Here is a 57671-nt window from a genome sequence, read left to right as displayed (position 1 = left end):
CCCACCCCCTTTTCTGCATGGTTGACGGCCCAGGAGCGGACCGAGAGAAATCCAGCGACGGCGAAGACGCCGATCCAGCTCAGCAGCACGAGAAGCCCGAGCATCGGCCCCAGGTCCCCGGCAAGCGGAGCGTCCTGGAGCAGCAGTTGAGCGCCCGCCTGGTCGGGCAGGAACCTGGCGGCCGAGGTGAGCTCGAGCAGGTACGGCGAGATGGCGAGCGTGAGCGCCAGCATGGCGGTGAGCCCGACGATGCCGCTGCGGAACGCCGACGAGATCAGGAACGAGAGCAGGCTGATGAGCGACCAGTAGACGATGTACCCCGCGAGCAGGCGGAGGTCTCCACCGGGAAGGCTCGTCAGGCTGCCGACCGCGCGGCAGTCGAGGACAGCGCAGCGGGCGGCATAGCTTCCCAGGACGGCGGGAAGGGCGACCGCGACGCCGAACGCGAGCGCGGAGAGGGCCTTCGCGAGGAAGAAGCTGCGCCGGTCTGGGACGGCGAGCAGCGAGGAGGCGACGACACCGTTGTCGCGCTCCTGCGCGAAGACACTCGCCCCCAGGAAGACCGCCCCGATCTGTCCGTAGTGCAGCACCATGAGGAACGCCGACTGAGGTTCGAGTCCGCCAGCAGCGGTGACATCCCCCGAGAGCATCGCCTGGTGCGTGAGCGCGGTGACGCCGTAGGCGGCACCGATCACGACCGCGACGGTTGCGAGACTCGCGATCCGCGATGAACGCAGTGAGGTGAACTTGATTGCTTCCGCGCGGAGCGCGTGGAGGAACGTGGTCATGGCCTGCCGCCCTCGGTCGAGTGGACGCTCCTGATCGGGTGCCGTGCTGTCCGGTCCATGTGGCTAGCGTGGCACTCGGGTGGTCAGCGGACCATCATTCGAAAGTTCGAGCCCTGGACACCAGCCTGATCCCACAGGACAATGCGTGTTTTGCCCCAAATATGTCGCGACGAGCACCCCCATTCCGGGCCCAAAGAACAACGCTGCCTGCGTTCCCAACCGCGGCGATCTCTCGCGGGGTTGGGAACGCAGGCAGCGCTTGTGTGGGTGACGCGGGGCGTCTAGCTCTCTACGATGTCGATCTCGTGCAGCTCGGAGGCGCCGATCGCGTCGCGCAGGTGCGCGAGCAGCTCGTCGCTGGCCGGCTCGTCGATCGTCAGCACGGAGAGGGCCTGGCCGCCCTCTTCGTCGCGGGCGATCTGCATGCCTGCGATGTTGACGCCTGCCTCGCCGAGCGCGGCACCGTAGACGGCGACGACGCCGGGGCGGTCGCTGTAGACCATGACGAGGTGGTGCGCGGCGAGGGGCACCTCGATGCTGTAGCCGTTGATGCCGACGAGCTTCTCGATCTGCTTCGGGCCCGTGAGGGTTCCGGAGACGGAGACCGTCTTGCCGTCGCTGAGCGTCGCACGCAGCGTGAGCACGTTGCGGTACTCGTCGCTGTCCTCGTCGACGTTCATGCGCACGTCGAGGCCGCGCTCCTCCGCCAGGAGCGGCGCGTTCACGTAGGAGACCTGCTCGGTGACGATGTTCGTGAAGAACCCCTTGAGCGCGGCGAGGCGCAGCGCCTTCACCTCGTAGCGGGCGAGCTCGCCGTGCACCTCGATGTCGAGGGCGACGGGAGAGGCCCCGATGAGGCCCTGGAGGAACTGACCGAGCTTCTCCATGAGCGGGATGCCGGGGCGCACGTACTCGTCGATGATGCCGCCAGCGACGTTGACCGCGTCCGGCACGAGCTCACCGGCGAGGGCGAGGCGCACGGAGCGCGCGACGGAGACGCCGGCCTTCTCCTGGGCTTCATCGGTGGATGCGCCGAGGTGCGGTGTGAGCTGCAGGTTCGGCTGGTCGAGGAGGTCGCGGTTCGATGGCGGCTCGGTGACGAACACGTCGAGCGCTGCCCCCGCGATCGTGCCGGACTCGAGGGCGTCGCGGAGCGCGTTCTCGTCGATGATGCCGCCGCGCGAGCAGTTGACGATGCGCAGTTCGGGCTTGGCGAGCGCGAACTGGGCCTCGCCGATGAGACCGGTGGTCTCGGGCGTGCGCGGGATGTGGATGGTGATGAAGTCGGACTGCGCCATGAGCTCTTCGAGGGTGAGGAGCTGCACGCCCAGCTGCGAGGCGCGGGCGGGCGTCACGTAGGGGTCGTAGGCGACGAGGTTGACGCCGAAGCCCTTGAGGCGGTCGACGACGAGCGTGCCGATGCGGCCGAGGCCCACGATGCCGATGGTCTTCTCGAACAGCTCGACGCCCGTGTACTTCGAGCGCTTCCAGTCCCCTGCCTTCATCGACGCGTTGGCGTTCGGGATGTGGCGGGCGAGCGAGATGATGTGGCCGACCGCGAGCTCGGCTGCCGAGGTGATGTTCGAGGTGGGCGCGTTGACGACCATGACGCCGGCCTTCGTGGCGGCGGGCGTGTCGACGTTGTCGAGGCCGACGCCGGCGCGGGCGATGATCTTCAGGTTCGGGGCCGCGGCGATCGCCTCGGCGTCGACCTGGGTCGCGCTGCGCACGAGGATCGCGTTGGCCTCGGCGAGTGCTTCGAGGAGCGCGGGACGATCGGTGCCGTCGACCTGGCGGACTTCGAAGTCGGGACCGAGCGCATCCACGGTTGCGGGGGAAAGCTGCTCGGCAAGCAGAACGACGGGCTTTGACACGTGAAGAATCCTCCAGTGGAGACAGGGAGTCTGCGGGCGCAGGCCGAAGCGATCCTATCGCGAGGCGCGCTTTCGCCTCACGTCGCCGTAACACTGAGCGATCGCTGACGAGGAAGGGCCGGCCGCGAGCGGATGCTCGGGCCGGCCCAACGCAGTTCAGGACTGCAGACGGGAGTGACGCCTAGCGCGCGACCTGTCCGTCGACGTAGTCGCTGTCGGTCTGCTTCCAGGCGAAGAGCTTGCGCAGCTCCTGGCCGGTCTTCTCGATGGGGTGCGACTCGCCCTTCTTGCGGAACTCGGCGAATTCGACGCCGCCGTTGTCCTGGTCGTCGATGAAGCGCTTCGCGAACGCGCCAGACTGGATGTCGGCGAGCACGGCCTGCATGTTGGCCTTGACGCTCGGGTCGATGACGCGGGGGCCGGACACGTAGTCGCCGAACTCGGCCGTGTCGGAGACCGACCAGCGCTGCTTGGCGATGCCGCCCTCCCAGATGAGGTCGACGATGAGCTTGAGCTCGTGGAGCACCTCGAAGTAGGCGATCTCGGGCTGGTAGCCAGCCTCGGTGAGCGTCTCGAAGCCGTACTGGATGAGCTGCGACGTGCCACCGCAGAGCACAGCCTGCTCGCCGAAGAGGTCGGTCTCGGTCTCTTCCGTGAAGGTCGTCTTGATGACGCCGGCACGCGTTCCACCGATGGCGGCCGCGTACGAGAGGGCGGTTGCCCATGCGGTGCCGGATGCGTCGTTCTCGACGGCGATGATGTCCGGGATGCCGCGGCCTGCGACGAACTCGCGGCGCACCGTGTGGCCGGGGGCCTTCGGGGCGACGAGGATGACGTCGACGCCCTCGGGAGCGTCGATGTAGCCGAAGCGGATGTTGAAGCCGTGCGCGAAGGCGAGGGTCTTGCCTGCGGTGAGCTTGTCCTTGACGCTGTCCGTGTAGATCGAGCGCTGGTGCTGGTCCGGCGCGAGGATCATGATGACGTCGGCCCACTCGGCCGCGTCGGCGACGTTCAGGACCTCGAAGCCGTCTTCCTGTGCCTTGGGGGCGGACTTCGAGCCGTCCTTGAGGCCGATCTTGACCTCGACACCGGAGTCGCGGAGGTTCTGCGCGTGGGCGTGGCCCTGCGATCCGTAGCCGACGACGGCTACCTTCTTGCCCTGGATGATGCTCAGGTCGGCGTCGGTGTCGTAGAGGATTTCAGCCACGTGTGTGCTCCTTGGTTGTTGGCGTTTGGCGTGTGAGTTCTTCAGTGCCGGTCGGCACAGGGCAGGTGAGCGCTGGCCGGTGGCTCAGCGCGAGACCCGCTCGGTCATCGACTTCGATCCGCGGCCGACGGCGACGAGGCCGGACTGGACGATCTCGCGGATCCCGTACGGCTCGAGGACGCGCAGGAAGGCCTGCACCTTCCCGGTGTCGCCCGTGGTCTCGATGACCAGCGCGTCCGTTGCCACGTCGACGACGCGGGCCCGGAAGAGGTTGACGGCTTCGATGACCTGCGAGCGGGTCGCGGAGTCGACCTTGACCTTGACGAGCAGGTGCTCGCGCTGGACGGACGCGTCGTATTCGAGCTCGACGATCTTGATGACGTTGATGAGCTTGTTGAGCTGCTTCGTCACCTGCTCGAGCGGGAATTCCTCGACATCGACGACGACCGTGATGCGGGAGAGCCCGTCGACCTCGCTCGCGCCGACGGCGAGCGATTCGATGTTGAAGCCTCGGCGGGCGAACAGCCCGGCGACGCGTGTCAGCAGGCCTGGCTTGTCCTCCACGAGGAGGGAAAGGACGTGCTTCGACATGGTCTACTCCCCCTCGAAGGTCGGGCTGTGTTCTTTGGCGTACTGGACGAAGCTGTTCGAGACGCCCTGCGGCACCATCGGCCACACCATGGCGTCTGCGCTCACGACGAAGTCGATGACGACGCTGCGGTCGTTGGTCTCGAGCGCGAGCTTGATGGCGGCGTCGATCTCTTCCTCCTTCGTGACGCGGATGCCGAGCGCCCCGTAGGCGTCGGCGAGCTTCACGAAGTCCGGGATGCGGACCGTCTCGTGCCCCGTGTTCAGGTCGGTGTTCGAGTGGCGGCCGTCGTAGAAGAGGGTCTGCCACTGCCGCACCATGCCGAGCGACGAGTTGTTGATGATGGCGACCTTGATGGGGATGTCGTTGATGGCGCAGGTCGCGAGTTCCTGGTTCGTCATCTGGAAGCATCCGTCGCCGTCGATGGCCCACACCGTGCGGTGCGGCTCGGCGACCTTGGCGCCCATGGCCGCCGGGATGGCGTACCCCATGGTGCCGGCGCCGCCGGAGTTGAGCCACGCGTTGGGGCGCTCGTACTTGACGAACTGCGCTGCCCACATCTGGTGCTGTCCGACGCCTGCCGCGTAGATCGCTTCCGGCCCCGTGAGCTCGCTGATGCGCTGGATGATGCGCTGCGGCGAGAGGAGTCCGTCGCTCGGGTCGGTGTACCCGAGCGGGAACTCGGCCTTGAGGCCGTCGAGGTAGGTCCACCACTCGTCGAGGCGTTCCGTGTCGGCGGGCGCGTGGTCGGTGACGGCGGCGAGGAGGTCGATGGCGACCTCGCGGGCGTCGCCGACGATCGGCACGTCGGCGGTGCGGATCTTCGAGATCTCGGCGGGGTCGATGTCGACGTGGATGACCTTCGCGTTCGGTGCGAAGAGCGCCGCCTTGCCGGTCACGCGGTCGTCGAAGCGGGCGCCGATGGTGATGAGCAGGTCCGCTTCCTGCAGCGAGAGCACAGCGGGCACGGTGCCGTGCATGCCCGGCATGCCGAGCATCTGCGGGTGCGAGTCGGGGAACGCGCCGCGGGCCATGAGGGTCGTGACGGCTGGCGCCCCGGTCTTCTCGACGAGTCGCTGCACCTCCGCGGAAGCACCCGAACGGACGATGCCGCCACCCAGGTAGAAGACGGGCTTCTTGGCCTGCGCGATGAGCTGCGCTGCGGCGAGGATCTGCTTGCCGTGCGCCTTGAGCACCGGACGGTAGCCGGGCAGGTCGAGCTTCACGGGCCAGACGTACGGCGCCTTCTTCTGCTGCGCGTCCTTCGTGATGTCGACGAGCACGGGTCCCGGACGACCGGTCGAGGCGATGTGGTAGGCGGAGGCGATGGCAGCGGGGATCTCCTCTGGCGTGCGAACCAGGATGCTGTGCTTCGTCACCGGCATGGTGATGCCGATGATGTCGGCCTCCTGGAAGGCGTCCGTGCCCATGAGGTGCGAGAACACCTGGCCGGTGATGGCCAGCAGCGGCACCGAGTCCATGTAGGCGTCGGCGATCGCGGTCACGAGGTTCGTCGCGCCGGGCCCGCTCGTCGCGATGCACACGCCGGTCTTGCCGCTCGCCGAGGCGTATCCCTCGGCCGCGTGGCCGGCACCCTGTTCGTGGCGAACAAGGATGTGGCGGAGCTTCGTGCTGTCGAGCAGCGGGTCGTATACCTCGATGATGGCACCACCCGGCAGCCCGAAGACGTCCGTGACCCCGAGGTTCTCGAGGGTGCGGACGACAGCCTGGGCTCCGGTCAGCATCTCGGGCTCGTGCCCAGCGGAGGGTGATGACGCCGCGGCGATGCGGGCGGCAGTTTCCTGCGTCATGAGATCCGTTCTTCTTCGTGCTCGATGGCTCGAGCGCAGTCGATGAGGCGCAGCCCTGGATCAGAGTAGAGACTCTGGATCAGAGTCGAGACTCTGAGGGCTAGCCCGTGGTCGCGCCCTCGGACGCGCTGCGGACGAGCTTCGAGTATTTCGCAAGCACGCCGCGCGTGAACTTCGGAGGGAGCGGTTCCCAGCCTTCTCGGCGGGAGGCGAGCTCGGCTTCGTCGACGAGTAGGTCGATCGAGCGAGCCGCGATGTCGACCCGAATCAGATCTCCACTGCGGACGAAAGCGATGGGACCTTGGTCGACCGCTTCCGGTGCAATGTGGCCGATGCACAGGCCGGTTGTGCCGCCTGAGAATCGTCCGTCCGTCAAGAGTAGTACATCCTTGCCGAGACCCGCGCCCTTGATGGCCGCCGTGATGGCGAGCATCTCGCGCATGCCTGGTCCGCCCTTCGGACCTTCGTAGCGGATGACGATGACATCGCCCGCTTCGATCTCCCCGTTCGTGAGGGCATCCATCGCGCCGCGCTCGCGCTCGAACACGCGGGCCGGCCCCTCGAAGACGTCGGCGTCGAAGCCGGCCGTCTTCACGACGGCACCCTCGGGTGCCAGCGAGCCGTGCAGCACCGTGATGCCGCCCGTCGCGTGGATGGGGTTGTCGATCGTGTGCACGACGTCGCCGTCGACCGGGTCCGGGTTGAGGTCACGGAGGTTCTCGGCGAGCGTCTTGCCCGTGACGGTGAGCGCGTCGCCGTGCATGAGGCCCTCGTCGAGGAGCGCCTTCATGACGACTGGGATGCCACCGTGACGGTCGACGTCGTTCATGACGTACTTGCCGAACGGCTTCATGTCGGCGATGTGCGGAACCTTGTCGCCGATGCGGTTGAAGTCGTGCAGGGTGACGTCGACCTGGGCCTCGCGAGCGATCGCGAGGAGGTGGAGCACGACGTTGGTCGAGCCGCCCAGCGCCATCGCGAGCGCGATGGCGTTCTCGAACGCTTCCTTCGTGAGGATGTCGCCAGTCGTGATGCCCTGGCGCAGCAGGTTGACGACGGCCTCGCCCGAGCGGTGCGCGAACGCGTCGCGGCGCCGGTCGGCGGACGCCGGAGCGGCCGATCCCGGCAGGCTGAGGCCGAGCGCCTCGGCGACGGACGCCATCGTGTTCGCCGTGTACATGCCGCCGCAGGCTCCCTCACCCGGGGCGAACGCGCACTCGATGCGCTTCAGGTCGGCCTCGGACATCTTGCCGGCCTTGCACGCGCCGACTGCCTCGAAGGAGTCGATGATCGTGATGTCCTTCTCGGTGCCGTCCGAGAGCTTGACCCAGCCGGGCGCGATGGATCCGGCGTACAGGAAGACGCTCGAGAGGTTCAGACGGGCGGACGCCATGAGCATGCCGGGGATGGACTTGTCGCATCCCGCGAGCAGCACGGTGCCGTCGAGGCGCTCCGCCATGACCACCGTCTCGACCGAGTCGGCGATGACCTCACGCGAGACGAGGGAGAAGTGCATGCCCTCGTGGCCCATGGAGATGCCGTCCGAGACGGAGACGGTGCCGAACTGCAGCGGGTAGCCGCCGCCCGAGTGGACGCCTTCTTTGGCGCCCTGGGCAAGGCGGTCGAGGGAGAGGTTGCACGGCGTGATCTCGTTCCACGAGGACGCGATGCCGATCTGCGGCTTGTCCCAGTCTTCGTCGCCCATGCCGACCGCGCGGAGCATGCCCCGCGAGGTGGTGGCTTCGATGCCGTCGGTGACGACCCGACTGCGTGGCTTGATGTCGACTTCTGGCTCAGGCATGCCCGCCATTCTACGCCGCGGAGAAGGTCGGCCCGCGCCGCCGGGAGCGCCTACTTCTCGCCGTGCCCGAGACCCTCGTGCTCGGGTGCCGGCTCCTTCTCCGGTTCCCCGGTCCGCACGGCCTGCGCGCGCGTCAGCTCGTCGTCGGTTCGGCGCTGGGCGCTCTCGACCGCCGCGGCGAGCTCGTCGACGTGCAGCGACACGTTGTCGAACTGCCGGCTGCGGTATCCGGCTCGGGCGAGCATCGTCGCGCCGGCCGGGGTCGTGAGCATCTGGAAGAACATGATCGGGATGAGGAACAGGATCGTGGGCAGGTGCGTCTGCTGCACGGCGAGGCCGATGAGCAGGAACATGAGGCCCGCGATCTGCGGCTTCGTCTGCGCGTGCATCCGCATGAGCACGTCGGAGAAGCGCATGAGGCCCACCCCGGCGGCGAGGGACAGGATGGCTCCCAGCCCGAGGCAGACGAGGGAGACGACGTCGAGCGCATCCACCGGGGCGTTCTCCACGAGCAGCCCACCGGAGGCGAGCAGAGCGTCAGAAGCGCTCATTGGCGTTCGCCTCCTGTCGGGTGACGTGCCTGGCGACGGCGACCGAGGCGATGAACGCGGTCATGGCGAGGGCAAGCACGAGCGGGATCGTGTCGGTGTGTCCGCGGATGATCATGTCGGCGACGAGCACGCAGATGAGGATCGTGAGGAGCGCGTCGGAGGCGACCATGCGGTCGACGATGGACGGACCGCGGATGATGCGGATCACCGCGAGGAGCGCCGCGACGGCGAACATCGCTCCGAACATCCAGACGAGGACGTCGATGACCATCACTTGCCTCCCTCCTTCGCTGCTGATGCGCCGGCGGATGAGCCCTTGACGACGACGGGCGTGTCGTGCGCGAACTGCTTGTCGCGGATCGCCTCGTGCTTCTTCTGCGCAGGCGACTGGCCGATGGGCTCGAGCCCACGACGCACGCGGTCGCGGTTGACCCGCCAGAGGTCGTCGCGGGTCCCGAGCGCGAGCGCGAGCCCCTCCTCCACCTCGAGCGCGAGCGCCTTGACCGATTCGACGGACTCGTCGGTCGAGGCGTCAAGCACGTGCAGGTAGAGCACGGAGTGCATCCGGTCGACTTCGACGACCATCGAGCCGGGGATGAGCATGTTGACCTCGGCCGTCAGCGTGAGGATGAAGTCGCTGCGCGTGCGCAGCTGCACCGAGACGACGGAGCCGAGCGGCGGCTTCGCTGGCCGGAACGCCAGCCACGCGACGATGAACGACGCGCTGACCAGCCGGTACATGAACTTCGCGAAGAAGACGAGCGTCCACCACAGGTTGATGCGGCCGGAGAGGTCGACGGCCGGCAGGTAGAAGACCTCGACGATGATGACCGAGAAGATGATCCCGGTGACGACGCTGATGACGTCGACGTGGCCCCACAGCACCAGCCAGAACGCGACGAGCGCGAGCAGCAGCGGCAACTGGACGAGGATGGCATGGCGCCTGGGCTTGCGGGCGCTGCCGTCTTTCACCTTCATGGCTTGAGCACCTCCCCGTTGGAGACCGAGCTGATGTACTCAGCCGGGAACAGATCGAACGCGGCCGTCTCGGACCACTCGTAGATGGGGCCGGCGAAGATCGTGATGGCGACGCTCACGGCGACCATGGTGGTCGTCGCGATCGTCATGAGCCGCGACGACGACTTCGTCTCGGTGACGACGGCCGACTCCGGGGTGTCGGAGATGCGCTCCGTCATCGGCGAGGAGAAGTCGACGACCTGCTCCTGCGTGCGCCAGAAGCCCAGGTTCCAGACGCGGATCAGCGCGTACAGGGTGAGGAGGCTCGTGACGGCTCCGGCGCCGATGAGCACGTAGCTGAGCACGCTGCCCTGTGCCGCGCCCGCCGTGAAGAGGCCGAGCTTCCCGATGAACCCCGAGAACGGCGGGATGCCGCCGAGGTTGAGCATGGGGATGAAGAACAGCACGGCCACGAACGGCGCCCGCTTGAGCATCCCGCCCAGGTGGGTCAGCGACGAGGAGCCCGCGATGCGCTCGATGAGCCCCGTCACGAGGAACAGCGCGGTCTGCACGATGATGTGATGGACGATGTAGAACACCGTCGCGGCGTAGCCGAGCTCGGTGCCGAGGGCGACGCCGAAGATCATGTAGCCGATGTGGCTCACGAGCGTGAACGACAGCATTCGTCGGATGCCGGCCTGGGCCACCGCGCCGAGGATGCCGACGATCATCGTGAGCAGGGCGATCACCATCAGCAGCACGGAGATGTCGTTGTCCCAGAAGAGCAGCGTCTCCGTCCGCAGGATCGCGTACACGCCGACCTTCGTCAGCAGGCCCGCGAAGACAGCCGTGACCGGCGCTGGCGCTGACGGGTACGAGTCCGGCAGCCAGAACGACAGGGGGAACAGAGCCGCCTTGATGGCGAAGGCGATGAGGAGCGGCATGTGCAGCATGAGCTGCACGTCCTGCGGGAGCTCGGACATGCGAACCGCGATCTCCGCGAAGTTCACCGTGCCGACCGCACCGTAGATGAGGGCGATGGAGCCCAGGAAGATGAACGACGAGACCAGGCTCACGACGATGTAGGTGACGCCGGCCTTGATGCGCTCCGTCGTTCCGCCGAGCGTGATGAGCACGAAGCTCGACACGAGCAGGATCTCGAAGCCCACGTACATGTTGAAGAGGTCGCCAGCGATGAAGGCGTTGTAGACGCCCGCGGAGAGCACGAGGTAGGTCGGGTAGAAGATCGAGACCGGCGTCTCGTCGTCGCCGTCCGCCGCGCCCTGGCCGATCGAGAAGGCCATGACCGCGAGCAGCACGATGCTCGTGACGACGACGAGCATCGCCGACAGCTGGTCGACGACGAGCGAGATGCCGAACGGCGCGAGCCATCCGCCGCCCTGGACGACCAGCGCCTCGCCAGATGTGGTGACCGCGACGAGCAATCCGATGCTGACGCCGAGCGCGAGCACGAGCGTCGCCTGGGCGATGAAGATCTGGAGGCGCGCCGCGCGGGCGGCGGTCAGCGCCAGGGCCGCGCCGATGAGCGGCACGAGCACGATGAGGGGAACGAGCCAGGTCATGAGCGCTCCCCCTCTCCTGCGGTGTCGTCGTGCGGTTCGGTGTGGTCATCGGAACCCGAGTCGAGGCCGACCTCGCGAGCTCCGGCAGGCTGCGAGCCCTGCTCGGCGTCCGCATCCTGCTCACCCGCCCGGAACTCCTCGAGCTCCTCGTGCCGGTTGCTCGGCTCTGTGGCCTTCACGGATACGTCGGCGAAGCTGTCCTTGCCCGACCCTGGTTTCGGCCCATCGCCCATGTTGATGCGGGCAGTCGAGACCGCCGCTTCCGCGTACTCGCCGAACTCCGTGTCCCCGGACTCGTCCTCGTCGAACTCCTCGTCGTCCTGCGAGAGGTCCGCGGTGCGCATCGCGATGTCCTCTTCGTCGTCGCTCACCGTGTCCGCCTGCGCGAGTCTCCACGAGCGGTAGATGAGGGCGAGCATGAACGCGGTCACGCCGAAGGTGATGACGATGGCGGTGAGGATGAACGCCTGCGGGATCGGGTCGGAGTAGTCCTCCGGCGCGATGTCGGCGTCGTAGATCGGGGCGAGCCCGAAACTGCCCGACATGAAGAAGATGAGGATGTTCGTGGCGTTGCCGACGAGCAGGATCCCGAGGAGCATCCGCGTCAGGCTGCGCTCGAGGAGCAGGTACACGCCGCATGCGTACAGCACGGCCATGCCGACGAGCAGCACGAGGGACAGGGTCATGAGCGGGTCACCTCCTCGGATCCGACGGGTTCGATGTCGCTCTGATCTGCCTCGACCTCTTCGTTGACACGGGCAAGCGCCCCGGTGTTGTAGCCCGTCTCACCGGGCTCGCCTCCCTCGCCCTGCAGACCGTCGTGCTCAGCGGCCGAGTCCGAGTCGGGAGACGCATCCTGTTCGATCTGCAGGTCGATCTCCGAACCGAGCGAGCGCAGGATGTCGATGACCAGCGCGATGACGATGAGGTAGACGCCGATGTCGAACACGGTGGAGGTGACGAAGACGAACTGTCCCACCCCCGGGATGTCCTGATCGATCCAGGATGAGGTGAACGGCGCCTGGCCGAAGAAGATCGGCACGAGAGCCGTGAGCGTCGCGAGCAGGAAGCCGATGCCGAGGAGACGGCCCGCATCCACCTTGACGGCCTCGTCGAGCTCGGCCCGGCCACCCGCGAGATAGCGCGCAGCCAGGGCGAGGCTCGCGACCGCACCGCCGGCGAAGCCGCCGCCCGGGGTGTTGTGGCCGGTGAAGAGCAGGAAGAGCGAGGCGATGAGCAGCGCGTGGAACACGAGCCGCACGACCACCTCGAGGATGATCGAGCGGTTGCTCGGGGCGAGCGACTTGCCGGCGATGAGCCAGACCTTGCGGCGCTCCCCCTGCAGCTTGTCGGCCCGGCCGAGCTTCTGCCCGGCCGCGCTCACGGCGGCGAGGTCGATGGGTTCGGTGACGGGGCGTGATGCGCGGCGGAACCGCGGCCCGCGCGCCGCGTCGACCCGCGAGCGACCCCGGTTGTTGAGGTAGACGAGGCTCGCAACACCCGTAGCGGCCGCGATGAGCACGGAGAGCTCACCCATGGTGTCCCATCCGCGGATGTCGACGAGCGTGACGTTGACGATGTTGGAGCCGTGGCCGCCCTTGTAGGCGAACTCCGGGAAGAACACGGAGTCTGGGATCGCCTGGCGGGAGGCGAGGGAGATCCACGCGACGACGGCGAGGACGAGTCCGACGGATCCGCCGATGAGCCACCTCAGCCACGACGGCGGGTTCTTGAGCGCCTTGCCGTGGCGGGCAGGGAGCCTGCGCAGCACGAGCACGAAGACGACGAGCGTGATCGTCTCGATGAGGGCCTGCGTGATCGCCAGGTCCGGTGCGCCCGAGAGCGCGAAGAGCCCGGCCATCCCGTAGCCCGTGACGCCCACGAGGATGACGCCCTGGAACCGCTTCTCCGAGGTGGTCACGAAGAACGCCGCGAGGATCATGATCAGGATGATCGCGATCTCCTGCCAGCGGATCTCGGTCTCGAAGGCCGGGACGGGCGTGTCCATGGTGACGAGCGTGAACACGGACGCCACGACGAACATGATGAAGATCGATGCGAGGTAGAAGGGAAGCGAGCCGCGCTGGGTCGTCGCCGTCGTGCGCGCCGCGATGACATCCACGACGCGCATCGTGGTCCAGTAGCCGCGAGACGACTCGATGAGCGGAGGCACCTTCGCCTGCGCGCGGGCCACCCCGGCCCGCCAGACGAAGAGCAGGCCACCGACGATGAACGTGCCGATCGTGATGAAGAGCGCCGGCTCGAACCCGTGCCAGAGCGCCAGGTGGTACGGCTTGACGCCGGGCAGCTCCGGCAGCGTGTCCGCGTACATCGCGAGCACCGGGTCGACGAGACCGGACGCGAAGCCCAAGCCGAGCGAGGCGGCGACGAGGATGAGCGGGGAGAACATGAAGTCGAGGTGCTCGGGCACGTAGCGCACCCGCTCGACGTCCGGCTTCGACGCGAAGGCCCCATAGAGGAACCGGGCCGAGTAGGCGACCGTGAACACGGTGCCGATGATGACGCCGATGAGCGCGATCCACCCCCACACGCTCCCGGCCTCGCCCGCCTCGAGGAGCGCCGTGAGGATCGCCTCCTTGGCGACGAACGTGAACATCGGGGGCACGCCGGCCATGGCCGCGATCGCCAGCGCCGTCATCCAGAACAGGACGGGCGCCGCCTTCGCGAGCCCCGACAGCTTGCGGATGTCGCGGGTACCCGTGCGGTGGTCGATCATGCCGACGATGAGGAAGAGCGCGGCCTTGAAGCAGGCGTGCGCGATGACCATGGCCAGGCCCGCGAGCGCCGCGTCCCGTGTGCCGAAGGCGACGACGATGGTCATGAAGCCGAGCTGGCTGACGGTGCCGTAGGCGAGGATCAGCTTCAGGTCGTGCTGGCGCAGCGAGCGCCACCCGCCGATGAGCATCGTCGCGATGCCGATCGTGACGAGCACCTCCCGCCACCCGGGCATCTCGGCGAAGCCGGGCGCGAGGCGGGCGATGAGGTAGATGCCGGCCTTCACCATGGCCGCGGCGTGCAGGTACGCGCTCACCGGTGTGGGAGCGGCCATCGCCGCAGGCAGCCAGAAGTGGAACGGGGCGAGCGCCGACTTCGTGACGGCGCCCGAGAGCACGAGCATCACGGCCGTGATCGTGAAGCCGTCGAACTCGGGCGGGTTGGCGATGATCTCGGAGAGCAGCGTCGTGCCGGTCGAGGCGTGCAGCATGACGAGGCCGACGAGCATGGCCAGGCCGCCGAGCGTCGTGACGAGCAGCGCCTGCATGGCGGCACCGCGGCTCGCGCGCTTCGACGAGTAGTGGCCGATGAGGAGGAACGAGAGCACGCTCGTCGCCTCCCAGAAGATGAAGAGGAGGTAGATGTCGTCGGCGAGGACGAGGCCGAACATGACGCCCGCGAACGCCAGCAGCACCGCGGCGAAGCGCCCGAGGTCGGGCTCGTCTGGCTTGAAGTAGCGGCCGCAGTAGATGAGCACGAGCGCGCCGATGCCGGTGACGATGAGCGTCATGATCCACGCCAGCACGTCCATGCGCATGGCGACGGCGACGTCGATCTGCGGGATCCAGGGGACGCTCTCGACGAGCACCTCACCGCTCAGGATGCGCGGACCGAGCAGCGCAGTCCAGACGAAGGCGGCGGCGGGGATGGCGGCGGCGGCGAGGAACGTCACGTTCCGTAGCCACCTGTGGAGCACTGGGATGAGGATGCTCGCGCCGAGGAAGATAGCCAGGAACGCGATCATTCGGCCTCCTGGAGCTCATGCAGCGGTGTGGACGAATTGATTTTACCTGGCAGTTGTCTGCGTGTGTGCCGAATGCCTCGCTCGATAGCGTGAGTGCATGCATGATTCTCCGCCTGGACCCCGGCCGACGGCGACGGGAGCGCGTGCGCTGGCGCCCGATGCCGCGCGTGGTTTCGCTCTGCTGTTCATCGCGATCGCGAACCTCACCGTGTATCTGTACGGCAGGGACCAGGGCATCCTGTTCCGTCCGGTGGATGCCGGACTCGGCGACCGGGTCGCGGATGTCCTCGGCGCGCTGTTCATCGACAACCGGAGTTTCCCGCTGTTCTCGTTGCTGTTCGCCTACGGCTTACACCAGCTCGTGACGCGTGAGGAGGCGCTCGGCACGGCGTGGCCCGTCGTCAGGCGGCTGCTCGTGCGGCGCAACGCGTGGCTCTTCGTCTTCGGGGCACTGCACGGACTGCTCCTCTTCATGGGCGACATCATGCACACGTACGCGCTCGCCGGGTTCGTGCTCATCTTGCTGATGAGGGCGCCGAACTGGGTGCTCTGGCTGGTCTTCGGCATCACGGCCCCGCTCGCCGTGGCCTTCGGCAGCGGTGACGGCGCGGCGGCGTCCGGGCTCGCCGCGGTGGGCGGCGCGGCCGATCCGATGATGCCCTCCGCCGTGAGCGCGACGCTCCTCGACGCTCAGCTCGCGCGAGCCGGCGAGTTCCTTCCGCTCCTCGCATTCGCGCCGTTCACCGTCCTCGGCGTGCTCCCGCCCATGATGCTGGGCCTGCTCATGGCCCGGAGCCAGCTGCTCGAGCGCCCGTGGCAGCACGCTCGCGCGGTCCGCAGCATCGCGATCGGTGGCGTCTCGGCCGCCATCCTCGGGGGCCTCCCCTTCGCCTTCGGCCTGGCGCTCGGGTTCGAGCCGGGCCCCGTCTGGTTCCTCGCAGGCTCACTGCATGCGGCCATCGGCATCCTGGCCGGTGCCGGCTACGCCGCGCTCTTCGCACTCATCGTCGCGGGCACGCAGCGCTCCGGCTCCCGCCCCGGCCCGGTGATCGGGGCGCTCACCGCCCTCGGACGTCGCTCCATGTCCGGCTACCTCGCACAGTCGGTCATCTTCCTCGCGATCATGCCGGCCTGGTCGATGGGGCTCGGCGCCACCGTGGGCACCGGCGGTGCGCTCCTCATCGGCACCGGCACCTGGCTCGCAACGCTCCTTGGCGCCGTCCTCCTCGAGCGGATGGGCAAGCCGGGGCCCGCGGAATGGGCGATCCGGAGGCTCAGCTACGGGCAGCCACCCGTCAGAGCGGTCGTACGATAAGCCGCATGCAGACCACGAGGCTCTACCGCGACGGACACCGGGTCGGCGGCGAGCACTCGCTCACGAATCTCGCCGAGCACCGCGCATCCGGGGACTGCACGGTCTGGGTCGACCTCACGCTCGACGAAGAAGGCGCCCTGGACGAGTTGGCCTCGCTCCTCGACCTGCACCAGCTCGCCGTCGAAGATGCGAGGTCCCACCTCGAGCGGCCTCGTCTCGCGCGTTTCGACTCCCACCTGCTGCTCACGCTGTCGAGCTCCGACTGCGACGAGCAGGGAGACGTCACGATCTCCCGACTGACGGCGTTCATCCTGCCGGGCATCCTCATCACCGTGCACGAAGCCGGCTTCCCCATCGAATCCGTCGCGAAGCGCCTCGACGAGAACGAGGAGCTCTCCGCGTACCGGGTCCCCTGGCTCGTCTGGGCGCTCCTCGACGTCATCGTCGACAGCCACACCGACTCCGTCGAACGGCTCGACGAGGTCATCGAGGCCCTCAGCGACGGGCTCTTCAGCGAGCGGCCCGACACGAGCGAGGTGCAGCGACGCGCGTTCACGCTGCGGCGGAGCGTCTCGAAGCTCCGCCACGCGACGCTCCCCCTGAAAGAGGTGATCACGCTCCTCATCCACCAGGGAGAGGAGAAGGTGGCGCCAGAGCTGCACCCGTACTTCGCCGACGTCGGCGACCATGCGGCGCTCGCCGCCGACTGGTCCGAGACGCTCGCGGATCACATCTCGACGGCCATCGAGACGAGCATCGCCCTGCAGGGCAACAGGATGAACGAGATCATGAAGAAGGTCACGGGCTGGGCTGCGATCATCGCCGTGCCGACCGCCATCACCGGCTTCTTCGGCATGAACGTCGACTTCCCCGGCCACAACGAGGTCGAGGGCCTCATCGCCTCGGTGTCCCTCGTCATCGGCTCGTCGGTCGTGCTCTACATCGTCTTCAAGAGACGCGACTGGCTGTAACCGCACCGGCTGCGCACTCCCCGCCACACCTCCCCCGCCTGGCTCCTCCCCCGCCCTGGCGGAAACCGCCAAGAGACCTGTGGGGTGTGCATCCGGTTCTCTCGAAGCGGATGCACACCCCACAGGTCTGCCGGTAGGCAGCGGCGCAGCGGCGCAGGTTACGCGGTGACGCGCTCCTCGTCGATGACCTGCTGGCTCTTCGCGTCACGGGAGTGATCCGTGGAGCCGTGCACGTCCTCGTTCATGGTCGCCTCATCGAACGGGGCGCCCCCGCTGAGCACGAGGTCGACGCGCTGCTTGTCGATCTCCTTCGTCCACGTGCCCACGAGCACCGTCGCGACGGCGTTGCCCGTGAAGTTCGTGAGCGCGCGAGCCTCGGACATGAAGCGGTCGATGCCGACGATCACGCCGACGCCGTCGACCAGGTCGGGGCGGTGGGCTTGCAGGCCTCCAGCGAGCGTCGCGAGGCCGGCGCCGGTGACACCGGCGGCGCCCTTCGAGGCGATCATCATGAAGATCAGCAGCGACACCTGCTCGCCGATCGACAGGGGCGTGCCCATCGCGCTGGCGATGAAGAGCGACGCCATCGTCAGGTAGATGGCGGTGCCGTCGAGGTTGAACGAGTACCCGGTCGGGATGGTGATGCCGGCGACCGACTTCGAGACGCCCACGTGCTCCATCTTCGCGATGAGGCGGGGCAGCGCGACCTCGCTCGACGAGGTCGAGACGATGAGCAGGTACTCGCGGCCGAGGAACTTCATGAGCTTGAAGATGTTCACGCGGGCGACGAGCCACAGCAGCGTGCCCAGCACCACGACGATGAAGAGCGCGCACGTGATGTAGAAGGCGATCATGAGGGTGCCGAGCGCGATGACCGCGTCGATGCCCGTCGCTCCGACGACCGCGGCGATGGCGCCGAACGCGCCGACCGGGGCGACCCACATGATCATGCCGAGCACGCGGAAGACGAGCGCCTGGATCTGCGCGATCGCGTCGATGATGGGCGCCGCCTTCGTGCCCATCTTCTGCAGGCCGAAGCCGAGCAGCAGGGCCACGAAGAGCACCTGCAGGATGCTGCCGTCGGTGAGCGACGAGAACAGCGACGTCGGGATGATGCCGAGCAGGAAGTCGGCCGTGCCCTCGCTCTTCGACGCATCGGCCTCGTAGGAGGCGCTCGCGATGTTGAGCCCCTCGCCCGGGTGGATGAAGTTGCCGACGACCATGCCGATGGCGAGGGCGAAGGTCGACATCGTGATGAAGTAGAGGAGCGCGAGCCCGCCGACCTTGCCGACCGTTGCCGCCTTCGCGATGGAGCCGACGCCGAGCACGATCGTGCAGAAGATGATCGGGGCGATCATCATCTTGATGAGCGCCACGAACGCCTCGCCGACGGGCTTGAGGGCCTTCCCGAACTCCGGGAGGACCAGGCCGACGGTGATGCCCGCGAGCACCGCGATGATGACGGCGATGTAGAGCCAGTGAGTCTTGTCGATCCCGCGCTTGCGCGGAGCCTTGGTGTCCTGAGATGTGAGCGCCATTGCCTTCTTCTCTCCGTTGAGATCCGACGCGAGCTGCGTCGGGAGCGATGGATCGAGCATCCGCGCACCGGCAGAACTGCCGCGACTTGCGTTCATACTGTTCTCACCGCGCCCGCAGCGGCGAGATCCGACGCGGCACGCTCATCGACGACGAGGAGGAACCGTGCGATTCGCAAGCTGGAGCGTTGCGACGCGCCTCTTCGTGCTGCAGTTCGTCGCGATCCTCGCGCTCACCGGGCTCGGCGTCGTCATCGTGTGGGCGGATGCGCGGCGCGAGGCAGAGGACGACGCGGCGCTGCGCAGCCTGGCGGTCGCCGAGACCATCGCCCACGACCCGTTCGTCGTCGAGCAGCTGGAGACCGCCGACCCGAGCAGCACGCTGCAGCCGTACGCGATCGTCATCTCCGACTCCACGGATGTCGACTTCATCACGATCATGGACACCGACCGCGTGCGCATCACGCACCGCAACCCCGAGGAGATCGGGCGCCTGTTCCAGGGCAACATCGACACGGCGCTCGGCGGCTCGACCTTCACGGAGACCTACACGGGCACGCTCGGCCCGTCTGTCCGGGCCGTCGCCCCGATCTGGGACGACGGCGAGGTGGTCGCCCTCGTGTCGGCCGGTGTGACCGTGTCGAACGCGCACGTCGCGACGGGGTCGCGCATCGCCCTGATCCTCTGGTCCGCCCTCGGCGCGCTCCTCATCGGCGGCGCCGGAGCCTGGGCGCTCAGCCGCTACCTTCGGCGGGTGACCGACAACCGTGGCCCCGAGGACCTCGCCCGCATGTTCGCCTACTACGAGGGTGTGCTCCGATCGATCGACGAGGGGCTCGTGCTCATCGACCCGAAGGGCAGGATCGTGCTCGCCAACGTGGTCGCCAGCGAGTACCTCGGCCTGCCGCCGTTCGACCCGCGGGCCGCCCCTGTTCCGGTCAAGGACCTGGCCGCTCCTGAGATCCTGCGAGAGGTCATGCTCCGCAGCGATGCGGTCGTCGACGAGATCGTCGTCACCGAACGGCATGTGCTCGTCGTGAACAGCGAAGCCGTCGTGACGCGCGGGCCCGGTCAGGATGCACCGCGCTCGGCCGGCACGGTCGTCACGCTGCGCGATCACTCCCGCATCGAGGAGCTCAGCGGCGAGCTCGAGACCTCGCAGACGCTCGCGGCGGCGCTCCGCTCGCAGGCGCACGAGTTCGCGAACCGGCTGCACACCATCATCGCGCTCATCGAGCTCGGCCGCCCCGAGGAGGCGATGCGGCTCGCGAGCTCGACGCTCGACGTCAGCCAGGAGCTCGCCGACCGGCTCGTGCGAGCCATCGAGGACCCCGTGCTGGTCGCGCTGCTCCTCGGCAAGTCGGCGCAGGCAGACGAGATGGATGTGCGCTTCGAGCTGCACCTGCCCGAGCGGGTTCCCGCGAGCGCCACTGCTCGCGACCTCATCACCATCGTCGGCAACCTCATCGACAACGCACTCGACGCGGCACGGACGACGCCGGCCCCAGCCGTGCGGGTGCTCGTCGAGGAGCTCGACGGGGAGGTGCTCATCGAGGTGAGCGACAGCGGCGACGGGCCCGATCCGCAGTTCCTGGGCCGCATCTTCGACTTCGGGGTATCCGGCAAGCCCGGCAAGGGGCGCGGGGTCGGGCTCGCGCTGGTGCGGCAGGCCGTGCGCCGGTCGGGCGGCAGCATCGAGGTCGACGGGTCGGCGTTCACGGTGTGCCTGCCGCTGCGTGCCCCGGACACAGCGCAGGCCGGGGCCTCGCGCGACTGGGAGGCCGCGAATGGACGGTGAGCGGGCGACGCAGGCGACACCACTGAACGTGCTCATCGTGGACGACGAGCCGCTGACAGCGCAGGCGCACGCCTCCTACGTGGACCGCCTGCCGGGGTTCCGCACCGTCGCCGTCGCGGGCACGGCGTCCGCCGCGCTCCTCGCGGTCCGTGCATCCGCCCACGGCGACACCGAGCGCATCGACGTCGTCCTCCTCGACATCAACATGCCGGACGCGACGGGCATCGACGTCGCGAGGCGACTCCGGGCCGAAGGTCACGACGTCGACATCATCGCCGTGACGGCCGTGCGCGAGGCGGCCACCGTCAAGCAGGCGGTCTCGCTCGGCATCGCCCACTACCTGCTCAAGCCGTTCACGTTCCAGACGTTCGCGGAGAAGCTCGAGGCGCTGCGCGAGTACCGCGCCGGGCTCTTCGACCACGTCGTCTCCAGCCAGGATGAGGTCGACCAGACTCTCGCGTCCCTCCGACAGGCCACACCGCACGCGAGCCTCCCCAAGGGGCTGACGAGCGAGACCCTCGCGAGCGTCATCTCCGCGCTGCGCTCCCTCGAGGCGGGAACCGGCATCTCCGCGAAGGAGCTTTCCGAGCAGCTGACACTCTCCCGCGTCACCGCGCGCCGCTACCTCGAGCACCTCGTCGACACCTCCGCCGCCGATCGCACCCCCAGGTACGGCACCCCGGGGCGGCCCGAGCTCGAGTACCGTCTCGCCTGAGGCGCTCCGGCCGCCGTCACCTTTCGGACAGCCGGGGGGAGTAATCTCCGGAAAATGATCACCGTCGGCATGAGCACCTCCTGCACGTTCCCCAAGTCTGTCGAGACGTCGTTCCAGATAGCCAGGGACGCGGGCTTCGACGGCATGGAGATCATGATCTCGACCGACCAGACATCTCGCAGCGTGGATGCGCTGAAGCGCCTCATCGACAAGTACCAGCTCCCGGTGCTCGCCGTGCACGCCCCCGTTCTGCTCTTCACGCAGTTCGTGTGGGGCCGCGACCAGCGCACGAAGCTGCAGCGCTCCGCCGAGCTCGCCCGCGACATCGGCGCCTCCACCGTCGTCGTCCACCCGCCATTCCGGTGGCAGTCGGGATACGCGGAGAACTTCCTCGAGATCGTCCGCGAGATCAACGCAGACACGGGCACCGAGATCGCCGTCGAGAACATGTTCCCGTGGAAGGTGTCCGGGCGGGCGCTGCAGGCGTACAAGCCCGGCATCGACCCCGTCGACATGGACTGCGACGCCATCACCCTCGACTTCTCGCACGCCGCGCTCTCGGGACGCGACTCCTTGCAGATGTCGAAGGCGGCCGGCGACCGACTGCGGCACATCCACCTCTGCGACGGCCAGGCGCCCGACGTCAACGACAAGCTCTTCGACGAGCACCTCGCGCCCGGCGAGGGAGGGCAGCCCGTCGCCGAGACGCTGCAGTACCTCGCCTCGATCGGCTGGTCGGGCCATGTCGTCGCCGAGGTGAACACGCGCAAGGCGAAGAACGAGGCCGACCGACTGCGCATGCTCCGCGAGACCGTCGCGTTCGCGCACGATCACCTGCAGCTGGGCCGCCCGGTCCCCGACGAGGTCTAGCCGCCCACGCCCGACTCGGGCTGGCATCCTCACTTCGTGGCGGGAAACTTCCCCCAACGAAGTGATTTCCCCATCCCGAGACGCTGCCCCGAGACGCGGGGTCTACGCGGCGACGGCGAGCACCCGGCTCAGCCACCACGCCCGACTCGGGCTGGAATCCTCACTTCGTGGCGGGAAATTTCCCCCAACGAAGTGATTTCCCCATCCCGAGACGCTGCCCCGAGACGCGGGGTCTACGCGGCGACGAGCTCGCGGCGCCCTGCGGCGAGGCCGGCCACGAGTGACGGCTTCGAGCGACGCCGACGCCCGATGACGAGGCTCGCCGCCGCGAACGACACCGCGGCGATGACGAGCATGCCGATGGCCGCCGTGACCACTCCGGAGGCGCTTCCTCCCGAGTGGGCGATCTGCAGCCCCGCGGCGAGGTGCGTTCCGGGCAGCAGCCCGGAGAGCATCTCGACGAACGGCGACTTCAGCTCAAGCGGCACGAGCCCCCGCATGGCGAGTACCTGGATGCTCAGGAGGCCGATCGATGCGACTGCTGCCGCCCGGCGCCCCCAGAGCGTCGTGAAGAGCAGGTGCAGGCCGATGAGGGCGAGCGCGCAGAGTGCGCCGAGGCCGAGCGTCGCGAAGGCCGCGGTCACGGGCACCCCGACGAATCCGTGCGCGATCACGATGACCGCGAAGAGCACTGCGGCCAGTGGCAGGAGCATGCGCCTCGCGGCGTCGAGCAGGATGCGCCCGTTCGTCGCCATCGACGCGTAGGCCTCGGTCGGCACGAGGCGGCGCATGAGGGTCGTCGCGAGGGCGGCGAGCCAGAGCGCGAGGGGCAGGATGAGCGCGGTGAGGATCTCGCCGAAGCTCACCTCGTGCTGCATGGTCTGGTTCGTCTGGACCGGGTTGGCGACGACCTCCGCGAGCGCGTCCGGATCGCCGACGGCGTTCTCCGCCTGCGCGGCGCCGTCGCTCAGTCCGGTCGACAGCTGGCTCGCGCCGGAGGTGAGCTCGCCGACGCCCTCCTGGATGGGGGCGACTCCGTCGACGAGCAGCTGCTGCCCGTCGCGGAGCTGCCCGAGACCAGTGGCGAGCGCGCTCGCGCCGGTCTCGAGCTCGGTTCCGCCGGTGACGAGCTGGGATGCGCCGCTCTTGAGTTCGTCGCCCGCGGTCGCGAGGTCGGAGGCGCCCGTGGTGAGGCTGCTGGAGCCTGCCGAGAGCTGTGTGGCGCCGGTGTTGAGCTGGTCGATGCCGTCCGCCAGGGTGACGAGGCCGGTGCCGAGCGTCTTCAGGTCGGCTGCTCCGTCGGTCACGGCGGTCAGCTCGCTCGTAGCCCCGTCGAGGGTCTCGACGAGGCCGTCGACGCCGCCGGTCGTGCCGACGAGGCCCGCGATCTGGGTCTCGCATTGGGTCTTCAACGTCGGGTCGGCGAGGGCCGCGCACCAGGCGACGAGGCCGTCCGTGGAGTCGTTGAGGGCCACGAGCGCCGGCCGGATCTGCTCCTGGTAGGTGGCGGTGCCCTGCGTGACGGCGGTCGAGTATCCCTCGAGCTGTGTGCCCGCGTCCGTGAGCTGCTGTCCGCCGGTGCGGAGTCCTGGCGTCTGCGCGGCGAGCTGGCCGACGCCAGCCGCGAGCTGGTCGGCGCCGCTCGTGTACTGCGTGATGCCCGCGGAGAGCTGGCCGACGCCGCCGGTGTACTGGGTGATGCCGCTTGAGAGCTGGCTGACGCCGGACACGTAGGTGCTCACGCCGGTCGAGAGCTCGCTGGCACCGTCCGCGCTCTGCACGAGTCCGGTCGAGAGCTCGCTCTGGCCGTCGGCGAACTGGGCGAGGCCGGTGCCGAGCTGCGTGCCGCCGTCGGCGAGCTGGGATGCCCCATCGGCGGCGTCGCGGAGGGAGGTCGCGGTCTGGCCGATGCCGTCGAAGAGCTGAACGGCGACCATCTCGGTGACCTGCGTGCCGAACTGGGCGGTGAGCGCATCGGCGAGCCCGTTGGCGATGGCGGGCGAGAGGTAGTCGTGCGACTGGTCGGTGGTCACGTCGATCGTGGCGGGGGTCGCCCCCTCGTCGGCGATGCCCGTGATGCGAGCGGAGAAGTCCTCCGGGATGGTGACGACCACGTACGCCGAGCCGTCTTCGAGTGCGGCCGCCGCGGTGTCGGCGTTGGCGAGCTGCCAGTCGAAGCCGGTCGCCGTGTCGGGATCGGTGAGCGCGCTGACGACGAGCCGGCCCGCGATGACGGTCGTCTCGGTGCCGTCCGGCGCGGTCTGGGTCTGGAGCTGGTCGTTGTTCACGATCATGGCGGGGATCGCGGAGGTGCGGGCCTCTGCGCCGGCGAGGCCGGCGAAGTAGGCGCCGGCGACGACGAGGGGCACGAGGATCGCGACGAGCAGGTTGCGCAGGCGCCGCCGGCGCAGCGCCCCGCGGTCGGCCGTGACGGCGTGGAGGACGGCGGCGCTCATGCGAGTGCTCCCTTGTGCGTGCTGGTTGCGGCGTGTGTGGATGTGGATGCGTCGGCGGATGCGCCCGGCGCGGCGTCGAGGCGGATGCGCCCAGCGGGACGTCGAACCTTGCCGATGATTGCGGCGGGGTCGAGTCCGCTGGGGAGTCCGAGCACGATGGTCGTGTCGGGTGAGGCGAGCGTGCTCACCTCCGCGAGGAGGGAGGAGGCGAGGCGGGTTGCCACCTCGGGTTCGGCTCCTGGGCCGAGATCGACGATCAGGACCTCGGGGTCCTCCGCGAGCGCGATGCGCGCCAAGGCGACGCCCCTCGATGCGGGCCGGAGCTCGCCGAGGTTCGTGCCGGCCTGCACGCGGGGCGAGCCGTCGCGGAGTCTGGCCGCGGCTGCTGAGACCTCGGCGACTCCCTGGTCGACGAGTGCGGCTGGCACCGGTCCCCCGGTGGCTCCGCGTCCGAGGCGCAGCCGCTCTTCGAGGAGGGCACCCACGGTGAGCTCCGCCGACCTGGCGTCCAGCGTCGAGGCGTCCACGACGGCGACGCGTCGCATGAGGGCGCTCTCGTCGCCTGGCGTGAGGTGCCCGTGCGCGTGGGCGTGCCCGGCGACGGGCTCGATGCGTCCCGCGAGGGTGGCCGCGAGCAGCCGCCGCTCGGCGAGCTGTCCCTCCACGAGCAGCACACCGCCGCGCTCGATGCCACCTGTCACGGGGCGCGTGGCCGTCGTCTCGGTTCCGGCCACGAGCTCGCCCATGGCGATGCCGTCGGGCTGCTCGCGCATCCACTCGACGTTCTGGCGGTAGTGGCGAAGGTGCTCGCCCTCGACGTCGAGGTCGGGGAGGATGCGATCGAGCCAGGCTGGGAGGGCCCAGGCGCGCTTCCCGAGCATCGCCATGATGGCGGGCACCAGCGTCATCCGCACGAGGAAGGCGTCGAAGAAGATGCCGGCGGCGAGCCCGAGGGCGATGGCCTTGATGACGCCGGCTCCCTCGGGCACGAAGGCGGCGAAGACGAAGAACATGATGAGCGCGGCCGCGGTGACGACGCGTGCGCCGTTCGCGAAGCCCGTCTCGACGGCGTTCCGCGCGTCGCCGCTGCGCACGTACGCCTCGCGCATGCCGGAGACGAGGAAGACCTCGTAGTCCATGGCCAGCCCGAAGATGATGGCCATGAGCAGGATGGGCATGAAGCTGATGATGGGGCCGGGCACGACGTGCAGGGCGTCGGCGAACCACCCCCACTGGAAGATCGCGACGACGACGCCGAAGGCGGCGAACACGCTCAGGAGGAAGCTCAGGGCCGCCTTGAGCGGGACGAGGATCGAGCGGAACACCATCATGAGCAGGAAGAAGCTGAGCCCGACGACCACGGCCGCGAACGGCAGGAGCGCCTGGTTGAGGCGGTCGGAGATGTCGAGCGCGATGGCGGTCGCACCGGTCACGGAGGTCGCCATGCCGGTCTCAGCTTCGAGCTCGTCGCCGAGGTCGCGGATCTCGCCGACGACTCGGAGCGTCTCGTCGTCGTCCGGGCCCGTCGAGGGCACGACCTGGATGATGGCGGAGTCGACGGTCGTGTTGGGCAGCGGGTCGCCGACGGTGTCGACCCCGTCGACGTCCGCGACGCGGTCGGCGATGAGCTGCAGGTCGTCGAGGAGGGTCTCGTTGTCACCCTGCGTGATGTCGACCATCACGATGAGTGGCCCGTTGGCGCCTGGTCCGAAGTGCTCTGCGACGAGGTCGTAGCCGATGTGCGCCACGCTGTCTTCGGGCTCGGATGCGCCGGACGGGAGCGCGAGCTTGAGGTCGAGTGCCGGGATCGCGAGCGTGCCGAGGATGGCGATGACGGCGAGTGCGAACGGGAGCGGCGCCTTCATGACGAGCCGCACCCAGCGGCGGCCCATCGTCGGCTTCGCATCTGCGCCGGTCTCGCGACGGAACGCGCGCGAGCCGGCCTTGGGGCGCATCCGCTCGCCCGCGAAGCCGAGCAGCGCGGGGACGAGGGTGATGACGGCCGCCATGGCGGTGAAGACGGCGGCAGCCGCGGCGATGCCCATGACGCTGAGGAACGGGATGCCGACGATCACGAGGCCGAGCAGCGCGATCATGACGGTCACTCCGGCGAAGACGACGGCGTTGCCTGCCGTGCCGACGGCGGTCGCCGTCGATTCCTCGGCGTCCATGCCGTTCGCGAGCTGCGTTCGGTGGCGCGAGACGACGAAGAGTGCGTAGTCGATGCCGACGGCGAGGCCGATCATGACGGCGAGCAGGGGGGTGGCGCTCGAGACGACCACGAACTTCGCGGCGAAGAGGATGCCGCCCATGGTCACGCCGACCCCCACGATGGCGGATACGAGCGGGAGCCCTGCGGCGAGCACCGACCCGAACGCCACGAGGAGCACGATCGCTGCGAACACGACGCCGACGATCTCGGTCGGCGTGAGCCCGTACTCGAGGTTCTGGAAGATCTGCCCATCGAACCCGACTTGGAGGCCGGAGTCCTCGAGCGATGTGCCTGCCTCGGTGACGTCGGCGATGAGCTCGTCGCTGATGTCCTCGCTCGTTCCGTCGAACTGGACGCGGATGATGCCTGCCTCGGCGTCGTCCGACACGGCGTCGGTCGCGTACTCCGAGAAGGGAGAGAGGGCCTGGCTGACGCCGTCGAGCTCGCCGATGCGCTCGGACGCGGCGTCGATGGCGCTCCGGTACGGCTCGTCGTCGACGGAGTCGCCCGCGGGAGTCACGACGACGACGCTGGCGCTGGCACCGGCTGCTTCGGGGAACACCTCGCCGAGGCGGTCGAGCGCCGCCTGCGACTGCGTGCCCGGAATCGCGAAGGACTCCTTGAGGGTTCCGCCCGCGGCGACGCCGACGCCGAGGGCGACCGCGAGCAGCAGGAGCCAGGCGGAGAGCACACGCCATGGGTGGCGGTATGAGCCGCGGGAGATGCGGAAGAGGAGAAGGGCCATGAGTGCGGTGTCTGCCTGTCGACTAGCGGCGCGTGGCCGAGATGAAGGTGAGCGCGTCGACGAGCTCGTCGCGTGTCGGCTCCTGCGTCCGCGCCTCGCCTGGGATGTTCTCGTTGGCGAGGCAGTAGGTGACGCCCGCGAGGCCGATGGCGATGCGCAGCGCACGGTCCGGGTCGTCCTCGGACAACGCCGCGACGAGTCGTTCGATGATGGGGTCGACTCGGGTCGCGATGAACTCGCCAGCACCGGTGCTGCGGTGGTTCACGAACATGTGCACGGCCAGGCGGTGCTGGAGGAGGAAGTCGACGAAGGGGCCGACGAGGCGCCTGTCCTCGGTGCCGATGTCGAGGTCCTGCAGGGAGTCGACGAGCTCTTCGAACGCGCCGAGGGCCTCGAGCACGGCCTGCTCGAAGAGGCCCTGCTTGGAGCCGAAGTGGTAGAGCAGGTTGGCCTTCGTGTACCCGGCCTTGCTTGCGATCTCCTGCAGCGAGGCGCCCTCGTAGCCGTGCGCGGCGAATTCGACGAGGGCAGCCTGCTTGAGCAGGTCGGTCGGATGCTGGCGGGACGCCGATCGACGATGCTCGGGCTGCGTGGGCTCGGGATTCGGCTGCGGTTGCTCGGTCACGCGAGCAGTCTATTGACCGAACGGTCAGAGTTCAACCGATCGGTCAGGATGCGCGAGCGGGGCGCATCCTGACCGGTCAGCTCACCCCCGCGGTTCAGGCGCGGGGCACGTTGGGGCCGGCGACCGCATGACCGATGGAGAGGTCCAGCAGCGAAGCCGCGCCGATCACGCCGACGTGGAGCGCGGTGACCTCGAACTGGCCTGGCACCGTCGACGCGGAGGGCAGCGAACCGGGGAGGTGGTTCTGCGCGTTGACGGTGAGGGCGAGCACATCGCTGAGCAGGAGGAGCGCGGCAGAGAGGAGGTCAGTGATGGCCGTGAGCTCGACCGAGAGGACCCCTGCTGGGTCGAGGAGCGCCTCGAGCGCCGCCTCGACGCTCCCCGCGACCGCGACCATGACACCGCCCATGAGCCCGCCGAGGAGCCGGTCGGTGAGCCTGTTGCCGGTGGTGAAGGTCGCCGTGCCGCTCGCGAACTGCGCGAGCGTGCCGGAGAGCTTCAGAGAACCCGTCGTCACGGTGATGGCCACGCTCGACGCAAGCCGAGCGAGCAGTGCCGAGACCCACTGGTCCAGGATCGTCGAGACGGCCGACACCGGGAACCCTGAGGCGAAGAGCGCCGTGTTCGGTGCAAGCCCGTTGAGCCACCCCGGCGTGCCCGCGACGTACGGCCCTCCGAAGAGGGTCGAGAGGTCGAGCGAGGCCGTCCCGGCCTCGGCATCCAGCGTCAGCGCGGCCGAGCCGTCGCCGGGCAGGGGCTGCAGGAGCGCGTCAGCGGCGATCGACACGGACACCGAGATGTTGGCGGCGTCGAAGATCCCGCCAAGCAACGGTATCGACGAGAGCGGCCCCAGGATTCGCGACGTGTCGACGGCGAGGGTCGGCAGAGCGGCCGTGAGCGCGGAGACGAGCGCGCCGGCCGCTGGCGTGGAGAGCTCGAGCGCAAGATGGCTCATGAGGTACTGACGCAGGGCGACCGGTTCGGCGCACGGATCCGCGATCTCACTGCGAGCGCCGACGGCGCCGACGACAAGAGCGACATCGGAGACCGCACCGACGAGATCCGCCGCGGGGGCGCCCGCCAGGTTCTCGAGCAGCCCCTTCAGCTCGACGCGCGCGAGATCGGGTGCGGCGTAGGGATCGGGGTTGAGGGTGATGCTGCCGCTGTCCGACACGGCTCCGACCGCGCCGAGGGAACCGCCGTCACGGTTCGCGCGCGCGAACTGGTGGACGACGCCGAGGTTCGCATCGGCGAGCGTGAGGATTCCGCTGAGCACAGCGGCGGCGCCGCTGAGCGGGGCGAGGGTGGCGGGCCCTGCCACCGTGACGATCGGCGGGGACCCGGCACTGTTGCTCGCCTGCGAGCCGGTGAGACCCGTGACCGCGTTCAATGACACACCGGCGAGCGACCCGTGGAGCAGGCGCGCTCCCGCACGCGTGCTGTACAGGCCGGACGGGGACTGACACGTCGACGCGGCGGCGAGTGGAGCCGCGGTCGCCGTCAGGAGCACGGGCGCGATCCAGGCGGTGCTGGCGAGCACCCCTCGCCGGGTGAGCCCGGCTTGCTTGTCGGGGTTGGAGTCCATGCGGGTTCTGGGCAGGGAGGGAGGGTTCATCGATGAGACCTTGCGTCAGGGGACACAGCTGCACCGGGGTGTGCAGCTGCCGACATCACTCGCGCATTCGCGCGGATGATGAATGCACGCTAACTTGGCCCGGACCAATTCCACTAGTTGAGGACGACCCGAACGCCTCTCGACGCCGCGAATACGAGAATGTCCCGCCGCTCAGCCGTGGCACCCCACCTCCGCGCAGCGTCGAGATCGCATCCACACTTCATCGGATGGCCAGACGACACCGCTACCCTGACGACGTCAATCAGAACGCTGGCGGCATCACAACGACGCGGCCCCGGCACAAGGGAGCGGAACCCATGCGCAAATTCCTCACCAACGGCGCGATCCTGTCCTCGGTCTTCGGCATCGTGGGTGTCGTCCGACAGACCTCGATGGAGACCAAGCGCTGGCGAGCAGTGCTCGTCTGGCTGGCCTGGGGCATCTCCACGGCCCTGGCGATCAGCGCCGTCATGGACGACGCGAACCAGAAGAAGCTAGAGCTCGACTAACAATCCGAGCGTCGTGCGGCGTGTCTGTCGACACGCCGCACGAACGCCGTGAGACTAGTGCTGTCTCAATCCGCGGCAGACGACCTGTCCCGGTTCACGAGCTCACAATCCAGGTGCAGAAAGGGGACTCCGTGTTCGGTTGGTTCCGCAAGCGGCGACACCCCGAGGGTGAAGCCACGTCGATCGCAGATTCGACGCAGCCCACCCCCCAGCAGACGGCCACGACGCTGCCGTCGCTCCCCCAGCATCAGATGGGTGCCATCCCGGCCCCGATCCCCGCTGCATCCGCACCGTCGGCACGCCCGGCCATGCCCCTGGGCGGCCACCCCAACTTCTCCGGCCTCGAGCGCCCGGGAAGCGAGCTGGAGCCACCGCGCCTGCTCGAGCCCAGCGCGATCATGAGCGACGAGGCCCGCGAGGAGCTCACCCTCCTCCTCGACGACATGTTCGGGGCCGAAGGCCGCTACCGCCTCGAATGGCGCCCAGACCGCGAGCCGGGCGACGACGCCATGTTCTCCGAGATCATGGTCGCCGACCTCGTGCGCCGCATCCAGAACACGTTGGGAACCGTCGCAGCGCTGGAAGCAGGCGACGAAGCGCCGGTGCGCCTCGCTCCTGCGAGCGAAGCGGAACGCCAGAAGGCTATCGAGTCGTTCCTCAAGCCCGAGGAGTCGCTTGAGGACCTCGTCGAGACGGTGACCCCTCGCCCGGCTGACCTCGCAGCGCGAGCATCCCTGGCCGAAGAGCGCAAGATCGCCTGAGCCTCTCTCCACGCGCGCACAGCACTGAGCAGCGCGTAACGAAGAACCCCGGTCCGTGTTCGGACCGGGGTTCTTCGTTACGCGCTGCGTGCGCCTAGATGGCGAAGTACGGGAGGAGCCCCGCGAAGACGACCGCGACGACGACCAGGTACCAGACGATGATGATCGTCACGAGGAACGGTGCGAGCTTCTCCCCCACTCGCTTCGCGCCGGCACCCAGGTGCCCGTGCACGAGGTTGAAGATCGTCCCCGTCGAGACGAGAGGGATGGTCGCCGCCCAGATGATCATGCACCAGAGGCACAGGCGCGCGAGCTCGAAGGCGCTGTACCACTGCAGGTAGCTGACGAGCGCCGCGGCGCCCACCAGACCGACCTGGAAGGCGACCCAGAACCAGCGACGGTAGCTCGCACCCGCGAAGATGCCAGCTCCGATCGCGACCGTCACGGCGAACGTCACGAGGCCGATGATGATGTTCGGGAAGCCGAGGATCGCGCCAGCTGAGGACTGCATGGCCGGACCGCACGTGACGAAGATGCTCAGATCGCAGACCAGCGCCTCGTTCGGCGCCTGCAGCTTGTGGATGTACTCCACGGTGAGGAAGAAGCTCGCGAGGAGCCCCACGCCGCCGAAGACGACAAGCGCCCACGCAACGTTCCGCGGCGTGCGCACGAGCCAGGGCAGGCGGGAGACGCCGCCCTGCTCGTCCGCCGCGCCGGCCTCTGCCGTCTCAGGGGAGCTCGTCATCGTGCGCCGCCGCTACTCGCCGGCGTTCGCGGTGCCGGCGAGCGCCATGAGCGTCTCGACGGTCGGGGGCGTCTGCTGCAGTTCGCCGTCGACGAAGATGCTCGGGGTTCCCGAGACGCCGGCCTCGCGCGACGCAGCCGTGTTCGCGGCGGCCCACCCCGAGAATTCGCCGTTGGTGGCCGCGGCGAGGGCTTCTTCGTTCGTCACACCGAGCTGGCTCAGCGCCGATGCGTAGTCAGCGGGACCCCAGCTGGTCTGCGTCTGGCCTGGGATTCCGAACAGGCCGTCGTGGACCTCGAAGAACGCGGACGGCTGGTAGGCGACGGTGGACGCGATCGCCGCGGCGGCCTCAGCACCGTACGGGGCCACGATGTTGATCGCGTGGTAGGTCACCTGGGCGTCACCTGCGGCGACGAGATCGTTGTAGACCGCCCCAGTCTGCTCGTGGTAGTCCACGCAGTGGGGGCACGAGTAGTCGTAGTAGTAGTCGATCTTGACGGGGGCATCCGCTGCACCGACGACGATCGCCGAGTTGTCGACGACCTCGATGGGCTGCTCGACACTCGAACCGTCGAGGCGCTGCACCGCCACCGTGCCATCGGCGGTCAGCTCGATCTTCTTGCCGAACCAGGTCGAGCCGAAGACGGCAAGCAGCACGATGGCACCGAGCACGACGACGGCCCCGACGATGATGCCCACCTGCGTGAGCACGCGACCGCGCCGGGCGCGCGCCTCCTCCTGCTTGCGGATGGCGTTCGCCTCCTCGCGAAGCTTCTGAATGTGTTCGCGGTTCTTGTCTGCCATTGCGGCTCTCCTCGGGTTCGACGACCGGCGTCATTGTACGTGAGATCATTTTGTGACCTTCACATACATACTTGCGGCCACAACTATTACATTGTGCACCCCGCACATCCGACCACCCCCAGGGAGCAGCCACCGTGAGTTCCATGTTCCGGTCGCTCGGCGAACGGAACTACCGCATCTGGTTCGCGGGGTCCCTGACCTCCAACGTCGGCACGTGGATGCAGCGCACAGCGCAGGCCTGGATCGTGCTCACCGAGCTCACCGACAACGACGCCACCGCGCTTGGCGTCGTCATGGCCCTGCAGTTCGGCCCGCAGCTGCTGCTGGCGCCGTACGCCGGCGTCATCGCCGACCGCTTCTCGAAGCGGAAGGTGCTCATCTGGACGCAGTCGGTCATGGCCGTGCTCGCCCTCGCGCTCGGCGCCATCGTGACGGCGGGCGCCGCGGAGCTCTGGCACGTCTACGTCTTCGCACTGCTCCTCGGCTGCGCGGCCTCCCTGGACGCGCCAGCGCGCCAGGCGTTCGTCTCCGAGGTGGTGGGCCTCAAGCTGCTCTCGAACGCCGTAGCCCTCAACTCGGCGTCGTTCAACGGCGCCCGGATGCTGGGGCCGGCCGTCGCCGGAGTCCTCACGGTCCTCATCGGCGCGGGCCCGGTGATCCTCGTCAACGCGCTCACGTACCTCGCGACCATCGCGGCCCTCCTGGCCATGCGCGGCGCGGATCTGCTCCCCGCTCCCCCATCGAAACGCGGCCGCGGGCAGATCCGCGAGGGCATCCGCTACGTCGCGAGGCGCCCGGACATCGTCGCGGTCCTGGTCCTGGTCTTCCTCCTCGGCACCTTCGGCCTGAACTTCCCCATCTACACGGCGACCATGACGACCATGGAGTTCGGTGGCGGCGCGGATAGCTTCGGCCTGCTCTCCTCGATCCTCGCCATCGGCTCGCTCGGGGGCGCGCTGCTGGCCGCGAAGCGCGAGCGAGCCCGGTTCCGTGTCCTGCTGTCGTCGAGCGTGTTCTTCGCTCTCAGCTGCCTGGCAGCCGCCCTGGCGCCGACGTTCTGGATGTTCGCCGTGGCCCTCATCCCCATCGGCTTCACCTCGCTCAGCGCGATCACCACGGCCAACGCCCTCGTCCAGGGAAGCGTCGAGCCCTCCATGCGCGGGCGGGTCCTCTCGCTGTACATGGCGATCTTCCTCGGCGGGACGCCCGTCGGTGCCCCCGTCATGGGGTGGATCGTCGAACTGTTCGGGCCGCGCGCGGCGCTCCTCGTCGGCGGTGCATCCGGTGCCGTCGGGGCGATGCTCGCCGCCTGGATCCTGCACCGGGCCGGAGCGTTCAGGTGGCGTGACCGCCCCTGGCGCAACCTGGACGACCCGCGAGCCGACGAGCCCCTGTAGGCGTCCGCGCTTCGACGCGCATCCGCTCATCACGCTCGACGAGCGTCGGCACGGGCCAGCAGACGACTCAGGCCCCGCTCGAACGGCCTCGGGATGGGTTCCACGCTTCCGGATGGGAAGCAACCCATCCCGAAGCGCGGAACCCATCCCGAGACGCAGGGCGCGCGGCCGAGCGCGCGGTCAGGCGCGCGGTCGACTCAGTGCGCCCCGAGGACGCGCTTGAGGTGTGCGTTGTCGAACACGCCCTCCGGATCCAGCCGTTCGCGCGCCGTGTGGAAATCGCCGAAGCGCGTGATGACGTGCTTGAACTCCTCCGCACGCACCGTGTGGAAGCTGCCCCAGTGCGGGAGGCCCCCAAGGCTCAGGAAGAGGTCCTCGGCAGCGGTGAAGATCGCGCGCGCGTCGAGCGTGGACGGCACGCGCACCGTGATGTTCCCGACAGCCCTGCCGTATGCGTTGGACAGGAACGCGTCGTCGGCAGCAGTCGTCGAGATGCGAACGGCGTAGGGGAGATTGAGGTGCGCTCGCTCGAGGGTCTCGTCGAGCGCCCGCAGCACCTCTGGGGTCTCGGCGATGGGGAACGAGTACTCGAGCGACGCGAAGCGCACCGGGGCGGGCTCCGCGAGTGCTCGCATGGGCCCCAGGGTCGACTCGCCGACCGGATGCACGCGGTTCGCGAGCTTGTTCACCGCGGGGGTGAGCAACGGCAGCGACTTCGACAGGCCGATGGCGAGCATCTCGCCGAGCGCGCCGAAGGATGCGGAACGGCGCGAGGGCGTCGGCTCGTCGGCGATCTCGCCGGATTCGCGGAACCCCTGCGTCACGAACACCTCATCGGTGTGCGGCCGCCAGCTCGCCGAGAAGTGGTCAGCGCCTGAGGCGAGCACAGCGAACTCGTCGACGAGTTCGCTCATGCGCATCTGCTCCTCCGAGGTGCGGATGCGGTAGCCGGGCACGATGCAGAACACGAGCTCCGTGAAGATGCCGAGCGCGCCGAGGCTGAGCTTCACCGAAGGCCACAGCTCGAGGTCCTGGTGGGCGCTCACCGTGACGAGCTCGCCGGTCCCGGAGACGAGCGTCGCGGAGACGAGCTGCGATGACAGACTCGCGAAACGAGCACCAGTGCCATGGCTGCCCGTGGCGATCGCGCCTCCGAGAGTCACGGCGGGGTTGTTCGGGATGTTCTGCAGCTGCCATCCGTAGGTCTCGAGCAGGGCCCCGGCCTCGGCGATCGTCGTGCCGGCACCGAACGACGCCTCATGGCTGTCGAGGTCGATCCAGTTCATGCCGCGGAGGCCTCGGGCGTCGAGGAGGATGTCCGGGGCCGCGGCCAGCGCATTCGAGGTGTGGCTCGCACCGACGGGACGCACGTGCCTGCCCCTGCTGTAGGCCTCGGCGACGACCTGCTGGACCTCGAGCGCAGTCCTGGGAGCAACGATGCTCGACGGGTTCGCGCGTGCGGTCCGCGGCCAGTTCGCCCAAAGTTCTCCGGGTGCAATCGTCACGGAATCCGCCTCCTCGTCGTCGGCGCGTTGCGCGCCAAGCCAGTGCATGCCCATTGTGCCAGCACCGCGCCTCCGAGAACGGCGGATCGGTGCCCTCCCAGCCCGAAGAGAGCCTCCCTCGAGGATGCAAGAAGGCCCGGTAGCTGGCGAGAGCTACCGGGCCTATCTCGTACACCCCCTCGGACTTGAACCGAGAACCCATTGATTAAGAGTCAATTGCTCTGCCAATTGAGCTAGAGGTGCGCGTCGTTCCGTTTCCGTGGCGACCAAGAGAGAATAGCACTGTTTTGAACTCGAAGTCCAATCGGCCGCGACATGCCACGATTGAGGCCATGACGACCTCCACTCCGACCCGCCTCGAGCCGGGCGCAGACGCTCCGGACTTCACCCTCACAGATCAGGACGGCAACGCCGTCTCCCTCTCCGACTACCGCGGCAAGCGCGTCATCCTCTACACGTACCCCGAGGCATTCACCCCTGGATGCACGGCTGAGGCGTGCGACTTCCGCGAGAGCGATGCCCCGCTTCGCGCCGCCGGGTACACGATCCTCGGCATCTCGTCGGACGACCCGGAGAAGCTGGCCGAGTTCCGCGACGCCGAGCACCTGGACTTCACGCTCCTGAGCGACGCCGACCACGCCGTGCAGACCGCCTACGGCGCCTACGGAGAGCGCAACAAGTACGGTCGCGTCGCCGTGGGCCCCATCCGCTCGACCTTCGTGATCGACGAGCACGGCAAGATCACCGAGGCCCTCTACAACGTTCGCGCCGCGGGCCACGTCGCCCGGATCCTGAAGCTGCTCGGGGTCTAGCCCCTCGCTTCCACCTCGTCGTCGTCGCGGCGCAGTGCACGGCCCGTCGCCGGATGCACGGCCGCGACGATGCCGAGCAGGCTGATGGCGACGAGCACCCAGCCGGCCCAGACGGCCAGATCGCCCTGGAGGAACACCCAGGCGACTGCCAGCTGCATGATCTGCCAGGTGATGGCAGCCCCGCGGACCCAGGCGCGCAGACGCAGCGTCGACACGGCCACGAGCGCAAGGAGCACGGCCCCCAGCAGCGCGAGCCCAGCAAGCGCAAGGGAGGAGGCGAGGAACCTGGCCTCCTGCGCGGCGGTCTCCACGACGAGGAACGCCGTCACGGCGGCGAGGATCACGGCCTCCACGCCGAGCACCCCGGCAAGCAGAACGACGGTGACCGGGCGCTTGGTCGTGCCTGGGCTCACGAATTACCCCTTGCCTGGAAAATGACGCTGTGGCAAAATCTTTCTCTAGGTAGAGATACCCGGAGGAATGCAAAATCGAGGCCAAGTCTATAGGCCAGTCACCGCATCCCGGGTTCACGAACTTCGCTCCCAGCGGAGCGTTTTTGTGCGCGAGGCGCACTCGATAAGGAGCACCACTGATGGATTGGCGCGATACTGCCGCCTGCTTGGACGCAGACCCCGAGCTCTTCTTCCCGGTCGGGAACACCGGCCCCGCTGTCGACCAGATCGACGCAGCGAAGGCCGTTTGCGCTTCCTGCAAGGTGACCGAGGTGTGCCTTCAGTACGCACTCGACACCGGTCAGGATTCCGGCGTCTGGGGAGGCCTCTCCGAAGACGAGCGACGTGCACTCAAGCGTCGCGCTGCACGAGCGCGACGCGCGTCCTGAGCAGCAGACAACCCGCGGCCTGACCGCGGATCGCCCGACGGGCGGCGTTCACGCGCCGCCCGTCTCGCGTTTCCAGCGGCTGGGGATGAGGAGCTTCACCTGCGTTCCCTCCCCCGGCTCGGAGTGCCATTCGATGGAGCCGCCGAGCTCGCCCTCAACCAAGGTGCGGACGATCTGCGTGCCGAGACCGGCGCCGATGCGTCCGGCGACGAATCCGGAGCCCGTATCCGCCACCGTGACGGAGAGCCCACCCGGCGTCTGCTCGGCCGTGACGGTGACCTCGCCTTCCTGCCCCGCGAGTCCGTGCTCGACAGAGTTCGTGACGAGTTCGGTGAGCGCAAGGGCCAGCGGCGTCGCGTACTCGCTGGGCAGCGTTCCGAATCGACCGCTGACGACCGGTCGGACAACCGTGTTCGAGGAAGCGGACACCTCGGTGATGAGCTTCATGACGCGGAGGAACACCTCGTCGAAGTCGACGGTCTGGGAGAAGCCACCGGAGAGCGTGTCGTGCACGACCGCGATCGAGGAGACCCGACGCATGGCCTGCGTCAGCGATTCCCTGGCCTCGTCGCTCCGCGAGCGTCGGGCCTGGATACGCAGGAGCGCCGCGACGGTCTGCAGGTTGTTCTTGACGCGGTGATGGATCTCCCTGATCGTGGCGTCCTTGGTGATGAGCTCCTGCTGCTGGTGCCTGACGTCTGTCGTGTCTCGGCAGAGCACGATGGCGCCCGTGCGCTCTCCGTGCGCCCTCAGCGGCAGCGCGCGCAGTGTGACGGTGATGTCTCGCGCTTCGACGTCGGTCATCCACGGCGCACGCCCCGTGACGACGAGCGGCAGCGCCTCGTCTACCGTGACGCGGCTCTTGTCGTGCACGAGCGCTGAGGCGACCTCCGAGAGCACTTCCCCCTCGAGCTCTCCCCCGAAGCCGAGCTTGTTCATGGCGCTGAGCGCGTTGGCGCTCGCGAACGTGACGACGCCGTCTCTGTCGAGCCTGATGAGTCCGTCCGATGCTCGCGGTGCGCCGCGGCGTGAGATCTGCGGGGCCTCCGGATCGGGGAAGGCTCCCTCTTCGATCATTGCGAAGATCTCGTCGGCGCAGTCGCGGAACGTCTCTTCCTGGCGGGTGATCGAGCGTGTGCTCCCCAGGTTCGTGTGACGCGTGATGACGGCGATGGGGTGCTGGCTGACTCCCTCACCCGGCAGACGGCAGAAGACGGGTGTCACGAGCAGCTGCGTCGGGATCTCGTCGAACCAGTCCGGCTCGGTCGACCGAACGGTGATGCCCTCCTCGTAGGACCTGCGCACGGCCATCGCCCACTGCTCCCGCACGGACTGGCCGATGAGGTCGCGGTAGAAGAGCGTCGGGGCGCTCGAGGGGCGCCCCTGTGCGACGGCGACGAAGTCGTCGTCCTTCGTGTGGACCCAGAGCACGACATCCGCGCACGAGAGGTCGGTGAGGAGCTGCCAGTCGGCGCTCAGCTGCAGGATCCACGACTGCTCAGCTTCACTGAGGGTTCCGCGGCGCTGGAGTTGCGATGAGAGACTCGACACTCGGTCAGCTTAGGAGTTCTGAGCTTGCAGTTCGCCGCGACCGCGCCAGAATCGACGAAACGCCGAAGTTCGTCGCCTGTTCTCACCCTTTGGCTGCCGGGTCTCGAGGTCACTGCCGGCTGGGGCCAGCAGCGTGTCCGAGACGTAGGCTCCGATCGCACGAGCGAACGCGGAGCGGGGGCTGGCGTACGAGACCGGCTCGCCGGCGAGCAGCGCACGGTCGCACGCCGCCTGGTCGAGTGGGATGAGCGCTTGCGCCTCGAGGCCCGCGAATCGCGAGAGGACGTGCCGGATCTGACCTGCGGCGCCCAGGCCGACCGCGTCAGCTCGCACTCGGTTCACGATGACATCCGTGGGTGTGTCGTCGACGAGGTCGACGAGGTTCGCGCGGGCGCGCAGGAATCTCTGGAGGCCAACCGCCTGCCCGTCCGCGACGGCGAGCACTCGGTCCGCAGCGGTGAGGGCGGTCAGGGTCGCGGCCGAACGACGAGGCGAGAACGCGTCGCTCGCGATCTCGTCGTCGCTCTCGAGACTGAAGCCGACGTCGACGACCACGAGGTCGGCGACCTCGCGGCACTTCTCGAGCACAGTTGCCACCCGATCCCTCGCGAGTTCCGGCCACCTCGCGGGATTCGCGATGCCGGTGAGCACCAGCAGTCCACCCCGGCCGAAGGACAGCGGCACCGCGATGCGCTCGATCTCGGCGACCGTGAGTCGTGCCGCGCCCGCCAAGCGGCAGGCAGCTGCGAAGCCCGGCGCCTCGTCGGTGATGCCCAGCATCGCCGCGAGCGAGCCGCCGTAGCTGTCGGCATCGATGAGCAGCACTCGCTGCCCCATCTCGGCGGCCTTGGACGCGACCGCTGCGGCCACGGTGGATGCGCCCGGAGCACCGTGCGGACCCCAGACCGCGAGCACGACGCCCCTGCCGTCTGCGCGTGCCCGTCGGAGCGGCAGTGCGGTCATGCCCCGCTCGTGCGCCACGGCGCGGGTGCCGACGCGCGTGGGCATTCTGGCCGCGCGTCTGCGCTCACGTCGCCCAGCTCCATCGCTCGTCGGGTGCTCGGGTTCGGACTCGGGCTCGGACTCGGGCTCGGGCTCGGGCTCGGCAGGGTCAGGTCGGTCCTCGTCCGAAGGCTGGAGGCCGACGGCCGGGGGCCTCGAGAATGCCACCGATCGCTGCGGAATCGGGCCGGTTGGCGTGGAGCGGGAGGAGTCGCCGGACGTTCTGGCGAGGAGCATCTCGATCTCGCTCCAGCTGACCGCCGCTTCGACGACCTCCGTCGCGGAGAGCGTCTCCGCGTTCCGACGTTCCAAGTCGCTCGAGACCACGACGATCACACGCGCGCCGAACCGGGCGCACGCCGCCAGGCTGCGCGGAGTCAGCGTCTCCGGCGCCCCTTGCAGCACCACGATCTCGGGTCGCAGCCGCTCGAGCGCCGTCGCGGCGGCGAGCCCACCGGAGACTCGATCGACGATGTCGTGTCCCGCCGCGATGATGCCCTCGAGGAGGCGGGCCTCGATCTCGAATTCGATGGCAAGCAGGATCCTCGACATGTCACTGCCCCTTCTCGCGGAAGACTGGGACGAGGGCCAGCCGCGAATCGTTGCTGATCGCCGCGAGCAGTGCGGGGATCTCGGCCTTCGGCAGCAGCAGCTCCACCCGGTCCGCCTGGCTCGCGGAAAGGGCCCCTTCCCTCGGGAGGATCTTCGCGACCGTCGCATTCGACGAGGTCAGCACTGGCGCGCCGTAGGTCCCGGGGGCTGACTCCTGGCTCGACCAGAGTTCCACCGCACTGCCAGCGCCCAGCTCCGTCGGCAGCCCGCCGGAGACTTCGACGACAACCGACGACCGGCTCGAATCAGCGTCCCCGAGGGCTGACCTCGGCAGGAGCTCACCAGCCTCGACCGCCTGGGTCACGAGGAACTCGCCCGTCGGCACCGTCTCCGTGCTCACGTACGCCTCCGCGCTCGGCCCGAGCACGACCTCGACGGCCACGAGGTCATCGACCGTGATCAGCTGCCCGGGTGCGATCGTCGTGGCGGCGGCGTAGGCAATTTCCGTTCGGTTCCCGGCGACGAGAACGCCGACGACACCGAGCACCGACGCGATGACGAGGAGTATTCCGAGGAAGAGCCTCGGGTCGACCCAGCGTCTCGGCTTGCGAGCCCTGCTCACGCTCATGCCACTCTTCCCTTCTTCGGTCGCCGCGAGGTGGCGACCCCGCCATCGTGGCGCAGCGCGAGAGAACCTGCAGAAGTTATCCACAACATGCGTCGATCCACGATCTGCGCGCGATAATCGAGGGCATGAACGCATCCGTTGACCCCCAGTCAATCGGCCGTTTCCTGACCCTCGCCGAAGTCTCCGAGATCCTCAACGTCACGATGGATGTGGCGACCGGTCTCGTGCAGAGCGGGGAGCTGCCCGCGATCCGTATCGGCGGCGTCGGCGAATGGCGAGTGGAACGGACGATGCTCGAGCAGTACATCGACGACCAGTACGAGTACCAGCGACGCGTCGCTGCACTCCGCCAGGGCGAGTTCGCAGACACCGGCGACTTCCTCGAGGCGAACGCGACACAGGATGACACGACCCCGCGCCTGCGGCCGTTGCCGTAGGCAGCCCGTCGCCGGCCCCGGACCGGTCAGTCGTCAGCGAGGATCACGAGACGCAGGTCGTCGAGCGGGATGATGCGGTACGCGACGACATCTCGCGATCTTCTGGCCACCCCGCGCTCGTGGACGGCGACATCGACGTGGTCGCGCGCGACCCGGTCGATGGTGCCCACGATCGTGCCGGTGGTCACCACGAACTCGCACTGCCGGCGACGCCGCCCGAGGTCCCGCAGCGCGAATGCGAGGCCGAGTCGCCCGGACAGGTCACCTGGACCGCTCGCGGCCGGTTCGCGCAGACTTGCGACGAGTTGCTCCTCAGTGAGCACCAGGGACGCGATACCCGCCGTCGGGACGATGCAGACGCGCGCCCGACCCGATTCCGCGAGCAGTTCGGCTGACAGCCAGTCGCTGCCGAACGCCTTCGGGCGCACGGCCACGAGGGAACCATCCGACAGCTGCAGGGAGATGGGCGCCGAACTGGCCTCCGCGAGCGCGACGAGACGCTCGCGCACGGTCAGTCGACCCACGCGAAGTCGCTCCTCGTCGACGGCGCGCCTGGCGGCCTCGTCGTCGAGCGCCCCCTGCAGCTCGCCCGCGAGGTCATCGAACAGATCGTCCCATCGCACCTCGACAGCGTAGAGTTCACGGCCCGTGCGACCGGAGTTATCCACAGGGGAGTTCACCCCTCGCGAGCACCGGGAACGACGTGGTTTCATGTCGCCAGGCGGTTCGGGGGGAATCGTCTGAGATCCGACGGGGGCAGTATGTCGCCAACGCGCAGCACCAGGGCGCTCCGCGCCATCGATGCGCCACAATCAACGCTTTCCGCGGCGGCGGGCGAACTCATCGACGCCGACCCGCTCTTCGTCCGGGAACGCACGGCCGCGAGCGACCTTCCCGATGCAGCTCCACTGGTCTCGAATCTGGCCCGAAGCGTCGTCGAGGTCATCTCCGGGGTCCGCGACATCGAGCAGCTGTCCAGGTGGGTGACCGACGACGTCTACCGTCACCTGCTCATTCGCACGCAGCACGCAGCACGAGCGAGGCAGGCGCGACGGCGTCCAACTCGCCGGCCGAACTTCGTCGAGCTGAGCGTGCGCATTCAGGCGACGACGGAGAACATCGTCGATGCCGTCGTCGTCCTCGACTTCGGTGCGCGGGTGAGAGCCGTGACCGTGCGCCTCGAGGGTCTCGACCGGCGCTGGCGGGCATCCGCCATCCACGTCCTCTGAACCGCCCAGCGCGACGAGAACGCCTCGGCGGACGTGCCACCACGAGTGGTGGCGCGTCCGCCGAGGCGTCTGCTCTGCTCCCGGGAGCTGGCCGCTACTTCTTGCGGCGTCGCTGCGCGCGGTTGCCCGCGGGCTGGCCACCAGGCTTCGACGTCGCGCCCTTGCCGAACGAGCTGCCTGCGGCCGGGCTGTCGCCGTCAGACGGGGACGCCTGCTCGGCCGCCTGCCGCTTCGCGGGGTTCCCCGAACGCGAGGCTGGCTGGCGCGAGCGTGTTGCCTGCTGTGTGCTGGCCACCGGCGCTGCCGGCTCCTCACCGGCCTCGCCGCGAGCCTGGTCGAGCGCGGAGGAGGTGCCGAGGTCCCGCTCGCGGCGCTTGGCCTCCGCAGTCGCCCGCTGGTTGAGCTGACCGCGCTCGTTGCGCACCTCGACCTCACCCTGGTCGGTAGCTGCCGAGTAGCTGAGCGCGGTCTGCGCCTTCTCGTCGAGCCCCTTCGCGACGATCTGCACGTCGGGCGTCTCGCTGGCGGACGGCGTCTCGTCCTTCTTGACCGTGACCTCGAGGTTGTAGAGGAAGCCGACGGATTCCTCGCGGATGCTGCCGAGCATCTGCTGGAACATCGCGAAGCCCTCGCGGGTGTACTCGACGAGCGGGTCACGCTGCGCCATGGCGCGGAGGCCGATGCCGTCCTTGAGGTTGTCCATCTCGTAGAGGTGGTCGCGCCACTTCCGGTCGATGACGCTCAGCACGACGCGTCGCTCGAGCTCGCGGGTGGCCTCCGTGCCGATCGATGCTTCGCGGCGCTCGTAGGCGTGGCGTGCATCGGAGAGGACCTCCTCCTCGAGGAGCTTCCGCGTGAGCTTGCTGCGCCCACCCGCTTCCTCGAAGAGCTCCTCCTCGGTGATGCCGACCGGGTACAGCTGCTTGAGGTCTGTCCAGAGGGCATCGAATTCCCAGTCGTCGCCCGTGCCATCTCCCGTGTGCTCCTGGATGATGTCGTCGATCGCGTCGGTGAGGAAGTTCTGCACCTTGTCGGCGATGTCGTCGCCTTCGAGGATGCGGCGGCGGTCGCTGTAGATCGCTGTGCGCTGCTCGTTGAGCACGTTGTCGTACTTGAGCACGTTCTTGCGGATCTCCGCGTTGCGCGACTCGACCTGCGACTGCGCCGAGCGGATGGCGCGCGAGACGATGCGCGACTCGAGTGCGAGATCGTCTGGCGTGCCGTCGCCTGCCATGATCGCGCGGGTCGCACCGGTGTTGAAGAGGCGCATGAGGTCGTCCGTCATGGACAGGTAGAAGCGGCTCTCGCCCGGGTCCCCCTGACGTCCGGAGCGTCCACGCAGCTGGTTGTCGATTCGACGCGACTCGTGGCGCTCGGTGCCGAGCACGTAGAGGCCGCCCGCTTCCGCGACTGCGTCGGCCTCGCCCTTGACCTGCTCCTTCATGGCGGAGAAGACCTCGAGCCACTTCTCGTCGTACTCGTCGGCGTTCTCCTGCGGGTCGAGGCCGAGGGCGGTCATCTCGGCGACCGCGAGGAACTCGGCGTTACCGCCGAGCATGATGTCGGTTCCGCGACCGGCCATGTTCGTGGCGACCGTGACCGCGCCCTTGCGACCAGCCTGAGCGACGATCGCGGCCTCGCGCGCGTGGTTCTTCGCGTTGAGCACCTCGTGCTTGATTCCGCGTTTCGCCAAGAGCTTCGAGAGGTACTCGCTCTTCTCGACGCTGGTCGTGCCGACGAGCACGGGCTGTCCGGTCTCGTGCCGCTCGACGATGTCCTCGACGACCTGGTCGAACTTGACCTTCTCGTTCTTGTAGACGAGGTCGGGGTTGTCCTTGCGCTGCATCGGACGGTTCGTGCGGATGGGCACCACACCGAGTTTGTAGGTGCTCATGAACTCGGCCGCTTCGGTCTCGGCCGTACCGGTCATGCCCGCGAGCTTGTCGTACATGAGGAAGTAGTTCTGCAGGGTGACCGTGGCCATCGTCTGGTTCTCGGCCTTGATCTGCACCCCTTCCTTCGCCTCGATCGCCTGGTGCAGGCCCTCGTTGTATCGGCGCCCCTTGAGGATGCGGCCCGTGTGCTCGTCGACGATGTTGACCTCGCCGTTCTGCACGACGTATTCCTTGTCGCGCTTGAAGAGCGCCTTCGCCTTGATGGCGTTGTTCAGGAAGGAGATGAGCGGCGTGTTCGCCGACTCGTACAGGTTGTCGATGCCGAGGGCGTCCTCGACGCGGTCGATGCCGGGCTCCAGGACGCCGATCGTGCGCTTCTTCTCGTCGACCTCGTAGTCGCGACCTTCCTTGAGCTTGCGCACGATGGAGGCGAACTCCGAGTACCAGCGGTTCGCGTCGCCCTGAGCGGGGCCGGAGATGATGAGCGGTGTGCGAGCTTCGTCGATGAGGATGGAGTCGACCTCGTCCACGATGGCGAAGAAGTGCTCGCGCTGAACCATGTCCTCGGCACGCCAGGCCATGTTGTCGCGGAGGTAGTCGAAGCCGAACTCGTTGTTCGTGCCGTAGGTGACGTCGGCCGCGTACTGCTCGCGGCGCTCAGCGGGCGACTGGCCGGAGACGATGCAGCCCGTGGTCATGCCGAGGGCGCGGAACACGCGGCCCATGAGGTCGGACTGGTAGCTCGCGAGGAAGTCGTTGACCGTGACGACGTGCACGCCCTTGCCCGCGATGGCATTGAGGTAGGCGGGCAGCGTCGCGACGAGGGTCTTGCCCTCACCGGTCTTCATCTCCGCGATGTTGCCGAGGTGCAGGGCGGCCCCACCCATGAGCTGCACGTCGTAGTGGCGGAGACCGAGCACACGCCCCGCGGCCTCGCGGACGGCGCCGAACGCCTCCGGCAGGAGTGCGTCGAGCGACTCCCCCGCTTCGTGCCGCTCGCGGAAGGATGCGGTGATGTCGCGCAGCTCATCGTCGCTGTACTCCTTGAAGGCGTCCTCGAGGCGTCCGACCTGCTTGGCGATGCTCTCGAGCTTGCGAAGGGTGCGCCCTTCGCCCATGCGGAGAATCTTCTCGAGAACTGAGGCCAAGGTCTGCTCCTACTGGTTGACGCAAGCGGCGCGAGAGCGCGCTGAGAGGCACAGCCCATGCTGTGCATATTCGTTGATTCTACGCACCTCGCCCCGACCGATGCTGGACGCATCGACCGGGGCGAGGCTGAGCGAGCTGGGCTCAGGAGACGGGAACCTCGTTCTCGTCGAGCGCGATGACGCCGTAGTCCCAGCCGCGCCGGCGGTACACGACGCTCGGGCGGAGCGACTCGCTCTCGATGAAGAGGAAGAAGTCGTGGCCGAGGAGCTCCATGTGATCGACGGCTTCGTCGTTGCTGAGGCGCTTCGGGGCGAACGTCTTCTCGCGGATCACGACGGGCGAGTAGAGCTCGTCCAGCTGCTCTTCTTCCGCAGCGATCTCCGAGGCGGTGCCGCCGTTCTCGACGAGCCTGATCGTGTCCGTGTCAGCGGGAACCACATCGATCTGCGAGAAGTTGTCTGCGGCCGCCTCTTGGAGCCGGAGGGGGGTGTGCTGTCCGCGGTGGATCTTCTTGCGGTCCTTGTTGCGACGGAGGCGCTCGACGAGCTTGTCGAGCGCGAGATCGAAGGCTGCGTACTTGTCACCGGCTTCGGCTTCTGCGCGGATGAGCGGGCCTGGGCCGAAGAGCGTGATCTCGACCTTGCCCTTGTCGAGCAGATTGCCCGCGCGGTCCGTGCGCTTAGTCAGCTTGATTTCAGCCGCCTGCGTCTTGCCATCGAGCAACGAGACCTTGGCGAGCGCTTTCTCCGTGGCGTACTCGCGGAAACGGTCCGGGATCTCGGTGTTGCGACCGGTGATCGTGATTTCCATGTCACTCTCCTGTCGTTCTGCACGAGGCCGAGGTGTCACTGCCTCGTGATGCTGTGCCGCAATCGTAGACCCCTATTCACCCGGTGTTATCTGCGACTTCGCAGGCATGCCGTACCCTCCGCGCGTGTCGAGTTCGGCTCACGGGTGATGCGGTGCTCTCCGCCTGGTCTCCGCGATGACAGCGCAGCCGACGACCACCGCCCCAACGGCTTCCAGTGCGCGCACCGATTCCCTGATCGTCGCGCCGCTCGTGACGACGTCGTCGACCAGGACGACCCGCGCACCGGCGAGCCTGGGGTCAGCGACGTAGGCGTCCTCGAGGTTCGCTGCCCTGGCGTGCTGGGAGAGCCCCGCCTGATCGCGGACCCGCCGGGTGATGCGGAGCCCGTCGACGCCGCGCGTCCCGGGCACCGCAGCCTCCCAGAGCATGGCGAGGTGGGCGTACCCGCGCACACGACGAGACTTCGGCGAGGAGGGCGCGAGCACCGGAACCCACGCGGGTTGCGGTCCGGTCGTGGATGCGGGGGCTCGCGTGGACTCCGCCAGTGCGCTGATCGCGCTCCGCAGAAGGAGGCCGAGCGGGCGGGCCGCGTCCGTCCTCCCACGTTCCTTGAGCGCCGCGATGAGCGCCTTGGTCGGTCCTTCATAGTCGGACGCGGCGATGACCGGGATGCGGCTGCCGTCGACGGCGACGACGGGCAGCTCGCACGCCCGGACGAACGTGTCGCGCGCGAGGTGCTCAGCGCACCGCCGGCACAGGGCCCGATCGACGGCTCCGCACGCGGCGCATGTGACCGGCAGGACCACCGCGAGCGCGTCGAGCGCATCCGCACGCAGCCGCTCGAGCCACGTGCGCAGAAGCGCGACCTGCATCGACGGCGGCGACATCCTGCCAGCTTGCCTCAGCCTGGTCCGCGGTCTCCCCCGGCGACTGAGACTGTGGAGAACCGCCTCAGCGCATCCGTCACACCTGCGTCAGGATGAAGTCGACGACGGCGTCCGACTGCTGCCACCTGTTGCCCTTCGGCACGTAGATGTGGTGGTCCTTGTCAAGCACTCGCAGCCCGGCAGGGGTGTTGCTTCCCGTGATCTGCTGCCCGTCGAGCACCGCACCGTTGACGCTGACCGTGCCGCCGACCGTCTGTGTCCGGACCTCGGCGGTCCCCTCGCTGCCAACCGCGAGGACGGCGAGCGACGTCTCGTCGACCCAGGCGAGGTCGACCGGCGAGGCTCCGCCCGGTTCGAGGACGAGCGGGACACCGAGCGCCACTGGTCGATTCGTGCTCGGCTCACGCTCGATCGCCATGACGGCGACGCGCACCCCGACGGAGCTGTTCTCGAGCACGGCCAGCCTCGCGCCGTCGCGCGACACGGCGATGGCCCGGTACCCGGTGGCTCCCACGTTCTCCGCGGGCTCGAGCCAGCTGTGCTGGCGGTCCTCGACGTCGGTCGCGCGGAGCCCGGGCCCGTCCGTGCTCCCCGTCCAGGTGTATCCCCAGCTGTCCAGGCTCATGGCCAACGGACCCGGCCGCGCGTCCACGAGCAGGGGTTCAGGATCGGAGATGGGCGTCGTGAAGACGCCGTTCGGGGTCACGAAGGATGCGACGTCGCCGTCGGCGGAGTAGGCGCCCTTCTGCGGGCTGAGCGAGGCGAGCGCACCCTGCAGGGCCGCCGTCTCTGGCGATGCCGTGACGTTGACGCCGCCGAGGAAGCCGAGCTCGCCGCTCTTGTACACGAGCGGCGTGCTCGTCACCTGGCGGTTGACCACGACCTCATCCTCCGGAGGAAGCTCCTGGTCGATGGGGACACCCGTGATCGACATGGTGACGCTCGTGATCGCCTCGAAGTCCGCGAAGCTCTCGGTGAGCTGCAGGAGCATCCGCGAGTACTGGTCGGGTGAGGTCGAGGAGAGACTCGACGAGAAGTCGACGTCGGCGACATCCCCTTCGACGGTGACCGCCCCCAGCAGTGAGACACCGGACGGGATGGCGCTGACGACGTTGCCCTCGGCGAGCCAGGGGGCTGGGCCGTTCACGAGCGCGCGGGCGATCCGCGTCAGCGCTGTCTGCTGCGCGTCGAACCAGCGCACGTCCGGCACGAGCCGCGAGAGGGTGTCGTCGTAGAAGTAGAGCGTGTAGCTCTTGAAGAGGCTGCGGAAGTTCTGGCTGAGAAGCACGATGCCCGGTGGGGCCTCCGTGATCCTCCACTCGCCGGCGGAGTCCTGGGCGAGCGTGAACTCGAGGCGTTCCGTCGTTCCGCTCTTCAGCTCGCTGTAGAGGCCTTCCGAGTCGACGCTCGCCGAGGACTTGTAGCTGGCTTGGATGCTGTCCGGCCCCGCATCGACCACGTCCGGCACGGATGCCGTGATGAGGATGCGCGCGTTCGGGTCCCACTCCTGTCGGTACGAGTCCGCGAGGTACTCTCTCGCGACCTCGTAGTCGTTCTGCGTTCCGGTTCCCGCGTCGAGGAACCCCTCGACGATCTCCTCGCGGCTCATCCCGTCGCGGGGGGCGTCAGGGAAGAAGCTGTAGGACTGGTCGCTCTCCTGCTGCTCGGACTCTCCGGCCAGGACCTGGCCGGAGGTCGGGATGCGGGCGCATCCGGCGAGCACGAGCACGGCGAGGATCACGATCGCGGCGGTCGCGCTCCGCGCGGCGCGACGTCGGTACGCTGCTCGTGTCACTTCGGGTCCTCCTGGTCCTGATCGCGGCTCGCGCCGGCGTTGCCGCTGTCCAGGCCATCGTCGTGGTCGCTGCTGGGAAGCGACGGCACGGAGTCGGGGGCCGAGCTCGTCACGACGACCGCCTCGGCGTCGTCCCAGGGTGCTGGTGCCTGCGTCGGCTCGTCCAGGGAGGCGGTCTCGATGACGTCCATCGAGTTCGTGGGGGCCGAGGAGACGATCGGCTCCGCGTTCGAGGAGCGCATGCCGACGAGGTCAGGGAGCTCGATGGGCTGCGTGTCGACGTCCTCGTCGGTGAACGCCTCGGAGGACACGTCCTCCTGCTCGATCGTGATGGTCGCGGCCCCGGCGTCACCCGGCTCGAGTGGGAGCGGCGACCCCATGATCTTGCCACCCACGAACCGCGGGAGCGTGAGCCGGAAGTTCGTCCCCTTGCCGGGCTCGGACCACACCTCGAGGCGTCCTTCGTGCAGGCGGACGTCCTCGAGCGAGATCGCGAGCCCGAGCCCCGACCCGCCCATCGTGCGCTTGCGGGACGGATCAGCGCGCCAGAACCGGTCGAAGACCCTCGTCCGCTCCGCCTCGGTCATGCCGATGCCGTAGTCGCGCACCGAGAGGGCGACCGCCGACTCGTTGGAATCGACAGAGACCACGATGGGCTTGGCCTCCCCGTGCTCGATGGCGTTCCCGAGGAGATTGCGCACGACCCGGTTGATGCGACGTGCGTCGAATTCCGACTCGCCGTATCCGCCTGGTGCCTTGAGGACGAGGCGTGTGCCGTGGTCGAGCGCGACCGGGGTCATGGCCCCGATGACGTCGTCGGCGACCGTCGCGAGGCTGTTCGATTCGCGCAGGATCTCCACCGCGCCCGCGTCGTACCTCGAGATCTCGAGGAGATCGGCGAGGAGGATCTCGAACCGCTCGATCTGGTCGTGCAGCAGCTCGACCGAGCGAGCCGTGACGGTGTCGAAGTCATCACGTCGGTCGAAGAGCATCCCACCGGCGAGACGGATGGTCGTGAGCGGCGTCCGCAGCTCGTGCGAGACGTCCGAGACGAAGCGCTGCTGCACCTGGGACAGGTTCGCGAGCCGCTCGATCTGGTCCTGCAGGCTGTCCGCCATCTCGTTGAACGATCTCGCCAGCGTGGCGATGTCGTCCTCGCCGGACTCTGGGACACGCTGCTCGAGGTGGCCGGCGGCGAGGCGTCGGCTCGTCTTCGCCGCCTCGCGGATGGGCTGGATGACGGCGCGCATGACGAATCCCGTGATGACGGCGACGAGCAGGACCAGCACGATCATGGCGACGACGAGGGTGCGCTGCACGAAGTCGAGCGTCTGCTGGGTCTCCTCCATCGAGTACACGAAGTACATCTCGTACTGGCCGAGGTTCTGCACGGTGACGGTTGAGCCGATGACGATGCCGGGGACGACGTTGCCGAGCTCGTCGACGAGCGCGATCGACTGATAGTGCGTCTGCGGGGAGGTCGACGCGGCACCGGTCGCGGTCGTGTCCGCCCCTGCGCTGACCGCTTCCTTCAGCTCATCGGAGACGAGGTCTGCGGACACGGGTCCCTTCGCGAGTGCTCGCAGCTCGTTCGACTGCTCACCCGTCCCTGACCCGCTCTGCATGAAGATGACGCCGTAGCTGTTCGCCGCGGAGTCCTGCGCCGCATCCACTGCGACGGTCTGCAGCGTCTCCAGGGCCGCGCTGTCCGTCTCCTCGCCCGACGCGAAGACGGTCTGGGCCGCCGTCACGGCACGCTCGGTCTCGGAGACGAGCGGCCGAAGCCTCGAGTTGAAGAGGTCGCTCGCGATCGAGTTCGACATGACGAAACCGACCGAGAGCACCGTCGCGGTCGTCAGCGCGACCGAGAGCGCGATCGTTCGGAATGGCAGCGACGTGCGCCAGAGGAACACGAGGTTCCGCCACACGCCGCGGGCGGACCGCCACCGGTAGGGGACGCGGATGCCCTCCGTGTCGACGTCTGAGGACCGAGGAGAGGTGGAGGTCGCGCGCGGTATCACTGCGCTCACGTCAGGAGAATGCGGTGGTGTTCCCAGCGCGGTAGCCCACGCCGCGAACCGTCGCCACGATCTTCGGATGGTCCGGGTCGTGCTCGACCTTCGCGCGCAGGCGCTGCACGTGCACGTTCACGAGTCGCGTATCCGCCTTGTACTGGTAGCCCCAGACCTGCTCGAGGAGCTCCTCGCGCGTGAAGACCTTCTGCGGCTTCGCCGCGAGGGTCAGGAGCAGGTCGAACTCGAGAGGCGTCAGGTTGATCTGCTCGTCGCCTCGCAGGACCTCGTGCGCGTTCACGTTCAGGGTCAGGTCGCCGACGCGGATGATGCTCTGCACCTCCGGCTGGCTGGCGCGAAGTCGCGTCTTGATGCGTGCGACGAGCTCCTTCGGGTTGAACGGCTTGACGATGTAGTCGTCGGCACCGGCCTCGAGGCCGCGCACCACGTCGGTCGTGTCCGACTTCGCGGTGAGCATGATGATCGGGGTCCCGGATTCGGCGCGCAGCAGGTGGCAGATCTGGATGCCGTCGAGCCCAGGGAGCATGACGTCGAGCAGCACGAGCTCCGGCTTGACCCGACGGAACTCGCCGAGGGCAGCCGCGCCGTCACCGCAGAACTCCGGTTCGTAGCCCTCAGCTCTGAGCACGATGCCGATCATCTCCGAGAGCGCGAGGTCGTCATCGACCACGAGGATGCGTTCGCCCACAGAACCCTCCCTGTTCCAGAACCCGCACGAGACCGGGCGGTTCCCTCAGCGTAGCGGGCGTAGCCTCCTCAGAGGCTCAACCCAGAGAGCGCGGCGAGCAGTATGCCACGATGGGCGGGTGACGCATGGCCCATACGAGCACGCACCAGAGCCCAACCACGCGTATCCGCCGCCACCCGGAGCGCCGTCGAGCGGCGGGTTCGAGCAGGGAGCCCAGTGGCCCGCGCCGCAGCCTGCCCCCGGCTCGTCGAACTGGCAGTACGGCCCTCCGCCGGAATCCGGGTACGGGCAGCGGCCCGGTGGTCAGTGGATGCCGGCCCCGACTCCTGGCCTGTTCCCGTTGCGTCCACTCGCGTTCGGGGATGCGCTCGCCGCCACCTTCCGGCTCTTCCGCACGTCCCACAAGACGACCCTCGGCAGCGCCGTCATCGTCATGGGCGCGACCACGCTCTTCGCGAGTCTCCTTCCGGTGGTCGTCGGCATGCTCATGTTCACGCGCATCCCATTCGGCGGAAGCCAGGAGGACATCACGCCGATGCTGGTGTCCTCCATCACGCTGACCTCGCTCGCCGCGCTCTTCGGCTTGGCCATCGCCGGCGTCGGCTCGGCGCTCCTGCAGGGCATTCTCGTGCGCGTCGTCGCACGCGGGGCGATCGGCGAGAAGCTCGGCTTCAAGGAAGCCTGGCGCGCCGGGTGGCGCGGCATCTGGCGCCTCATCGGCTATGCGCTGATCGTCGGCGTCGGCTCGCTCCTCCTCATCGCCATCGGCTGGCTGCTCATCCCGTTCATCCTGTTCATGGTCCTCTCTGGCTCAGGAGCAGACGAGGCGACGATGGCCGGTTCCATCGGTCTCGGCGTGATCTTCACGCTGCTGCTGGGCGGCGCGACGGTCGTCCTCATGGTGTGGGTGGGCATCAAGATCATGTTCGCTCCGAGTGCCATCGTGCTCGAGGGGCTCGGGCCCATCGCGGCCATCCGGCGCAGCTGGGGTCTCTCCCACGGCAACTTCTGGCGGGTGCTCGGCATCGTGGTCGTCATCCAGGTGATCCTGAACTTCGCGACGGGGGCGGTCTCGACGGTCGCGCAACTGGCCGTCAGCATGGGCCAGGTCATCCTCACGCCGCTCGGCACCGGGCAGTCGACGGAACCGCAGGCCGGCACGATCGTCGCCTTCGCAGTCATCCTGCTGCTCACCTCAGCGCTGCAGGTCCTGCTCGGGGCGATCGTCCTCGTGCTCACCAGCGGAAACGCCACGATCCTGTACTTCGATCTGCGGATGCGGAAGGAAGGGCTCGGCGTGACCCTCCAGCGGTACGCGGAGCAGTCGTCAGCTGGCGCGGAGATCACCGACGCCGACTTCGATGTGCAGCGGGAGCAGCACCCGGCGCCCATGACCGCTCCGGGATACGCGCGCTGATGGGCTTTGGCCCCTGGGCCGGCTCCGGAGAGCCCCCTCTGGAGATCGATGAGGACCGAGCCCGAGACCTGCTGCAGGGCGAGCTCGCCAAGAGCGAGTACACGCAGGCCTCGCCGACCTGGCTCGACCTGTGGATCGATGACTTCTGGAACTGGGTCAACGACATCCTGCAGCCCATCGACGGCGTTCCCGGTGGGCTCTCGCCGATCGCGCTCGTGCTCGGCGCGATCGTCGTCCTCGCCGTCATCGCGTTGCTCGTGGGTCGCCCGATCCTCGTCCAGCGCGCGAGGCGCAGGTCGGCGCTCTCACCTGATCTGTTCGACGGTGACGAGCGCTCCGCGCAGGAGCTGCGGGCCTCCGCCGCCGCCGCGGGGGCACGGGGTGACTTCGAGACTGCCGTGATCGAGCAGTTCAGGGCGCTCGCGCGGGCCGTGCATGACCGCACCGTGATCGCACTGAGCCCCGGCATGACCGCGACGGCCGTCGCTGAGACGACGACCTCTGCGTTTCCGGGGCAGGCGCCCGGGCTGCACCGAGCTGCCCGGTCGTTCAACGCGGCCAGATACCTGGGCCTCGGCGCATCAGAGGACGACTGGCTCGCGTTGCGCGAGGTCGATTCGGCGCTGCAGGCGGCCAAGCCGGTGGCGCTCACCTCGTTCTCGGGTCGCGCCTCATGAGCCTCACGCAGGAAGCGACGCCGACGATCGCAGAGCGTTTGAGGCGAGCACGTCCGTGGCTCCTCATCGCCGTAGGCGCCGTCGTGATCGCCGTGACCAGCGCGCTCATCGCGGGCGGTGTCGCGAGCGCCAACTCCCCCTATCTCGGTGTCGACTCCGCACGCCCCAATGGGGCGAAAGCCGTGTTCACCGTGCTCGGCGAGCAGGGAGTTCAGACGAGCAGCGCGGAGAGCATCGATGACGCCCGGTCGCGGCTCCAGGACGCCGAGGGGGAGACGACGTTGGTCGTGCACGACCGCGACGGCATCGCGGTCGATGAGCTGGCGGCTCAGATCGCTGACCTGGACGCGGACAGGGTTGTCCTGCTCGCTCCGAGCCGCGGCCTCCTCGAAGCCTTCGGCGGGGCGATCACGGTCGGTGGGGTCGGGGCCGCGGGTGAAGCGGGCGATGTCGTCGAGGCGGGCGCGGAATGCGCTGCGCCCCTCTCCGAGCTGGCACCCGAGATCTCGCAGCGAGGAGCTCGGCTCTATCAGCTCGACGACGCTGCCGCGGGCGGCAGCGCCTGCTACGCCGAGTCGGAGCGATTCGCCTACGTCGAGACGACGCTTGCCTCGGGGACGACGCTTTCCGCGCTGGGGGCGACGGACAACCTGAGCAACGGCGACGTGCTGAGCTCCGCGAACGCGGCCATGGGGCTCGCGGTGCTTGGACAGACCCAGTCGCTCGTCTGGTACACGCCTGGAATCTCGGACGCGGAGGCCGTCTTCGGCGTCGAGCCCTCACTCGATGCGTTCGTGCCGCCTTGGCTGACGCCGAGCATCCTGATCGCCCTCGCCACGCTGCTCGCGGTCATGGTCTGGCGCGGTCGCCGCTTCGGGCCGCTCGTCGAGGAGCGCCTGCCGGTGATCGTCGAGGCGTCGGAGACCATGCACGGCCGCGGACGGCTCTACGCCCAGCAGCGCGCGCGTCTGCGCGCGCTCGACAACCTCCGCATCGGCACGACCACCCGGCTCGCGAAGTCGCTCGGGCTGGCCAAAGCCAGCAGCGTGCAGGAGATCATCACCTCGAGCGCGGCCATCCTCGGCGCGAACCGAGCAGCCATCGCCTGGACCCTCCTTGACGCCGTCCCCGGCAGCGAGGCCGAGCTGCTCGACCTCAGCCAGGCCCTGCTGACCCTGGAACGAGCGGTCGCCGAAGCGGCTGACCCCGGCCGCGGTCCCGTCAGCACGGGCCCCAGCACCACCGATCAGAGTTCCACCGCCGAGAAATCCGGAGGCCAGTATGAGCACCGATGTCCGTGAAGCACTGCAGCGAGTCAGAGGCGAGGTCGCCAAGGCCGTCGTCGGACAGGAGCGAGCGGTTGACGGTCTCCTCGTCGCCCTGCTCGCCGGCGGTCACGCCCTGCTCGAGGGCATTCCAGGGGTCGGCAAGACCCTCCTCGTGCGGACCCTGAGCGAGACGCTGTCGCTCGACACGAAGCGCGTGCAGTTCACGCCAGACCTCATGCCAGGTGACATCACGGGCTCACTGGTCTACGACGCTGCCGCTGGCGAGTTCGAGTTCCGCGAGGGCCCGGTGTTCACGAACATCCTGCTCGCCGATGAGATCAACCGCACGCCGCCGAAGACCCAGTCGGCCCTGCTCGAGGCGATGGAGGAACGTCAGGTGTCCGCGGACGGGGTGACGCGCGCGCTCCCCTCCCCCTTCCTCGTCGCCGCGACCATGAACCCCATCGAGTACGAGGGCACGTACACCCTCCCGGAGGCTCAGCTCGACCGCTTCCTTCTGAAGCTCGTGCTCGAGCTGCCGTCTCGAGACGCCGAGTTCGAGGTGCTGCGCCGGCATGCCGCGGGGTTCTCTCCCCGGGACCTGCGCGCCGCAGGGGTGCGAAGCGCGCTCACGGCCGAGGAGCTCAGGCGCGCTCAGGCCGAGGCGGCGGCTGTCGATGTCCGGGCGGACGTGCTCGCGTACATCGTCGATATCGCTCGGGCCACCCGCCAGTCGCCGTCCGTTCGCATGGGCGTCTCTCCTCGCGGGGCGACCGCCCTCATGTCGGCGAGCAAGGCATTCGCGTACCTCAGCGGGTACCAGGCGGTGACGCCCGACCACGTGCAGGCGATGTCGCTTCCGGTGCTTCGGCACCGACTGCAGCTTCGACCGGAAGCCGAGCTCGAGGGGGTCGGCGCGGACGCGATCCTCCGCTCGATCCTCGCGCAGGTCCAGGTACCCATCTGATCCGGCAGCTGCGGGTGCTCGTCGAAGTTGCAGGTCTGAAGGGAAGCGTGAGCGCATGGTGGTGAGCGGACGTCTGGTGCTCCTGACTGCGGTCGGCGCGGTCCCAGTGGTGATCTTCGGGCAGACAGCGGAGTCTGCGTACGTGACGCTCGCGATCTGGCTGCTCTTCGTTCTCCTGACGTCGATTGCAGACGTCTTGCTCGCCAGCGCCCCGCGCCAGGTCGAGATCGAGCGTGACCTGCCCGCTCGAGTACGGCTGGGGGAACACGCCGTGAGCAGGGTCGCGATCACGAACCGGGGATCGCGCACGCTCCGGCTCCAGGTCAGGGACGGCTGGGAGCCGACCGCGGGTGCAACGCAGCAGCGACCCAAGCTCGATGTGCCGTCCGGCGAGCGACGTGTGGCGGAGTTCCCGCTTCGTCCTTCGCGTCGCGGCGACCGGAGGTCCGAGCTCGTCACCCTCAGGAGCTGGGGGCCCATGGGCTTGGCTGCCCGGCAGGTGAGCCTCGCCGACCGCGGCGTGCTCCGGGTGCTGCCCCCGTTCAATTCGCGCAAGCATCTGCCGTCGCGTCTCGCGCGGCTGCGGGAGCTGGATGGGGCGACGCGTCTCATGGTTCGCGGGCAGGGGACCGAGTTCGATTCGCTGCGCGAGTATGTCCGAGGGGATGACGTCCGTTCGATCGATTGGCGCGCCACGGCTCGGCGCCAGGACCTCGTCGTGCGAACGTGGCGCCCGGAGCGCGACCGCCGTGTGGTCATCGTCATCGATACCGGACGCACCTCTGCGGCCCGTGTTGCCGATGAGACGCGTTTGGATACGGCGATCGAGTCGGCGCTGCTGCTGGCGGCGCTTGCGACTCGTGCTGGCGATCGGGTGGACGTGGTGGCCTGGGACCGCCGTGTGCGCGCACGCATCCAGGGCGTCTCCGGTGCCGAGCTGCTGAGCCGCATGGTCGAGTCCCTCGCGGATGTGGAGCCTGAGCTGATCGCCACGGACTGGCGGGCGATCCCCGGCCTCGTGCGCGGTGTGACGACGCATCGGTCGCTTGTCGTGATCCTCTCGACGCTCGAGACGGGTGGCACGCTCGAACCGGTGATCGCCGCTCTGCCGCAGCTGGCGAGCAAGCACGTGGTGGTGCTCGGGTCGGTGCTGAATCCGGATGTGCACGAGGTGGCGCTCCGCCGGGATACCCGCGAGCAGACGTACGCGGCCTCGGCCGCCGAGCGGGCCTTGCTGGATCAGGAGCGGGTCCGCCAGACGGTTCGTCGTCTTGGCGGGGACACGGTCACGGGTACCCCGTCGGCGCTGCCTCCTGCGATCGCCGACCACTACATCGAGCTGAAGGCGACTGGTCGACTGTAGGCAACGGGGGGGTTTTCGGGCAACAAAAAAGCCGGGGTTGGTGGGCGAGGAGCATCTCTGCTCACTCACCAACCAACCCCGGCTCATGAAGAAGTCCGGCGGTGACCTACTCTCCCACAGGGTCCCCCCTGCAGTACCATCGGCGCTGAGAGTCTTAGCTTCCGGGTTCG

48 protein-coding genes, 1 tRNA gene and 1 rRNA gene (1 of these 50 running past the window's edge) are annotated in these 57671 nt (G+C 68.5%); 17 read left to right on the top strand and 33 right to left on the bottom strand.

Annotated elements, in window-relative coordinates:
* The 12 genes from C5B97_RS05325 to C5B97_RS05270 form a co-directional block, all read right to left on the bottom strand.
* Positions 1 to 788 carry the 5' portion of a hypothetical protein gene (locus tag C5B97_RS05325; RefSeq protein WP_104311099.1) on the bottom strand. Its footprint begins 7 nt before the window's first position, so 788 of the gene's 795 nt are visible here — the first part of the coding sequence; the start codon lies at positions 786 to 788; its stop codon lies beyond the left edge, outside the window.
* Positions 789 to 1069: 281 nt separating this feature from the next.
* A complete protein-coding gene (gene serA, locus C5B97_RS05320) occupies positions 1070 to 2662 on the bottom strand; it encodes a phosphoglycerate dehydrogenase (protein WP_104311098.1) in 1593 nt (530 codons plus the stop codon).
* Positions 2663 to 2843: 181 nt separating this feature from the next.
* Positions 2844 to 3869, bottom strand: a complete 1026-nt coding sequence (gene ilvC, locus C5B97_RS05315; RefSeq protein WP_104311097.1) for a ketol-acid reductoisomerase — start codon at positions 3867 to 3869, stop codon at positions 2844 to 2846.
* An 84-nt stretch (positions 3870 to 3953) separates the two neighbouring features.
* A complete protein-coding gene (gene ilvN / locus C5B97_RS05310; RefSeq protein WP_104252353.1) occupies positions 3954 to 4460 on the bottom strand; it encodes an acetolactate synthase small subunit in 507 nt (168 codons plus the stop codon).
* A 3-nt stretch (positions 4461 to 4463) separates the two neighbouring features.
* Positions 4464 to 6269, bottom strand: a complete 1806-nt coding sequence (locus C5B97_RS05305; RefSeq protein WP_104311096.1) for an acetolactate synthase large subunit — start codon at positions 6267 to 6269, stop codon at positions 4464 to 4466.
* Positions 6270 to 6369: 100 nt separating this feature from the next.
* On the bottom strand, positions 6370 to 8070 hold the full coding sequence (gene ilvD / locus C5B97_RS05300; protein WP_104311095.1) for a dihydroxy-acid dehydratase: 1701 nt from the start codon (positions 8068 to 8070) through the stop codon (positions 6370 to 6372).
* A 50-nt stretch (positions 8071 to 8120) separates the two neighbouring features.
* Complete coding sequence (gene mnhG / locus C5B97_RS05295; RefSeq protein ID WP_104311094.1) at positions 8121 to 8621, bottom strand: monovalent cation/H(+) antiporter subunit G; 501 nt, start codon at positions 8619 to 8621, stop codon at positions 8121 to 8123.
* On the bottom strand, positions 8608 to 8892 hold the full coding sequence (locus C5B97_RS05290; RefSeq protein WP_104311093.1) for a monovalent cation/H+ antiporter complex subunit F: 285 nt from the start codon (positions 8890 to 8892) through the stop codon (positions 8608 to 8610). The genes mnhG and C5B97_RS05290 overlap by 14 nt, the downstream gene beginning before the upstream one ends.
* The gene (locus tag C5B97_RS05285; protein WP_104311092.1) at positions 8892 to 9599 is read right to left on the bottom strand and encodes a Na+/H+ antiporter subunit E; all 708 of its coding nucleotides are present in this window, start codon (positions 9597 to 9599) and stop codon (positions 8892 to 8894) included. The genes C5B97_RS05290 and C5B97_RS05285 overlap by 1 nt, the downstream gene beginning before the upstream one ends.
* Positions 9596 to 11161 (bottom strand): Na+/H+ antiporter subunit D, encoded by a 1566-nt coding sequence (locus tag C5B97_RS05280; RefSeq protein WP_104311091.1) that lies wholly within the window; start codon positions 11159 to 11161, stop codon positions 9596 to 9598. Before C5B97_RS05280 ends, C5B97_RS05285 begins: the two co-directional genes overlap by 4 nt.
* Entirely contained in the window at positions 11158 to 11847 is a 690-nt protein-coding gene (locus C5B97_RS18315) for a Na(+)/H(+) antiporter subunit C (RefSeq protein WP_104311090.1), read from the bottom strand. Before C5B97_RS18315 ends, C5B97_RS05280 begins: the two co-directional genes overlap by 4 nt.
* Positions 11844 to 14921, bottom strand: a complete 3078-nt coding sequence (locus C5B97_RS05270) for a Na+/H+ antiporter subunit A (RefSeq protein WP_104311089.1) — start codon at positions 14919 to 14921, stop codon at positions 11844 to 11846. The genes C5B97_RS18315 and C5B97_RS05270 overlap by 4 nt, the downstream gene beginning before the upstream one ends.
* A gap of 97 nt (positions 14922 to 15018) precedes the next feature.
* Between C5B97_RS05270 and C5B97_RS05265 the strand changes: the two genes are divergently transcribed.
* Positions 15019 to 16236: a DUF418 domain-containing protein gene (locus C5B97_RS05265; RefSeq protein ID WP_104311088.1), complete on the top strand. Its 1218-nt coding sequence runs from the start codon at positions 15019 to 15021 to the stop codon at positions 16234 to 16236.
* A 5-nt stretch (positions 16237 to 16241) separates the two neighbouring features.
* Complete coding sequence (locus C5B97_RS05260) at positions 16242 to 17207, top strand: magnesium transporter CorA family protein (protein ID WP_181026910.1); 966 nt, start codon at positions 16242 to 16244, stop codon at positions 17205 to 17207.
* 158 nt (positions 17208 to 17365) lie between these two features.
* Here C5B97_RS05260 and C5B97_RS05255 read toward each other — a convergent pair whose 3' ends face one another.
* Positions 17366 to 18745 (bottom strand): cation:dicarboxylase symporter family transporter, encoded by a 1380-nt coding sequence (locus C5B97_RS05255; RefSeq protein ID WP_104311304.1) that lies wholly within the window; start codon positions 18743 to 18745, stop codon positions 17366 to 17368.
* Positions 18746 to 18908: 163 nt separating this feature from the next.
* On the opposite strand from C5B97_RS05255, the gene C5B97_RS17715 reads away from it, so the two are divergent.
* Genes C5B97_RS17715 through C5B97_RS05235 form a run of 3 tightly spaced genes read left to right on the top strand, consistent with a single transcriptional unit; the run spans position 18909 to position 22125 of the window.
* Entirely contained in the window at positions 18909 to 20540 is a 1632-nt protein-coding gene (locus C5B97_RS17715) for a sensor histidine kinase (protein WP_181026909.1), read from the top strand.
* Complete coding sequence (locus C5B97_RS05240; RefSeq protein ID WP_104311086.1) at positions 20530 to 21255, top strand: response regulator; 726 nt, start codon at positions 20530 to 20532, stop codon at positions 21253 to 21255. Before C5B97_RS17715 ends, C5B97_RS05240 begins: the two co-directional genes overlap by 11 nt.
* A 54-nt stretch (positions 21256 to 21309) precedes the next feature.
* The gene (locus C5B97_RS05235; RefSeq protein WP_104311085.1) at positions 21310 to 22125 is read left to right on the top strand and encodes a sugar phosphate isomerase/epimerase; all 816 of its coding nucleotides are present in this window, start codon (positions 21310 to 21312) and stop codon (positions 22123 to 22125) included.
* 233 nt (positions 22126 to 22358) lie between these two features.
* Here C5B97_RS05235 and C5B97_RS05230 read toward each other — a convergent pair whose 3' ends face one another.
* The 4 genes from C5B97_RS05230 to C5B97_RS05215 form a co-directional block, all read right to left on the bottom strand.
* The gene (locus C5B97_RS05230) at positions 22359 to 24581 is read right to left on the bottom strand and encodes a YhgE/Pip domain-containing protein (RefSeq protein WP_104311084.1); all 2223 of its coding nucleotides are present in this window, start codon (positions 24579 to 24581) and stop codon (positions 22359 to 22361) included.
* On the bottom strand, positions 24578 to 27538 hold the full coding sequence (locus C5B97_RS05225) for an MMPL family transporter (RefSeq protein ID WP_104311083.1): 2961 nt from the start codon (positions 27536 to 27538) through the stop codon (positions 24578 to 24580). The genes C5B97_RS05230 and C5B97_RS05225 overlap by 4 nt, the downstream gene beginning before the upstream one ends.
* A gap of 22 nt (positions 27539 to 27560) precedes the next feature.
* On the bottom strand, positions 27561 to 28163 hold the full coding sequence (locus C5B97_RS05220) for a TetR/AcrR family transcriptional regulator (RefSeq protein ID WP_104311082.1): 603 nt from the start codon (positions 28161 to 28163) through the stop codon (positions 27561 to 27563).
* A gap of 94 nt (positions 28164 to 28257) precedes the next feature.
* Positions 28258 to 29778, bottom strand: a complete 1521-nt coding sequence (locus C5B97_RS05215) for a choice-of-anchor G family protein (RefSeq protein WP_146080733.1) — start codon at positions 29776 to 29778, stop codon at positions 28258 to 28260.
* A gap of 317 nt (positions 29779 to 30095) precedes the next feature.
* Between C5B97_RS05215 and C5B97_RS05210 the strand changes: the two genes are divergently transcribed.
* Positions 30096 to 30287 (top strand): hypothetical protein, encoded by a 192-nt coding sequence (locus C5B97_RS05210; protein WP_068476980.1) that lies wholly within the window; start codon positions 30096 to 30098, stop codon positions 30285 to 30287.
* 131 nt (positions 30288 to 30418) lie between these two features.
* Complete coding sequence (locus tag C5B97_RS05205) at positions 30419 to 31048, top strand: hypothetical protein (protein WP_146080732.1); 630 nt, start codon at positions 30419 to 30421, stop codon at positions 31046 to 31048.
* Positions 31049 to 31142: 94 nt separating this feature from the next.
* Here C5B97_RS05205 and C5B97_RS05200 read toward each other — a convergent pair whose 3' ends face one another.
* On the bottom strand, positions 31143 to 31793 hold the full coding sequence (locus C5B97_RS05200; RefSeq protein ID WP_104311078.1) for a vitamin K epoxide reductase family protein: 651 nt from the start codon (positions 31791 to 31793) through the stop codon (positions 31143 to 31145).
* 12 nt (positions 31794 to 31805) lie between these two features.
* Positions 31806 to 32597 carry a thioredoxin domain-containing protein gene (locus tag C5B97_RS05195; RefSeq protein ID WP_104311077.1) on the bottom strand — a complete coding sequence of 264 codons (792 nt, stop codon included), beginning with the start codon at positions 32595 to 32597 and terminating at the stop codon, positions 31806 to 31808.
* Positions 32598 to 32740: 143 nt separating this feature from the next.
* On the opposite strand from C5B97_RS05195, the gene C5B97_RS05190 reads away from it, so the two are divergent.
* Complete coding sequence (locus tag C5B97_RS05190; protein WP_181026930.1) at positions 32741 to 33994, top strand: MFS transporter; 1254 nt, start codon at positions 32741 to 32743, stop codon at positions 33992 to 33994.
* 197 nt (positions 33995 to 34191) lie between these two features.
* Here C5B97_RS05190 and C5B97_RS05185 read toward each other — a convergent pair whose 3' ends face one another.
* Together C5B97_RS05185 and C5B97_RS05180 are read right to left on the bottom strand one after the other, a co-directional pair.
* On the bottom strand, positions 34192 to 35499 hold the full coding sequence (locus tag C5B97_RS05185; protein WP_181026908.1) for a D-arabinono-1,4-lactone oxidase: 1308 nt from the start codon (positions 35497 to 35499) through the stop codon (positions 34192 to 34194).
* A gap of 170 nt (positions 35500 to 35669) precedes the next feature.
* Positions 35670 to 35742: transfer RNA gene (locus C5B97_RS05180), tRNA-Lys, on the bottom strand.
* Between the two features lie 89 nt (positions 35743 to 35831).
* Between C5B97_RS05180 and bcp the strand changes: the two genes are divergently transcribed.
* The gene (gene bcp / locus C5B97_RS05175; protein WP_104311074.1) at positions 35832 to 36311 is read left to right on the top strand and encodes a thioredoxin-dependent thiol peroxidase; all 480 of its coding nucleotides are present in this window, start codon (positions 35832 to 35834) and stop codon (positions 36309 to 36311) included.
* On the opposite strand, the gene C5B97_RS05170 is transcribed toward bcp, so the two are convergent.
* A complete protein-coding gene (locus C5B97_RS05170) occupies positions 36308 to 36724 on the bottom strand; it encodes a hypothetical protein (RefSeq protein WP_104311073.1) in 417 nt (138 codons plus the stop codon). The two genes, bcp and C5B97_RS05170, sit on opposite strands and share 4 nt — an antisense overlap.
* A 179-nt stretch (positions 36725 to 36903) precedes the next feature.
* Between C5B97_RS05170 and C5B97_RS05165 the strand changes: the two genes are divergently transcribed.
* Complete coding sequence (locus tag C5B97_RS05165) at positions 36904 to 37152, top strand: WhiB family transcriptional regulator (RefSeq protein ID WP_068476994.1); 249 nt, start codon at positions 36904 to 36906, stop codon at positions 37150 to 37152.
* 48 nt (positions 37153 to 37200) lie between these two features.
* Here the strand turns inward: C5B97_RS05165 and C5B97_RS05160 are convergent, their stop codons facing one another.
* From C5B97_RS05160 to C5B97_RS17880, 3 genes are read right to left on the bottom strand one after another with little or no spacing between them, the layout of a single operon-like run.
* Positions 37201 to 38703 (bottom strand): sensor histidine kinase, encoded by a 1503-nt coding sequence (locus tag C5B97_RS05160; protein WP_104252331.1) that lies wholly within the window; start codon positions 38701 to 38703, stop codon positions 37201 to 37203.
* 9 nt (positions 38704 to 38712) lie between these two features.
* The gene (locus C5B97_RS05155; RefSeq protein WP_104311072.1) at positions 38713 to 40257 is read right to left on the bottom strand and encodes a septum formation inhibitor-activating ATPase; all 1545 of its coding nucleotides are present in this window, start codon (positions 40255 to 40257) and stop codon (positions 38713 to 38715) included.
* 1 nt (position 40258) lies between these two features.
* Positions 40259 to 40885, bottom strand: coding sequence for a hypothetical protein (locus tag C5B97_RS17880; protein ID WP_104311071.1), 627 nt, complete (start codon positions 40883 to 40885; stop codon positions 40259 to 40261).
* A gap of 125 nt (positions 40886 to 41010) precedes the next feature.
* Between C5B97_RS17880 and C5B97_RS18310 the strand changes: the two genes are divergently transcribed.
* Positions 41011 to 41322 (top strand): helix-turn-helix domain-containing protein, encoded by a 312-nt coding sequence (locus C5B97_RS18310; protein ID WP_146080730.1) that lies wholly within the window; start codon positions 41011 to 41013, stop codon positions 41320 to 41322.
* 26 nt (positions 41323 to 41348) lie between these two features.
* Here C5B97_RS18310 and C5B97_RS05140 read toward each other — a convergent pair whose 3' ends face one another.
* The gene (locus C5B97_RS05140; protein ID WP_146080729.1) at positions 41349 to 41945 is read right to left on the bottom strand and encodes a hypothetical protein; all 597 of its coding nucleotides are present in this window, start codon (positions 41943 to 41945) and stop codon (positions 41349 to 41351) included.
* A 138-nt stretch (positions 41946 to 42083) separates the two neighbouring features.
* On the opposite strand from C5B97_RS05140, the gene C5B97_RS05135 reads away from it, so the two are divergent.
* Entirely contained in the window at positions 42084 to 42551 is a 468-nt protein-coding gene (locus C5B97_RS05135; RefSeq protein WP_104311069.1) for an Rv3235 family protein, read from the top strand.
* Between the two features lie 94 nt (positions 42552 to 42645).
* Here the strand turns inward: C5B97_RS05135 and secA are convergent, their stop codons facing one another.
* The 6 genes from secA to mtrA form a co-directional block, all read right to left on the bottom strand.
* Positions 42646 to 45594 (bottom strand): preprotein translocase subunit SecA, encoded by a 2949-nt coding sequence (gene secA, locus C5B97_RS05130; protein WP_104311068.1) that lies wholly within the window; start codon positions 45592 to 45594, stop codon positions 42646 to 42648.
* A gap of 142 nt (positions 45595 to 45736) precedes the next feature.
* On the bottom strand, positions 45737 to 46405 hold the full coding sequence (gene raiA, locus C5B97_RS05125) for a ribosome-associated translation inhibitor RaiA (protein WP_104252325.1): 669 nt from the start codon (positions 46403 to 46405) through the stop codon (positions 45737 to 45739).
* 138 nt (positions 46406 to 46543) lie between these two features.
* Entirely contained in the window at positions 46544 to 47293 is a 750-nt protein-coding gene (locus C5B97_RS05120) for a ComF family protein (RefSeq protein WP_104311067.1), read from the bottom strand.
* Positions 47294 to 47369: 76 nt separating this feature from the next.
* Entirely contained in the window at positions 47370 to 49088 is a 1719-nt protein-coding gene (locus tag C5B97_RS05115; protein ID WP_104311066.1) for an LpqB family beta-propeller domain-containing protein, read from the bottom strand.
* Positions 49085 to 51118 carry an MtrAB system histidine kinase MtrB gene (gene mtrB, locus C5B97_RS05110; protein WP_258067981.1) on the bottom strand — a complete coding sequence of 678 codons (2034 nt, stop codon included), beginning with the start codon at positions 51116 to 51118 and terminating at the stop codon, positions 49085 to 49087. Before mtrB ends, C5B97_RS05115 begins: the two co-directional genes overlap by 4 nt.
* 1 nt (position 51119) lies before the next feature.
* Positions 51120 to 51809 carry an MtrAB system response regulator MtrA gene (gene mtrA / locus C5B97_RS05105; protein WP_104252322.1) on the bottom strand — a complete coding sequence of 230 codons (690 nt, stop codon included), beginning with the start codon at positions 51807 to 51809 and terminating at the stop codon, positions 51120 to 51122.
* 118 nt (positions 51810 to 51927) lie between these two features.
* Here mtrA and C5B97_RS05100 point away from each other — a divergent pair, with 118 nt between their 5' ends.
* From C5B97_RS05100 to C5B97_RS05080, 5 genes are read left to right on the top strand one after another with little or no spacing between them, the layout of a single operon-like run.
* On the top strand, positions 51928 to 53226 hold the full coding sequence (locus tag C5B97_RS05100; protein WP_146080728.1) for a hypothetical protein: 1299 nt from the start codon (positions 51928 to 51930) through the stop codon (positions 53224 to 53226).
* The gene (locus C5B97_RS05095; protein ID WP_104311064.1) at positions 53226 to 53903 is read left to right on the top strand and encodes a DUF4129 domain-containing protein; all 678 of its coding nucleotides are present in this window, start codon (positions 53226 to 53228) and stop codon (positions 53901 to 53903) included. The genes C5B97_RS05100 and C5B97_RS05095 overlap by 1 nt, the downstream gene beginning before the upstream one ends.
* Positions 53900 to 55204 (top strand): DUF4350 domain-containing protein, encoded by a 1305-nt coding sequence (locus tag C5B97_RS05090; protein WP_104311063.1) that lies wholly within the window; start codon positions 53900 to 53902, stop codon positions 55202 to 55204. Before C5B97_RS05095 ends, C5B97_RS05090 begins: the two co-directional genes overlap by 4 nt.
* Complete coding sequence (locus C5B97_RS05085; protein ID WP_104252318.1) at positions 55185 to 56138, top strand: MoxR family ATPase; 954 nt, start codon at positions 55185 to 55187, stop codon at positions 56136 to 56138. Before C5B97_RS05090 ends, C5B97_RS05085 begins: the two co-directional genes overlap by 20 nt.
* 55 nt (positions 56139 to 56193) lie before the next feature.
* Entirely contained in the window at positions 56194 to 57501 is a 1308-nt protein-coding gene (locus C5B97_RS05080) for a DUF58 domain-containing protein (protein WP_104311062.1), read from the top strand.
* A 93-nt stretch (positions 57502 to 57594) separates the two neighbouring features.
* Here C5B97_RS05080 and rrf read toward each other — a convergent pair.
* Positions 57595 to 57671 (bottom strand): 5S ribosomal RNA (rrf, locus tag C5B97_RS05075); the annotation flags it as partial.

Origin of the sequence: Pseudoclavibacter sp. RFBB5, assembly GCF_002931555.1 — a bacterium.
Lineage (GTDB): Bacteria > Actinomycetota > Actinomycetes > Actinomycetales > Microbacteriaceae > Pseudoclavibacter.
This window is presented reverse-complemented; position numbering and strand designations above follow the sequence as displayed.

Bases quoted from the DNA above. Each gene is read 5' to 3' on its own strand.
- C5B97_RS05080 (WP_104311062.1), top strand. From the start codon at position 56,194: ATGGTGGTGAGCGGACGTCTGGTGCTCCTGACTGCGGTCGGCGCGGTC.
- C5B97_RS05120 (WP_104311067.1), bottom strand. From the start codon at position 47,293: ATGTCGCCGCCGTCGATGCAGGTCGCGCTTCTGCGCACGTGGCTCGAG.
- C5B97_RS18315 (WP_104311090.1), bottom strand. From the start codon at position 11,847: ATGACCCTGTCCCTCGTGCTGCTCGTCGGCATGGCCGTGCTGTACGCA.
- C5B97_RS05270 (WP_104311089.1), bottom strand. From the start codon at position 14,921: ATGATCGCGTTCCTGGCTATCTTCCTCGGCGCGAGCATCCTCATCCCA.
- C5B97_RS05155 (WP_104311072.1), bottom strand. From the start codon at position 40,257: ATGTCGAGGATCCTGCTTGCCATCGAATTCGAGATCGAGGCCCGCCTC.
- C5B97_RS05210 (WP_068476980.1), top strand. From the start codon at position 30,096: ATGCGCAAATTCCTCACCAACGGCGCGATCCTGTCCTCGGTCTTCGGC.
- C5B97_RS05240 (WP_104311086.1), top strand. From the start codon at position 20,530: ATGGACGGTGAGCGGGCGACGCAGGCGACACCACTGAACGTGCTCATC.
- C5B97_RS18310 (WP_146080730.1), top strand. From the start codon at position 41,011: ATGAACGCATCCGTTGACCCCCAGTCAATCGGCCGTTTCCTGACCCTC.
- C5B97_RS05215 (WP_146080733.1), bottom strand. From the start codon at position 29,778: ATGAACCCTCCCTCCCTGCCCAGAACCCGCATGGACTCCAACCCCGAC.
- C5B97_RS05230 (WP_104311084.1), bottom strand. From the start codon at position 24,581: ATGAGCGCCGCCGTCCTCCACGCCGTCACGGCCGACCGCGGGGCGCTG.
- C5B97_RS05280 (WP_104311091.1), bottom strand. From the start codon at position 11,161: ATGACCTGGCTCGTTCCCCTCATCGTGCTCGTGCCGCTCATCGGCGCG.
- ilvN (WP_104252353.1), bottom strand. From the start codon at position 4,460: ATGTCGAAGCACGTCCTTTCCCTCCTCGTGGAGGACAAGCCAGGCCTG.
- C5B97_RS05255 (WP_104311304.1), bottom strand. From the start codon at position 18,745: ATGGCGCTCACATCTCAGGACACCAAGGCTCCGCGCAAGCGCGGGATC.
- mnhG (WP_104311094.1), bottom strand. From the start codon at position 8,621: ATGAGCGCTTCTGACGCTCTGCTCGCCTCCGGTGGGCTGCTCGTGGAG.
- ilvD (WP_104311095.1), bottom strand. From the start codon at position 8,070: ATGCCTGAGCCAGAAGTCGACATCAAGCCACGCAGTCGGGTCGTCACC.
- C5B97_RS05305 (WP_104311096.1), bottom strand. From the start codon at position 6,269: ATGACGCAGGAAACTGCCGCCCGCATCGCCGCGGCGTCATCACCCTCC.
- C5B97_RS05265 (WP_104311088.1), top strand. From the start codon at position 15,019: ATGCATGATTCTCCGCCTGGACCCCGGCCGACGGCGACGGGAGCGCGT.
- raiA (WP_104252325.1), bottom strand. From the start codon at position 46,405: ATGGAAATCACGATCACCGGTCGCAACACCGAGATCCCGGACCGTTTC.
- C5B97_RS05165 (WP_068476994.1), top strand. From the start codon at position 36,904: ATGGATTGGCGCGATACTGCCGCCTGCTTGGACGCAGACCCCGAGCTC.
- C5B97_RS05225 (WP_104311083.1), bottom strand. From the start codon at position 27,538: ATGGCCCTTCTCCTCTTCCGCATCTCCCGCGGCTCATACCGCCACCCA.
- C5B97_RS05085 (WP_104252318.1), top strand. From the start codon at position 55,185: ATGAGCACCGATGTCCGTGAAGCACTGCAGCGAGTCAGAGGCGAGGTC.
- C5B97_RS05235 (WP_104311085.1), top strand. From the start codon at position 21,310: ATGATCACCGTCGGCATGAGCACCTCCTGCACGTTCCCCAAGTCTGTC.
- C5B97_RS05200 (WP_104311078.1), bottom strand. From the start codon at position 31,793: ATGACGAGCTCCCCTGAGACGGCAGAGGCCGGCGCGGCGGACGAGCAG.
- C5B97_RS05090 (WP_104311063.1), top strand. From the start codon at position 53,900: ATGAGCCTCACGCAGGAAGCGACGCCGACGATCGCAGAGCGTTTGAGG.
- C5B97_RS05095 (WP_104311064.1), top strand. From the start codon at position 53,226: ATGGGCTTTGGCCCCTGGGCCGGCTCCGGAGAGCCCCCTCTGGAGATC.
- C5B97_RS05285 (WP_104311092.1), bottom strand. From the start codon at position 9,599: ATGAAGGTGAAAGACGGCAGCGCCCGCAAGCCCAGGCGCCATGCCATC.
- bcp (WP_104311074.1), top strand. From the start codon at position 35,832: ATGACGACCTCCACTCCGACCCGCCTCGAGCCGGGCGCAGACGCTCCG.
- C5B97_RS05260 (WP_181026910.1), top strand. From the start codon at position 16,242: ATGCAGACCACGAGGCTCTACCGCGACGGACACCGGGTCGGCGGCGAG.
- C5B97_RS05195 (WP_104311077.1), bottom strand. From the start codon at position 32,597: ATGGCAGACAAGAACCGCGAACACATTCAGAAGCTTCGCGAGGAGGCG.
- C5B97_RS17880 (WP_104311071.1), bottom strand. From the start codon at position 40,885: ATGAGCGTGAGCAGGGCTCGCAAGCCGAGACGCTGGGTCGACCCGAGG.
- C5B97_RS05190 (WP_181026930.1), top strand. From the start codon at position 32,741: ATGTTCCGGTCGCTCGGCGAACGGAACTACCGCATCTGGTTCGCGGGG.
- C5B97_RS05135 (WP_104311069.1), top strand. From the start codon at position 42,084: ATGTCGCCAACGCGCAGCACCAGGGCGCTCCGCGCCATCGATGCGCCA.
- C5B97_RS05290 (WP_104311093.1), bottom strand. From the start codon at position 8,892: ATGGTCATCGACGTCCTCGTCTGGATGTTCGGAGCGATGTTCGCCGTC.